44 protein-coding genes, 3 tRNA genes and 5 pseudogenes (2 of these 52 cut by a window edge) are annotated in these 57,671 nt (G+C 24.7%); 10 read left to right on the top strand and 42 right to left on the bottom strand.

Features of this window, described 5'->3' with window-relative positions; translation table 11 throughout:
• From H7686_RS00470 to H7686_RS00460, 3 genes are all read right to left on the bottom strand, one after another.
• Nucleotides 1-2,156, bottom strand: the 5' end (the start) of a protein-coding gene (locus H7686_RS00470) for an AAA family ATPase (protein ID WP_444517548.1). Its footprint begins 3,508 nt before the window's first position; only the first 2,156 of its 5,664 coding nucleotides appear in the window; the start codon lies at nucleotides 2,154-2,156; its stop codon lies off the left edge, out of view.
• 394 nt (nucleotides 2,157-2,550) lie between these two features.
• A complete protein-coding gene (locus H7686_RS00465) occupies nucleotides 2,551-3,159 on the bottom strand; it encodes a hypothetical protein (RefSeq protein ID WP_193621986.1) in 609 nt (202 codons plus the stop codon).
• A 619-nt stretch (nucleotides 3,160-3,778) separates the two neighbouring features.
• Nucleotides 3,779-4,399 carry a hypothetical protein gene (locus H7686_RS00460; protein WP_193621987.1) on the bottom strand — a complete coding sequence of 207 codons (621 nt, stop codon included), beginning with the start codon at nucleotides 4,397-4,399 and terminating at the stop codon, nucleotides 3,779-3,781.
• 509 nt (nucleotides 4,400-4,908) lie between these two features.
• On the opposite strand from H7686_RS00460, the gene H7686_RS00455 reads away from it, so the two are divergent.
• Both H7686_RS00455 and H7686_RS00450 read left to right on the top strand, forming a co-directional pair.
• Nucleotides 4,909-5,646, top strand: coding sequence for an amino acid ABC transporter ATP-binding protein (locus H7686_RS00455; protein ID WP_193622008.1), 738 nt, complete (start codon nucleotides 4,909-4,911; stop codon nucleotides 5,644-5,646).
• 97 nt (nucleotides 5,647-5,743) lie between these two features.
• Nucleotides 5,744-7,333, top strand: coding sequence for a transporter substrate-binding domain-containing protein (locus H7686_RS00450; protein WP_193621988.1), 1,590 nt, complete (start codon nucleotides 5,744-5,746; stop codon nucleotides 7,331-7,333).
• Between the two features lie 263 nt (nucleotides 7,334-7,596).
• On the opposite strand, the gene H7686_RS00445 is transcribed toward H7686_RS00450, so the two are convergent.
• Together H7686_RS00445 and H7686_RS00440 are read right to left on the bottom strand one after the other, a co-directional pair.
• The gene (locus tag H7686_RS00445; RefSeq protein WP_193621989.1) at nucleotides 7,597-9,288 is read right to left on the bottom strand and encodes a DEAD/DEAH box helicase; all 1,692 of its coding nucleotides are present in this window, start codon (nucleotides 9,286-9,288) and stop codon (nucleotides 7,597-7,599) included.
• Nucleotides 9,289-9,774: 486 nt separating this feature from the next.
• Nucleotides 9,775-10,458 (bottom strand): hypothetical protein, encoded by a 684-nt coding sequence (locus H7686_RS00440; RefSeq protein WP_193621990.1) that lies wholly within the window; start codon nucleotides 10,456-10,458, stop codon nucleotides 9,775-9,777.
• Between the two features lie 238 nt (nucleotides 10,459-10,696).
• On the opposite strand from H7686_RS00440, the gene H7686_RS00435 reads away from it, so the two are divergent.
• From H7686_RS00435 to H7686_RS00425, 3 genes are all read left to right on the top strand, one after another.
• Nucleotides 10,697-11,320 carry a superoxide dismutase gene (locus tag H7686_RS00435; RefSeq protein ID WP_193621991.1) on the top strand — a complete coding sequence of 208 codons (624 nt, stop codon included), beginning with the start codon at nucleotides 10,697-10,699 and terminating at the stop codon, nucleotides 11,318-11,320.
• A 663-nt stretch (nucleotides 11,321-11,983) separates the two neighbouring features.
• Nucleotides 11,984-13,096, top strand: coding sequence for a DEAD/DEAH box helicase (locus tag H7686_RS00430; protein WP_193621992.1), 1,113 nt, complete (start codon nucleotides 11,984-11,986; stop codon nucleotides 13,094-13,096).
• A gap of 65 nt (nucleotides 13,097-13,161) precedes the next feature.
• Nucleotides 13,162-14,037, top strand: coding sequence for a deoxyribonuclease IV (locus H7686_RS00425; RefSeq protein WP_193621993.1), 876 nt, complete (start codon nucleotides 13,162-13,164; stop codon nucleotides 14,035-14,037).
• 37 nt (nucleotides 14,038-14,074) lie between these two features.
• Here the strand turns inward: H7686_RS00425 and H7686_RS00420 are convergent, their stop codons facing one another.
• The 6 genes from H7686_RS00420 to rpsP form a co-directional block, all read right to left on the bottom strand.
• Entirely contained in the window at nucleotides 14,075-14,812 is a 738-nt protein-coding gene (locus H7686_RS00420) for a TrmH family RNA methyltransferase (RefSeq protein WP_193621994.1), read from the bottom strand.
• A gap of 62 nt (nucleotides 14,813-14,874) precedes the next feature.
• Complete coding sequence (gene sufU / locus H7686_RS00415) at nucleotides 14,875-15,330, bottom strand: Fe-S cluster assembly sulfur transfer protein SufU (protein ID WP_193621995.1); 456 nt, start codon at nucleotides 15,328-15,330, stop codon at nucleotides 14,875-14,877.
• A gap of 61 nt (nucleotides 15,331-15,391) precedes the next feature.
• A complete protein-coding gene (gene tyrS, locus H7686_RS00410) occupies nucleotides 15,392-16,651 on the bottom strand; it encodes a tyrosine--tRNA ligase (protein WP_193621996.1) in 1,260 nt (419 codons plus the stop codon).
• Between the two features lie 145 nt (nucleotides 16,652-16,796).
• A complete protein-coding gene (gene rplS / locus H7686_RS00405) occupies nucleotides 16,797-17,153 on the bottom strand; it encodes a 50S ribosomal protein L19 (protein WP_078122942.1) in 357 nt (118 codons plus the stop codon).
• Nucleotides 17,154-17,226: 73 nt separating this feature from the next.
• On the bottom strand, nucleotides 17,227-17,964 hold the full coding sequence (gene trmD / locus H7686_RS00400) for a tRNA (guanosine(37)-N1)-methyltransferase TrmD (RefSeq protein WP_193622009.1): 738 nt from the start codon (nucleotides 17,962-17,964) through the stop codon (nucleotides 17,227-17,229).
• 119 nt (nucleotides 17,965-18,083) lie between these two features.
• Nucleotides 18,084-18,326: a 30S ribosomal protein S16 gene (rpsP, locus tag H7686_RS00395; protein ID WP_193621997.1), complete on the bottom strand. Its 243-nt coding sequence runs from the start codon at nucleotides 18,324-18,326 to the stop codon at nucleotides 18,084-18,086.
• Between the two features lie 407 nt (nucleotides 18,327-18,733).
• On the opposite strand from rpsP, the gene ruvA reads away from it, so the two are divergent.
• Nucleotides 18,734-19,300, top strand: coding sequence for a Holliday junction branch migration protein RuvA (gene ruvA / locus H7686_RS00390; protein ID WP_193621998.1), 567 nt, complete (start codon nucleotides 18,734-18,736; stop codon nucleotides 19,298-19,300).
• A 1-nt stretch (nucleotide 19,301) separates the two neighbouring features.
• Nucleotides 19,302-20,303 carry a Holliday junction branch migration DNA helicase RuvB gene (gene ruvB / locus H7686_RS00385; RefSeq protein WP_193621999.1) on the top strand — a complete coding sequence of 334 codons (1,002 nt, stop codon included), beginning with the start codon at nucleotides 19,302-19,304 and terminating at the stop codon, nucleotides 20,301-20,303.
• A 160-nt stretch (nucleotides 20,304-20,463) separates the two neighbouring features.
• Here ruvB and H7686_RS00380 read toward each other — a convergent pair whose 3' ends face one another.
• From H7686_RS00380 to H7686_RS00355, 6 genes and pseudogenes are all read right to left on the bottom strand, one after another.
• Nucleotides 20,464-20,883, bottom strand: a complete 420-nt coding sequence (locus H7686_RS00380) for an HIT family protein (RefSeq protein WP_193622000.1) — start codon at nucleotides 20,881-20,883, stop codon at nucleotides 20,464-20,466.
• A gap of 76 nt (nucleotides 20,884-20,959) precedes the next feature.
• Nucleotides 20,960-21,631, bottom strand: a complete 672-nt coding sequence (locus H7686_RS00375; RefSeq protein ID WP_193622001.1) for a ribonuclease HIII — start codon at nucleotides 21,629-21,631, stop codon at nucleotides 20,960-20,962.
• A 226-nt stretch (nucleotides 21,632-21,857) separates the two neighbouring features.
• Nucleotides 21,858-22,517 carry a uracil-DNA glycosylase gene (locus H7686_RS00370; RefSeq protein WP_193622002.1) on the bottom strand — a complete coding sequence of 220 codons (660 nt, stop codon included), beginning with the start codon at nucleotides 22,515-22,517 and terminating at the stop codon, nucleotides 21,858-21,860.
• A gap of 68 nt (nucleotides 22,518-22,585) precedes the next feature.
• Complete coding sequence (locus H7686_RS00365; protein ID WP_193622003.1) at nucleotides 22,586-23,158, bottom strand: signal peptidase I; 573 nt, start codon at nucleotides 23,156-23,158, stop codon at nucleotides 22,586-22,588.
• A 158-nt stretch (nucleotides 23,159-23,316) separates the two neighbouring features.
• Nucleotides 23,317-26,064 carry a cation-translocating P-type ATPase gene (locus H7686_RS00360; RefSeq protein WP_193622004.1) on the bottom strand — a complete coding sequence of 916 codons (2,748 nt, stop codon included), beginning with the start codon at nucleotides 26,062-26,064 and terminating at the stop codon, nucleotides 23,317-23,319.
• 255 nt (nucleotides 26,065-26,319) lie between these two features.
• Nucleotides 26,320-27,288: pseudogene (locus tag H7686_RS00355) on the bottom strand (group II intron reverse transcriptase/maturase); the annotation flags it as partial.
• A gap of 540 nt (nucleotides 27,289-27,828) precedes the next feature.
• Here H7686_RS00355 and H7686_RS00350 point away from each other — a divergent pair.
• Nucleotides 27,829-28,593 (top strand): annotated as a pseudogene (locus tag H7686_RS00350) (reverse transcriptase domain-containing protein); the annotation flags it as partial.
• Nucleotides 28,594-28,656: 63 nt separating this feature from the next.
• Here the strand turns inward: H7686_RS00350 and H7686_RS00345 are convergent.
• The 6 genes and pseudogenes from H7686_RS00345 to H7686_RS00320 form a co-directional block, all read right to left on the bottom strand.
• Nucleotides 28,657-29,925, bottom strand: coding sequence for a hemolysin family protein (locus H7686_RS00345; protein WP_193622005.1), 1,269 nt, complete (start codon nucleotides 29,923-29,925; stop codon nucleotides 28,657-28,659).
• Between the two features lie 220 nt (nucleotides 29,926-30,145).
• Nucleotides 30,146-31,567 (bottom strand): proline--tRNA ligase, encoded by a 1,422-nt coding sequence (gene proS / locus H7686_RS00340; protein ID WP_193622006.1) that lies wholly within the window; start codon nucleotides 31,565-31,567, stop codon nucleotides 30,146-30,148.
• Nucleotides 31,568-31,753: 186 nt separating this feature from the next.
• On the bottom strand, nucleotides 31,754-32,641 hold the full coding sequence (metK, locus tag H7686_RS00335) for a methionine adenosyltransferase (RefSeq protein WP_444517547.1): 888 nt from the start codon (nucleotides 32,639-32,641) through the stop codon (nucleotides 31,754-31,756).
• 226 nt (nucleotides 32,642-32,867) lie between these two features.
• Nucleotides 32,868-34,311: pseudogene (locus H7686_RS00330) on the bottom strand (group II intron reverse transcriptase/maturase).
• A 549-nt stretch (nucleotides 34,312-34,860) separates the two neighbouring features.
• Complete coding sequence (locus tag H7686_RS00325; protein ID WP_444517566.1) at nucleotides 34,861-35,085, bottom strand: S-adenosylmethionine synthetase N-terminal domain-containing protein; 225 nt, start codon at nucleotides 35,083-35,085, stop codon at nucleotides 34,861-34,863.
• Between the two features lie 1,722 nt (nucleotides 35,086-36,807).
• A complete protein-coding gene (locus tag H7686_RS00320) occupies nucleotides 36,808-37,233 on the bottom strand; it encodes a hypothetical protein (RefSeq protein WP_193622105.1) in 426 nt (141 codons plus the stop codon).
• A 217-nt stretch (nucleotides 37,234-37,450) separates the two neighbouring features.
• Here H7686_RS00320 and H7686_RS00315 point away from each other — a divergent pair.
• Both H7686_RS00315 and H7686_RS00310 read left to right on the top strand, forming a co-directional pair.
• Nucleotides 37,451-37,524 (top strand) — tRNA-Thr (locus H7686_RS00315).
• Nucleotides 37,525-37,627: 103 nt separating this feature from the next.
• Nucleotides 37,628-37,702: transfer RNA gene (locus tag H7686_RS00310), tRNA-Gly, on the top strand.
• A gap of 279 nt (nucleotides 37,703-37,981) precedes the next feature.
• On the opposite strand, the gene H7686_RS00305 is transcribed toward H7686_RS00310, so the two are convergent.
• The 19 genes and pseudogenes from H7686_RS00305 to H7686_RS00215 form a co-directional block, all read right to left on the bottom strand.
• Nucleotides 37,982-38,194 carry a 30S ribosomal protein S15 gene (locus H7686_RS00305; RefSeq protein ID WP_193622104.1) on the bottom strand — a complete coding sequence of 71 codons (213 nt, stop codon included), beginning with the start codon at nucleotides 38,192-38,194 and terminating at the stop codon, nucleotides 37,982-37,984.
• 95 nt (nucleotides 38,195-38,289) lie between these two features.
• On the bottom strand, nucleotides 38,290-38,613 hold the full coding sequence (locus H7686_RS00300) for a cyclic-di-AMP receptor (protein WP_078122979.1): 324 nt from the start codon (nucleotides 38,611-38,613) through the stop codon (nucleotides 38,290-38,292).
• A gap of 83 nt (nucleotides 38,614-38,696) precedes the next feature.
• Nucleotides 38,697-38,770: transfer RNA gene (locus H7686_RS00295), tRNA-Cys, on the bottom strand.
• A 394-nt stretch (nucleotides 38,771-39,164) separates the two neighbouring features.
• Nucleotides 39,165-40,279 (bottom strand): annotated as a pseudogene (locus H7686_RS00290) (group II intron reverse transcriptase/maturase).
• A 617-nt stretch (nucleotides 40,280-40,896) separates the two neighbouring features.
• Entirely contained in the window at nucleotides 40,897-41,031 is a 135-nt protein-coding gene (gene rpmG / locus H7686_RS00285; protein WP_193621806.1) for a 50S ribosomal protein L33, read from the bottom strand.
• A 451-nt stretch (nucleotides 41,032-41,482) separates the two neighbouring features.
• Nucleotides 41,483-43,207, bottom strand: a pseudogene (locus H7686_RS00280) (reverse transcriptase domain-containing protein).
• A gap of 810 nt (nucleotides 43,208-44,017) precedes the next feature.
• Entirely contained in the window at nucleotides 44,018-44,305 is a 288-nt protein-coding gene (locus H7686_RS00275) for an HU family DNA-binding protein (protein ID WP_193621805.1), read from the bottom strand.
• A gap of 223 nt (nucleotides 44,306-44,528) precedes the next feature.
• Nucleotides 44,529-45,524, bottom strand: a complete 996-nt coding sequence (locus H7686_RS00270) for an NAD(P)H-dependent glycerol-3-phosphate dehydrogenase (protein ID WP_193621804.1) — start codon at nucleotides 45,522-45,524, stop codon at nucleotides 44,529-44,531.
• Nucleotides 45,521-46,840, bottom strand: coding sequence for a ribosome biogenesis GTPase Der (gene der / locus H7686_RS00265; RefSeq protein ID WP_193621803.1), 1,320 nt, complete (start codon nucleotides 46,838-46,840; stop codon nucleotides 45,521-45,523). Before der ends, H7686_RS00270 begins: the two co-directional genes overlap by 4 nt.
• Nucleotides 46,833-47,516, bottom strand: coding sequence for a (d)CMP kinase (gene cmk, locus H7686_RS00260; protein ID WP_193621802.1), 684 nt, complete (start codon nucleotides 47,514-47,516; stop codon nucleotides 46,833-46,835). The genes der and cmk overlap by 8 nt, the downstream gene beginning before the upstream one ends.
• An 81-nt stretch (nucleotides 47,517-47,597) precedes the next feature.
• Nucleotides 47,598-48,176, bottom strand: coding sequence for an elongation factor P (efp, locus tag H7686_RS00255; RefSeq protein ID WP_193621801.1), 579 nt, complete (start codon nucleotides 48,174-48,176; stop codon nucleotides 47,598-47,600).
• A complete protein-coding gene (miaA, locus tag H7686_RS00250) occupies nucleotides 48,169-49,068 on the bottom strand; it encodes a tRNA (adenosine(37)-N6)-dimethylallyltransferase MiaA (protein WP_193621800.1) in 900 nt (299 codons plus the stop codon). The genes efp and miaA overlap by 8 nt, the downstream gene beginning before the upstream one ends.
• Nucleotides 49,061-49,828 carry a TIGR00282 family metallophosphoesterase gene (locus H7686_RS00245; protein ID WP_193621799.1) on the bottom strand — a complete coding sequence of 256 codons (768 nt, stop codon included), beginning with the start codon at nucleotides 49,826-49,828 and terminating at the stop codon, nucleotides 49,061-49,063. The genes miaA and H7686_RS00245 overlap by 8 nt, the downstream gene beginning before the upstream one ends.
• Before the next feature lie 24 nt (nucleotides 49,829-49,852).
• Complete coding sequence (gene rny, locus H7686_RS00240) at nucleotides 49,853-51,439, bottom strand: ribonuclease Y (RefSeq protein WP_193621798.1); 1,587 nt, start codon at nucleotides 51,437-51,439, stop codon at nucleotides 49,853-49,855.
• A gap of 426 nt (nucleotides 51,440-51,865) precedes the next feature.
• A complete protein-coding gene (locus tag H7686_RS00235; protein ID WP_193621797.1) occupies nucleotides 51,866-52,072 on the bottom strand; it encodes a hypothetical protein in 207 nt (68 codons plus the stop codon).
• A 143-nt stretch (nucleotides 52,073-52,215) separates the two neighbouring features.
• Nucleotides 52,216-53,160, bottom strand: coding sequence for a hypothetical protein (locus H7686_RS00230; protein WP_444517546.1), 945 nt, complete (start codon nucleotides 53,158-53,160; stop codon nucleotides 52,216-52,218).
• A gap of 1,591 nt (nucleotides 53,161-54,751) precedes the next feature.
• Nucleotides 54,752-54,946 carry a hypothetical protein gene (locus tag H7686_RS00225; RefSeq protein WP_193621794.1) on the bottom strand — a complete coding sequence of 65 codons (195 nt, stop codon included), beginning with the start codon at nucleotides 54,944-54,946 and terminating at the stop codon, nucleotides 54,752-54,754.
• Between the two features lie 364 nt (nucleotides 54,947-55,310).
• Nucleotides 55,311-57,155, bottom strand: coding sequence for an ABC transporter ATP-binding protein (locus tag H7686_RS00220; RefSeq protein ID WP_193621793.1), 1,845 nt, complete (start codon nucleotides 57,153-57,155; stop codon nucleotides 55,311-55,313).
• On the bottom strand, nucleotides 57,152-57,671 hold the 3' portion of the coding sequence (locus H7686_RS00215; protein WP_193621792.1) for an ABC transporter ATP-binding protein. It continues 1,214 nt past the right edge of the window; 520 of the gene's 1,734 nt are visible here — the last part of the coding sequence; its start codon lies off the right edge, out of view; the stop codon is at nucleotides 57,152-57,154. Before H7686_RS00215 ends, H7686_RS00220 begins: the two co-directional genes overlap by 4 nt.

Raw genomic sequence — 57,671 nt, 5'->3', positions numbered from 1 at the left:
TTTTGATTATCTTGTTTAGCCTTTATCAAATCTAAGTTTAAATTATCATGTTGAGAAGTTAAACTATCTAATTCCGATTTAAGTTGATGAATAGTGGTTTCACTAAGTTGATGATCTTTTTCTAATTCTTTGCGAATTTCTTCTAATTCAGAAGAAGTTTGAGATAAAGCTTCTTGAGCTTTTTCTAAGTCATTTTTATGTTGAGCAATTTTTTCTTGACTTGTAATTAAATCCTGAGTAAGTTGACCGATTTCTCTTTTTAACTGTTGACGTTCAGCTTCAGATAAATCCATTTGATGACGGTATTGTGTTTCTTTTTCTTGAATAGTTCGGGTTAAAGAGTGAATATTCACTTCTAATTCGCTATTTTTTTGGCGAGTAGATAACACAAGTTTATTTATTTCATCAATAGTTTGACGTTGTTCTTGAATACGATTTTTTAACATACTAACTTCTTCTGTCAAAGTTTTTACTTGTCTAGTTAATTGTTGATTTTGAGAATTTAACTTTTGATTATCTTGTTTAGCCTTTATCAAATCTAAGTTTAAATTATCATGTTGAGAAGTTAAACTATCTAATTCCGATTTAAGTTGATGAATAGTGGTTTCACTAAGTTGATGATCTTTTTCTAATTCTTTGCGAATTTCTTCTAATTCAGAAGAAGTTTGAGATAAAGCTTCTTGAGCTTTTTCTAAGTCATTTTTATGTTGAGCAATTTTTTCTTGACTTGTAATTAAATCCTGAGTAAGTTGACCGATTTCTCTTTTTAACTGTTGACGTTCAGCTTCAGATAAATCCATTTGATGACGGTATTGTGTTTCTTTTTCTTGAATAGTTCGGGTTAAAGAGTGAATATTCACTTCTAATTCGCTATTTTTTTGGCGAGTAGATAACACAAGTTTATTTATTTCATCAATAGTTTGACGTTGTTCTTGAATACGATTTTTTAACATACTAACTTCTTCTGTCAAAGTTTTTACTTGTCTAGTTAATTGTTGATTTTGAGAATTTAACTTTTGATTATCTTGTTTAGCCTTTATCAAATCTAAGTTTAAATTATCATGTTGAGAAGTTAAACTATCTAATTCCGATTTAAGTTGATGAATAGTGGTTTCACTAAGTTGATGATCTTTTTCTAATTCTTTGCGAATTTCTTCTAATTCAGAAGAAGTTTGAGATAAAGCTTCTTGAGCTTTTTCTAAGTCATTTTTATGTTGAGCAATTTTTTCTTGACTTGTAATTAAATCCTGAGTAAGTTGACCGATTTCTCTTTTTAACTGTTGACGTTCAGCTTCAGATAAATCCATTTGATGACGGTATTGTGTTTCTTTTTCTTGAATAGTTCGGGTTAAAGAGTGAATATTTTCGTTTTCTCTACTTGAAAAAGTGTTTAATTTTTGTATTTTACGTTTAATAAAATGAAAATCTGTATCAGATTTAGACAATAAAAAATGTTTTTCACCTAATATATTTAATTCATTTATAAATGATTGTTGATTTGGATTATTTTTAAACTCCCAAACTTTTGTACTAAGTTTCAAAATAATATCTAAATAACTTTTAGATATAAACAACAAATTTTTAGGAGACCAATGTTTCCAAAATAAACCTTTTGTATCTACTGAAAAAGAATTTTGTTTAGAAAGCAAATATTTATCATAATTCGTAAATTCAGTATAATTACCAGGAAGAATAAAAACATATTTATCTGAATCAGAAACTATTTCTTCTATTTTATATCCGAAGTCATTAAATAAATCATATTTATCTAAAGTGGACAAATATTCTGTAAAAAACAAATTTGATTTTTTATAATTATCAAACCACTTATAATTATGATTTTTAAATTCTCCTAAAATTAACAATAAAATTTGATTTAATAAAAAATTATTTTTATCCTCGTTTGATTCTTGAAAATATTGAGGAAAAGTATTCTTAATTTTGGTTAAAACCTTAAATTTCTTAGCACTAATTCGTTTTAATTCGTTTTCGAAATCAAACTCTTGTTCTTGTAAAAATTTCGAATTACATAAAGAAAAATTAATTAAATTAATATTTTTACTTTTAATTGCCGCATTATACCAAAATAAAAAAATCAAAATTGTAAAAAAACAAAAAAAAAACAAAAAAAATAAATAATTTTTTTTAATTTTCATTTCAAAAAAACACCTTTTTTCAAATAATAGCTTTCTAATAAATATATCCAATTTAAATTAATAAATATTCAAATAAATAAATTTAAAATTCATATATTAAAGAATCAAAAATTTAAAAAAATCCCCATAAATAAAAAAAGATCTATTTTACAAGATCTTTTTTAACGAATAAAATATAATTAAATATAACTCAACCAAAAAACAAATATAACATACATCAATTATTTGAACTAATATAATTTAAATTTAAAACTTATTAAAAAATTCCTAAATAAGACAATTGATTTTTTTAGAATGCCTCCTTCAAATTTAAAATTTTTAGTAATAAATAATTGTTAAGGTATAATTAAATCAATTTTTAATTTTAAACTCATTTTTAAACTTATTTAATATTTTAAACAATAGCTCTTGGTGTTTCCATTACTTGACAAAATTCAATAGCAGGACAAATAATAGGACTATTTATATTTTTTTCTGAATTTTTATTTTTTTTAATAAAAGCATAATCTGGCTCAGAATCAAGATTATGTGTTACAAGATTGTTTGTAGAATTAAATTGATTTATTTTTTTTAAATTTTTTTTAATATTACGAAACGGTTTAAATAACAAACTAATTTTAGATTTAGGCTTAGATTTAGCGATATTAGTTGGTTTTTTATCTTCTTTAGTCACTGATTGAACTTCAAGATTTTCAGATTTCCCAATAATACTTTCAATTTCAGAATTACTCAATTCTTTAAAAATATCATTATTATAATCTTGTATAGATGCATAATCTTCGACATCTTGAGTTTCTTGTTTATTATCTATTTTTATAGGTAAATGATTAACATCATAATTATTTTTTTCTTCTGAAGACATTAAATTTTCTAATTGAGGAACTTCAGAAGAAATATTCCCTGACGTCAAATTCTCTTTAGAATCGTTAATCATAAATGACGAACGTATTGGATGAAAAAAAACAAATGTTGTTACCGATCCTACAATCATTAAAACAAACATAATAACAGCTATTCTTTTAAAATTTTTTAATGAAACATTTTTTTTTTGTTTAGTATTTATAGTATTTATATTTATTATTTTCCTTCTTTAATAATTAATGACAAATCCTAAAATATTAATTTCATATTTTAAAGATTATTTTTTTAACAAAAAACTAAATAATTAAATCTATTGATTTATATTGATTAATAATATAATTTTTTCAAAGTTCAAATTCAAATTTCAAAATCAAATATTTATTAAATTTAATTAAAAATTAAAATTTAATAAACACAAAAACATTTTTTAACACAATTTTTATCTCAAAATAAGTGTCTAATTTTCGTAGTAATCATAGATTTATTTTTCATAAATAACTACTACATCTAATATTATAAACGAATTTTTAAAAAATAGATAGATAATAAAACAAAAATATTTAATAATTTATATAAAATTATTAAAACTTATCAAATAACATATTAAATAAATGTCTAATAAATTAATAAAATTGATAAATTTCGTATAAAAAACTTATAAATTATTTTGTAACTTTTCCATTAAACTTTATCTATAAAACCCATGATTAAACAATTTATAAATTTATAACCATAACCTTAATTCAATTTAGATAAATTTCTTATTTTACTTCTATATCGCGTAAATCATCATTTAAATCATTATTTAAATTGTCATTAATATTATTATTCGCCAGCGTATTAGATTTAGAAAATAAAAAAGAAGGTAAAAACTTTAAAAAATTCCAATTAATCTCAAATTTAAAAGAATTAAGTAACCAATTAGAAAAAATATTTAAAATATTAGATTTTAAAGAAATTAAATTTTGTTCAATTTGAGGATTTAAAACTTGATTAAAAGTTTGATTAGCATGTTCTTTAGTATGTTGTTCTAAATGATCAATACATTGATATAAACGCATTTGACAATGTTCTTTTAAATTATCTAAATTTTTTTCAAAATATACGCTAATTTCATCTACTTTAACTTTAATATGTTCTGCGACATCACTAACACATTTTTCTGCAGAACCTGTAATATTTGATATTAAATTTTTTTGGCCAGATTCTAAATTATTTTCCAAAGCTTGACCAACATCTAAAACAACTTCTTCATGTTGTTGCTCAATATGACCTAAAATTTTTCCCATACAAAAAAATACAACAAAAAATAAAAAGGAAGTAACTAAAATCGAAAATAAAAAAATTTTTTTTCTTTTAATAATTTGTTTTTTTTTATACATAACTTCAATACCTATTTTTCTTTTACATGAATTTATTGTTCGAATATATATTGATCTATTATTCACTTTAATAAGTTTAAATTATCATCAATATTTAAAATTTTAAATAACCAAATTTCTTTAATGTATAATTTAAAATTAAATCATGTTACCTCAAATGTTGAAAAATAAAAATTTAATTCAAAACAAATAATAAATATAAAACTTTTGTGACATATTATTATATAAAATCTATCAATCTAAATCAAAATATACACAAAAAAAATATTACAATTCAATAACACCACAAAAATTTTATCAAAATTTTTCATTTTATAAAATAAAATAATCTTTTATTTAAAATTTGACAAAATCATTTTTTTTTTATAGAATTTTAAAAATTAAAAACCCCCTATCATATTATAAATTTAGCAATAAATACAATAAATATATAAAAAATATCACATTTAACATAAAAAATAAACAAAATTAAACTTTATAATTCCGAAGGAGCCTAAAAAATTATAATGATGCAATACATAATAAAAGTTGAAAACTTAAAAAGTTCTTTTGATAAAAAAATAATTTTAAATAACATTAATTTCAAAATAAAACCAAAAGAAATAGTTTCTATTATTGGTCGTTCTGGTTCAGGAAAATCGACTTTATTAAGATGTTTAAATTTATTAAATAGACCAGATTCAGGCAAAATATTTTTTAATAATTATAATCTTCTAGATTCTAATATTTCCTTGACTAATTTAAGAATACAAATAGGTATGGTTTTTCAACATTTTAATTTGTTTTCCGAAAAAACTGTTTTAGAAAATTGTTGTCTAGGATTGAAATGTATTTTTAAAATGCCTTATACAGAAGCTTCCCGAAAAGCTTTTAAAAAATTAAAAGAAGTGGGAATGGAAAAATTTGCCTACGAAAATGTTCAAAAACTTTCCGGAGGACAAAAACAACGAGTAGCTATAGCAAGAACTTTATGTATGGATCCTAAAATTATTTTACTTGATGAACCGACTTCAGCTTTAGATTCAGAATCTGCTCAAGAAATATTAAAATTATTGAAAAATTTAGTTATTAAACATAATATAACGCTTATTATTGTGACTCATGAATTACAATTTGCAAAAAAAGTGTCAAATAAAATTTATTTATTAGAAAATGGCCAAATCACAGAAAAAGGCAATTTAAATGATATTTTTCAACTAAATAAATGTCCTAAAATTAAATATTTTTTCGAACAAGATAAAAAATAATAATATTTATACACAAGCGCCTATAAAAAAAACTATTTAATTATTTTGAAATTCCCAAATTTAATAATAAAAAAATAATGAAAGCGAACTCATTTTAATGTTTCAATTGAAAATTAGACAAATCTTAAAAATTTTTATTTTCATAATAATAATATTATTTTTACATTATAAATTATTTAAAATTTTTAATTTTACAACACAACCTTCTGATAATATTATTTTAGGAGTAGTAAGCAATTCTCCGCCTTTATGTTTTGATAGTAATTCTTCTAATCCCAATAGCTTTTGTACCGACACAGGAACATATGTAAGTGGTTCTGATATTTTTTTATTTGAAAAATTAGCCAAAAACATGAATAAACAATTAAAAATAAAACCATTAAATTTCCCTGGTATTTTAAATGCAGTTGATCAAAAAATTATTGATGCTGCTATTGGTAACATGAATATTACAGAAGAACGTAAAAAAAAAATGAATACTATTGAGTATGATGTATCCGAAATTGGGTTTTTAATTAGAAAAGATAATCATAAATTCAAAAATTATATAAATCAAACAGAAATTACTATTCAAGATTTAAAAAATTTAATTAAAACACATGGACATATTAGCGCAACAACTACAACTAGTTCTATTTATGATATCGAAATATTAAATAAATTAAATTTACATAAATTAAATCCAAAAGAAGATTTAGTAAATTGCGTTAATGAAGTAGAACAAAAACGTGTTGATTTATTAATTTTTGAACACCCTGTTATAAATTTAATGACTTCTTCCAAAGCAAATGATAAAAATAAATTTCAATCTTTAAAATTAATAAATAATGACAAAAACAATCAACAAAAAGATTTTCATTATCCGTTAGGTATTTTTATAAACAAACAAAACACCAAATTATACCAAGAATTAACAAAACAAATTGATGAAATTAAAAAATCTAATCCTAATATAATGGATAATTTACGTGAAAAAGCTATAAAAACTTATATAAATGATAATCATCAAAAAGAACAAATCAATACATTTGGCAATAAAATTATAAATATAATTAAAACTTATCAAGACAGCTTTTATATATCATTAACATTAGCTATAGATGCTATTTTAATTGGATTCTTGTTGGCATTAATATTATTACCTTTTAAAATATGGTGTCAATCTTCAAAAAAACTAATTCAAAAAACAATTAATTGTATATTAGTTTTATGCATTCATATTACAAAAGCCGTTCCGATTACTATTCAAGTTGTCTTAATGTATAATTTATTAATACAAAAAATATTTTTTTTAAAAGGTTTAATGGGAATTTTTTGTATTTCTTTAATCATAACTTTCCTTAATAACGCATTTCATTTTTTAAACAACATGTCTAGACAAGTCAATTTTTTAGAATCCGGACCTATAGAAGCCGCTTATGCTCTTGGTTTAAATTCGAAACAAGTCTTTAAATATATTATATTAGAACAAATTTTAAAAAGAGAAATACCTAATATATGGGATCAATTTATAATAAATTTAAAAGAAACTGCTTTATATTCTATTATCGGATTACCAAATTTATTATGGACTGCGCAACGAAATATAGCTATTACTTATGATACTATAACACCTTTTATTATAATAAGTATTATTTATATATCATTATCAAGTCTAATTCAAATTTTAAAATACAAAAAAACTTAAAAAGTCTTATTCATAAATCTAATCAAAGTAATTTAAATAATTTCATAAATAATTATTAAAATAAAAATAATCTAAGATAATATCAAAAATGGATAACTAAAAAATTTCATCCGATATAATTAACATACATAATAAAAAAAAGTCAAATATATTAATCCTTTCGGAGTAAAAATTTGACTTTTTTTATTTACATATATATTAAAATTAGATAATCTTCAAATAAATAAAATTAAAAAATAAATTTAACTTTTTATTTAATATTTTTAATTCTTATATTTATTATTAACATTAGAATAATTTCCCAAATCATCACTAATAATTATTAATTTATTTTCCCAATAAATATCTTTTTTTGTCTTAAGCTTGTTAACAAAATTATTATTAATTTCGAAAACTGTTTTATCAGCGAAATGTTGAATATAACCAATATTTTTTCTATAAATATTAAATTTATCATATAAAATTTGTAAAAAAGTAGCAGGATTATACACATGATCATTTTTACCAATATTAATAATTAATTTTGTCATATTAATATTATTTTGTTCATATTTTTTAAAATAATCACTATTAATACGATTACTTTTATTATAAGATGTTTTTGCAAATTCATCGCTATTATAATTGGAAACATTCCGTATAATAATATTTTCATATTGCTTGCGACAAGGAGATATATAATTTATTAAAGATTTAATAATTAATTCTTTGTCATATTTTTGTAATAACTTATCCATTAAATTCATATCAATCGATAAATTATTGTTTTTATAATTTTCTATTAATTGAAAAACTTTGTCACGAAATAACTGATCTTGTTGTTGATAAATCTCTTCAATTTTAGGAATTTCAGCTAATAATAATTTTTCTTTCAAATAATATTCTAATTTTTTTAATTTCATTTTTTGTCTAACATTAATAAAACTATAAGAAACACCTGATTTTCCAGCTCTTCCAGTACGACCTATTCTATGTACATAACTTTCATAATCATTAGATAAATCATAATTAATAACCATTTGAATATCAGAAATATCTAAACCTCGAGCAGCTACATCAGTAGCAACTAAAATTTTAATTTTTTTATTACGAAAATTATTAAGTACATATTGTCTTTGATTTTGTTTCAAATCTCCGTGCAAAGCATCTACTAAAAAATTTCTTGTTTGCAAATAATCAGTAATATTATCCACATTTTTCTTAGTATTAGCAAAAATAATAACAGAATCAGGATTTTGATAATCTAATAAACGTTCTAAAACTAAATTTTTATTTATATCCGAAACAATAAAATAAAATTGTTTAATACTTTTAACTGCAATATTTTTATTAGATATTTCTAAAGTTTGAGAATTTTTTTGATATTTTGCAGCTATTTTTTTAATAAAATCCGGCATAGTAGCAGAAAATAAAGCTGTTTGCCTTTCTGAAGGAATATTTTTTAAAATATCTTCTACATCTTCTTGAAATCCCATTTTTAACATTTCATCAGCTTCATCTAAAACTAAAAGTTTAACATGAGATAAATCTATTTTTTGCTGTTTTAATAAATCTAAAATTCTTCCAGGAGTAGCTACAATAATATGAGGTTTTTTATTTAAAGCACTAAATTGTTTAAAATATTTTTCGCCACCATAAATAACAGCAGTTCTAATTTCAGAATAAAATTTCAATAATTTATTAATTTCCGTAAAAACTTGCAAAGCTAATTCTCGTGTAGGACACAATACTAAAGCTTGAATTTGAGAAGTTTGAGGATCAATTTTTTGAATCATAGGAATTCCAAAAGCAAAAGTTTTCCCTGTTCCTGTTTGAGAACGAGCTACAATATCAATACCTTGAATCATTTTAGGAATCACCAAAGCCTGCACTGGGGTAGGATTAATAAAATTAAGCTCTTTTAAAGCTTCTTGAATTTGAGTTAATAAATTTAACTCTGTAAAAGAAGAAATCATTATATTTTCCTTTCAATCTTATTGAAAATTTTTTAATTAAAAATAAAAATTTTTTTCAATATTTAATAAAAATAAATCTTTCGTATTCTAATCAATGATTAAAAAATTGCGGTTATTAAAAGAAATATTTTTAGTTACTATATGTTGTTCCTAAAGAAAAAACTAAAAAAATATTTATCAAAAGTTTTTGTAATTTTAAAATTTAGGAAAATAAAGTGCAACTTATCTCCATCTTAAGATAAAAAAGTAATAGTAACAATAATCAGCAAAAATTTAAAAAATTAATTCTCTCGTAAATTACAATTACTAATTTAAATAAGATATTTCAATATAGTTAAAAAAATAATTTATTTTATTATTAATAATACCATAAAATAAAAGATTTAATTTGACAAAATTATTCGCACATATAATAATTACAATAAAATTTTATTGCCGATTAATGAAATAAATAATAAATTGTATAAATTTAATTCTTTATATATATTACATTAATTCCTGATATATATTTTGAATTTTTTTATATAAAATTCCGAATAATAAACAATTAATCACATTATTGATAATAATAGGAATAATATTAAAAAAACAAAAAAAAATATTTATAAAACGATCCGAATAAATATAATTATATCGACAAAAATTAATTTTAATAATATCCCAATAATTTAAATAACCATTTAAAATACGAGAACTAGATTGTAAAACAATACTGAAAAAACCAAAAATAAAAATACGTTTTTTGTTAACATAACGATGATTTAACATACAACTTATTAACACAAATAGATTAGGTATAAAAGAACCAAAAGTAATATTGCTAATAACAAAAACAAATCTATCAGAAATAAAAAAATTATAATTACTTTTTAAATATTCATAAGCCGCTAAATAACTAGACATTGAATAAAAGGAACATTCTATAAAAATATAAACAAAACAAAACAAAATTACATAATTAATATTTAAAAAAAATCCTAAAAAAAATAATGGCAAATGCCAAAATAACCATAAATTAGAATTAATAATAGGAATTTTATTAATTTGACTTAAAAAAGAATATTTATTCAAGTTAAATAAAACCCAAGAAATCGAAATTAAATTCGAACCTAAAATTACTTGCTTAATAATATTTCGTGTATTTTTTATGCAGTCATTTTTATTTAACATAAATTGAATTTAACTTCTTTCTAAATAATTGTGTTTGTCATAATAAAATTAAATATTTTTTATCTTATTAACTATTTTAAAAAAAATTTTATCTCTAAAAAATAAAATATATTCAATACATTTGTAATTCATGCTAAATTTACAAATAACCATATTCCAAACATGTTATAATAAAGAATGATTTTGCTTATTTAAAAAAAATATTTTTAAAATAAAAAGGAGCGATAATATCTTAATTATGATTAATAAATATAAACTACCTACTTTAAACTATAAATATAACGAATTAGAACCTTTTATAACACAAAAAACAATGATGATTCATCATCAAAAACATCATCAAACCTATATTGATAAATTAAATATTTCTCTATCAAAATTTCCTACAATAAAAAATGATATCGATGATTTATTAAAAAATTTATCTTTAATACCTAAAGAAATTAGAACATCTGTTCGTAATAACGGAGGTGGACATTTTAATCATTCATTTTTTTGGACAATTTTAAAACCAAAAACAACTAATGAGATCGTTTTATTAAATAAAACCCAAGAAATTATAAAAAGAGATTATAAAAATTTAGATAATTTTAAAAATCAATTCACTAATAAAGCTTTAAATCTTTTTGGTAGCGGTTGGGTATGGTGGATTATTAATAATAAAAATTTATCCGAAATTATAACAACTACTAATCAAGATACCACTCATAATTTAGGTTATCCTATTTTAGGTTTGGATCTTTGGGAACACGCTTATTATTTAGATTTTCAAAATCGTCGTCAAGATTATGTAGAAGCTTTTTTTCATATCATTAATTGGGAGCAAGTAGAAATTAATTTAAATAATATTCAGAATAAATAATTATTATTAAAATTAAAATAAAAAATTGAAACAAAAATATTTATTTATCATATAATAAAAATATTAATTTGAAAAAAATTATTAATTAAATAATATAAAATAAAAAACCGTCGAAAAAAATATTTTTTTCGATGGAATTTTTATTTATTAAAAAATTTTTAATCGAAATAAAATTTTTTAATAACTTTTAAACTTATCTCTAAAAAATCAAATAAATAAAATAACTTATAGGAACAATAACAATAGTTACAAATATAATTAATATAATCAAACCTGAAAGAAAATTAATGAAACGTCGATTTCTTTGAAATTGAAATGGTACATTTTTATTTTTATTAACTATATTTTCCACTTTCAGTTGATTACTAAAACTCTTCTTACAGTTCAATGGATTAACTTTGTTATTTTTATTAAAAAACCAAATCATAAAAAATTTTAACCTCTTGAATTATTGCTATTTTTAATATAAATAATAATAAAAATAAAATACTTTTTTGATAAAACGATAAAATGCCCTATAAAAAGATAAATCATAAATAATAAATCAAATAATATTATAATTTACTTTAATGCATAATATTAATGGATAATAATATTTTAACATATATTAAAATGAACTAAAAATAATTTGTGCGAATCAAAAATAAAGGAAAATTAATAAATTTGAAACAATATATAAAACAAAAATTAAAACAACTAAATTTTAATCAAATAACACCTATACAAACACAAATGTTTAATAATTTCGAAAAACCTTATCATTTAGTATGCGTTGCTCCTACAGGAACTGGAAAAACTCATGCTTATTTATTGCCTATATTATCAAAAATAAATTGGCAAAAAAATACAATACAAGCGATCATAATTACCCCAACTAACGAATTAAGTTGGCAAATATTAAATATGTTAAAAAAAATAGAACCGAAAATAGCTAATATTAAAATTTTATATGGTGGCATAAATAAACAAAAAATATCAGATCAATTCAAAAAAAAACAACCTCCCTTACTCATAACAACTTTAAACAAACTACATGAATATGTTATTATTAACAAATTACTAAAAATTCATAAAATCAATTTTTTAGTTTTAGAAGAAGCAGATATGTTATTTGAAAAAGATTCTTTATCCATCTTAGATGTAATATTAACTAAATGCAATCCTAAAATTATAATAATATCCGCTTCTATCGATGATAAATTTAAACCTTTCATCAATAAATATTTTGGAAAAAATTTATTTTTAAATACTACACAAGAACATAAATTAAAATTAAATTATTATAATCTTGAAACCATATCAGAACAAAAACTAAAAACTTTAATACATTTAACTCAACATATTAACCCTTATATTTCTATTATTTTTGTTTCCAATATCAAAGAACAAATAAAAATTTATGAAGCAATGCTTCAAAAAAATTTAAAAGTAATTTGTTTTTCTTCATCATTAAATACTAAAAAAAGAAAACAATATATAAATGATATTCAAAAAACGAAATATCAATATATTATAGCAAGCGATCTTATGGCAAGAGGTTTAGACTTAGATATAGACTTAGTAATACATTATGATTTGCCTCATAAAAATTTAGATTTTTTTCAACATCGGAACGGTAGAACGGGAAGAATGGGAAAATCAGGAGATATAATAGTTTTAAGTACCGAAAAAGATGAATTATTACTTAATAAAATCCAAAAAAAATTAAATATTTCATTTAAAAAAATTAAATTTAATAAAAACCAATACTCTTTAATTACTAATTTAAATAATTAAAATATAAATTAAAATTTCCGAAAATAAAAAATATATTTTAATGAGAAAGATAAAAAAATAATAATATGTTAATAATAGGCAGTCACGTATCCTTTAAAAAACCTAAAATGTATTTAGGAGCTTTAGAACAAGCTTTATCCTTCGATTCAAATACTTTTATGTTATACTCAGGCCCTCCTCAAAATACTAAAAGAAACATTATCGCACAATATGATATTGATAAAACTTTATCCAAAATGAAAAAATACAATATTAATGCGAATTATTTAGTAGGTCATGCTCCATATATCATTAATTTAGCCAACCCTTTTTTAAATAAAAGAGAGTTTTCTATCGAATTTTTAATCAAAGAATTAAATAGATTTTCGCAAATGAAAATTCCTCAAATGGTAATACATCCAGGTAATAATTTGAACAAAAACAAATTAGAAGCGATTACATGGATTGCTCAAGGTATTAATAAAATTTTTCAAAATACTCCTAATTTAAAAACTAAAATAGCATTAGAAACTATGGCAGGAAAAGGTAATGAAATTGGTTCCAATTTTCAAGAATTAAAAAATATTATCGATTTAATAGAAGATAAAAAACGAATTTCTATTTGTTTAGATACTTGCCATGTATTTGATGCTGGTTATGATATTAAAAATCAATTTGAAAATACAATAAAACAATTTGATAAGATTATTAATTTAAAATACTTATCCGTTCTACATATTAATGATTCTAAAAATTCTTTAGGTAGCAAAAAAGACCGACACGAAAACATTGGATATGGTCAAATAGGATTCGAAGCTTTAATAAAAATTATCTATTACCCATTATTCAAAAATATTCCTAAAATTTTAGAAACACCTTTTGTAAACCAAAAACCTATTTACAAAGAAGAAATTATTATGATCAAAAACAAAATATTTAATAGAAATTTAAAATTTCAATAAATTAATTTTTATTAATATATAAAAACATCTAAAAAAATTATTTATTAAACCATTGATAAATATAAAACATCATAATACTACCAGCTATAGCTACATTTAAACTTTCTACTAAATCCGTAGTAGGAATAGCAATTAGATAATTCGATTTTTGACGAGAAACAAAAGAAATACCTTGCCCTTCGTTCCCTAATATTAAAGCAATTTTATTGTATTTAGAGCTAAAATCTAGGAAATCATGAGATAAAAAATTAGTTTCGCGAACACAAGAACCTATAACAAAATAATTATTTTTTTGCAAAAATAATAAAAAATTCACCAAATTACCACGATCAAAATTTAAATTAAAAATAGCTCCTTGACTAACTTGAATTGTTTTTTCGTTATAAATATCCACACTATTATCACTAAAAAAAACAGTCTTAAACCCGAAAGCACAAGCACTTCTTAATAAAAGTCCAGCATTAGAAGGATCTTGAATATTATCTAAAATAAGTATTTTATCACTAAATAAAGATGATTTTAACATTTTACAAATAGCTACTTGAGAATATAAAATGTGATTATTATTTAATAATTTCATTAAAGATTTTTTAATAAATAAACCCTCTTCTTTTTCAGGATTAATAGTATATAATCCCAATACTATTCCTTTTTTCACAGCTTCTTGAACAAGATGATTTCCAAATACAAGAAATTCTTGATATAAATCTCGATATTTTTTAAATGATAATTTCATCATTTTCTTAAAAACACGATTATTAGATGACAAAATCATAGAATATTACAACTCACTTTAAATCATATGTGATTACCAATATTTATTCACAAAATATATTTTTAACTCGATTCGATGTTGTTAAAATAATTTTTTATTAAATTAAATGCTAATAACCAAGGAATGATAGCACAATTTAATTTATTAGGAAAATTAGCAATTACTTGAAACAATAATAAATCTGATTCTAAAGTATTACTATCAAAAGGTTTATTTTGCAACATATTTATAAAATTATTAATAATTTTTAAACTTTGCGAAAATGTTTGATTAGATAAATGAATTGACATTAAAGAAGAAGAAGCGCATATTATAGAACAACCTTTTGTTTCGTGTCGAATTGCATTAATAACATTAGCATTAAAACAAATTTGTAATGTCACTTCATCTCCGCATAATAAATTATGTTTTTTTTTACTAAGACAATTATTGTTACAAGTAATAGGTAATAAACCATAATTAAAAGGTTTTTGAGAATGATTTATAATTAATTGACGATATAATAAATAATTAACCACAATACTTACTCACATTTTAAGATTAAACATTAACAAATCAATATTAATTATTAATTCGAATTTAAGAAAAATATACTAAAATGTTAATTTTCTTTTTTTTAGTTACTAAAATATATTTATTAAATAAAGCTAATTCAGGAGTTAAACACAAATCATAATCAATTTTTTTTTCATAAGGAAAAATTTTAATACTTTTAGTTAATAACAATAATTTAGCTTCTTTTTTTGACAAAGCTAATTTGCTCTGGACTAAAACATCTAATAAAGTAATATTCGGACTAACTAATAAACAAAATAAATATTTTTGTAAAAATTTGAAATCTGATTCTAATAAATCTAATCTTTTTTTACCAAATAAAAGATAACTAACTTGTTCACAATCTTTAGATATAGATTGACCATGAACTAAAGAAACTATATAACTTGCTAATTCTTTCTGAGCTAATCTTTTGTAAGAATTAAATTTCATTTCAGATTCTAAATAATTAATACGTTCTAAAGTAATTAAAGTCATTTGTTTTAAACATGCAATGACACGACTATCAGGTAAATTTAAAAAATATTGATACATATCAAAAGGACTAGTTAATTTCGGATTTAACCATACATTACCTTTTTCACTTTTACCAATTTTAACACCTTGATCATTTAACAATAAAGGGATACTCATACCTAAAGGTTTATTTTTAGAAGGATTAATTGATTTTCGAATTAATTCTAAACCACTTGTAATATTACCCCATTGATCAGAACCACCAATTTGCAATATTACATTATAATTTAAATATAATTGATAAAAATCAAAAGCTTGCAATAAATTATAAGAAAATTCAGTATAAGAAATACCAGAATTTTCATTCTTCAATCTTTCGGATATAATTTTTTTAGACAAAATATATTTCATATTAAATAATTTGCCATATTGCCTTAAAAAATCTAAAAGATTCATTTGATATAACCAATCATAATTATTAACAAAAGATACTCTTTTTTCGGGCAATAAAGATTTTAATTGTAATAAAATATCTCGAGTATTTTCGCAAACTTCTTGTGACATTAATAAAGTTCTTTCTTTTGTTGTTTTAGGATCTCCGATTAAACTAGTAACTTGACCTATCAAAATAAAAGGATTATGACCTTTATTATACAAAAGCAAAATAGTGTTAATTGGTACTAAATGTCCTATGGTTAAAGAATTAGCTGTAGGATCGACGCCCCAATAAAAATTAATAGCATTATGATTTAAATAATACATTAAATCTGATTCATTGCTACAATCTTTTATTAAATTACGCAGTTTTAATTCTTCAAACAAAGACATATTTATCTCCAATTTTTAATTTGATTTTTTACCAATATTACAAATTTTTATTTTCATTTATAATCAAACAATATAAAAAATAATATTTTCATTATAAAAATATATTTTTTGCATAAAATCAATTATTATTTATAAATATAAATTTTTATTTATGTTTAGTTTTAATTCTAGCAGCTTTCGATGATAAATGACGTATATAATACAATTTCGCGCGACGAACTATACCATAACTAAGCACTTCTATATTTTCTAGAGCAGACGAATAAATAGGGAAAGTACGTTCTACTCCTACACCAAATCTAATAGCACGTACAGTAAAAGTTGCAGATATACCGCTACCTTGACGTTTAATAACTAAACCAGAAAAATTTTGAACACGTTTATTATCGCCAATAGATTGTCTAATTAACATTTTAACAGTATCACCAACTTTAAAAAAAGGTATTTTTTTAAAACTTGGACTTTCTATAGCTCTTATTAAAGTTTGACCTTTTAATTCCATAATGTAAATATTCCCATTCCCTTAATAAAAAAATTTTATTTATTAATTTGTTAAAAATAATATGAAAAATATATTATTCCTCATCTTCATTTTTAATTTCTTCTAATATTGTTTGATGAAATTTATCTAAATGAATTTTTTTTAATAAATCTGGTCTTTTTTTTAAAGTATTTTTTAAACTTTCCTTTAAACGCCATTTATAAATTTTTTGATGATCTCCAGATAAAAGAACCGAAGGAACTTTATAGTTTTTATATTCAAAAGGTCTAGTATATTGAGGATATTTCAATAAACCTTTTTGATGAGAATCAGATAAATAAGAATTTTCATGAATAACTCCTGGTATAAGTCTAATTATAACATCTATAAAAACTAAAGAAGCAATCTCCCCACCAGTTAAAACATAATCTCCAATAGATAGTTCTTCATCTATAAAATTTAAAATTCTAGCATCAACTCCTTCATAATTACCACAAATAATAACTAATTGTTCAAAATCCTTAATATATTGATTTGCTTTGAATTGGGTTAATAAATTCCCTTGAGGAGATAATAAAATAACTTTACTCTTATTTTTAATATTTGATTTTATTTTATCTAAACAATCATATAAAGGTGGAAATGATAATAACATTCCTGTGTCGCCACTATATGGTTTATCATCTATCTTAAAATGTTTATTATGACTATAAAATCTTAAATCATGTACATTAATAATAACTTTGTTTTTGTCTTTAGCTCTTTTCAAAATAGAATGGTTTAAGAAATAATCGAAAAAATTCGGAAAAATAGTTATAATATCTATTTTCATGCCATTTATCAAATAATCTTTCCTTTTGTCAAAAACAAAAAAATAAATTTTTTATTTCAATATATTTCCTTTTGAATTATTCTATTATTTTTAAAAAACTTCTAAAATTTAAAAATCAATTAGTTTTGATTTTTTTTAAATTTTTTACACAAATTTTTAACAGTAGTAGTAGGTTGACCACCTAAAGATAACCAATAATTAATTTTATCTAAATTTAAATTAATTATTTCTTTTAAAGGATCATAGTTTCCTAAAATTTCTAAAAATTTACCATTTCTTTTGCTATGAGAATCAATTGCTACTACACGATAAAAAGGTTTGTGACGAGAACCAAAAAGTTGTAAACGAATTTTAACTGACATTTTTCTAACTCCAAACGCAATTTAATTAAAAAATATTTTGAAAAAAATACTAATTCAAGTAATTATAAAATAAAAAATAATTACTGTCAATGAAATATTGACTCATTTTAATTATAAATCCAAATAATAAATAATTTCACAATTACTATAAATATTATTTATTTTAAATATAAATTTATTATAAGATTAAAAAAGATTTAAAATATAATAAAAATTAATCATATCCTGAATAGATTAAATTATAATTATACATTCATTATAATAAATAAGATATATTAAAATATATATTAATTTAATAAATAATTTAAAAAAATAATCCGAAAATAATTAAATTATTTAAATTAAAAAATATATTTTTAAATAAAAATGATAAAAATTAATTATAACAGGAGTGAATAATTGTTAATATGTACTACTATATTACAGGTTTAGTTAAATTAATTCATAATAATAATATAGTTATCGAAAATAATGGCATAGGTTATGAAATAGGTTTTTACAATCCTTATTTATTCAAAATAAATCAAAAAGTAAAATTATTTACTTATCTATATATTAAAGAAAATATACGTTATTTTTATGGTTTCACAGATATCAACTTATTAAATTTTTTTAAGAAAATAATTACTATTCCGGGTATAGGTCCTAAAATAGCTATTGTACTAACACAAAATGAATTATTTCCGGATATTCAAATGGCTATCGAAACTAATAATGTAAATTTCTTAAAAAAATTTCCAGGTATTGGAGAAAAAACAGCACAACAAATTATTTGGTATTTAAATAATAAAAATACAAATAAAAAAACAAATTATATATTTAATCCTAAACAAAAAGATGTTCAAAATGCTTTATTAAATTTAGGTTTCGAAATAAAACAAATTAATTCTATTATAACCCAAATCAATACAGAAACAGATATAGAAACAATGATCAAAGAATCTTTACAATTATTATTAAAAAATAGGAAATAAAATGGAACAAAAATTAAAAAATAAACCAAATCCAAAAAATAAAAATGAAGATGCTTTTTTAAGACCTCAAACATTACAAGAATACACGGGACAAGAAGATATTAAACATATTTTAGATATTTATATCAAAGCTTCCCGAAAACGAAAAGAAACTTTAGATCACCTCTTATTTTATGGACCTCCAGGTTTAGGAAAAACTACTTTAGCACGCATTATTGCTAATGAATTGAAGACAAATATAAAAATTACTAATGGAGCTGTTTTGGAAAGAGCTGGAGATTTATCTGCTATTTTAAGTAGTTTACAAACAGGAGAAATTTTATTTATTGATGAAATTCATCGATTACCAAAAATCGTAGAAGAAATTTTATATTCTGCTATGGAAGATTATGCTTTAGATATTGTTATTGGTAAAGATTATGACAGAAGAACTATTAGAATTAATTTAGCAGCTTTTTCTTTGATTGGAGCTACTACCAAATTCGGAAATATCTCTTTTCCATTAAGAGATAGATTTGGTTTAACTTTAAAATTAGATTATTATAAAGAATCAGAACTAAAAACTATTCTCCAAAGAACAGCTAAAGTTTATAATAGCTATATAGAAGAGTCAGCATTAACAGAATTAGTAAAACGTAGTCGCGGAACACCTAGAATAGCTAACCGTTTATTCCGAAGAACACGAGATTTTGCAGAAATATATTCTAATAAAATAATTACTCATCAAATCACACTAGAAACATTAAAAAAATTAAAAATAGATGAAAACGGATTAAATGAAACAGATTATCATTATTTAAATCATTTAATATTTAAATTTAACGGCGGACCTGTAGGAATTAAAAATTTAGCAGCTTCTTTAGGAGAAGAAATATTAACTATAGAAGAAGTTTATGAACCATATTTAATCCAGAAAGGTTATATTAGAAGAACACCTAAAGGTCGTATAGCAACTAATTTAACTATTAGATTATTAAATAAATTAAATAAGAAATCAATATGATATAACTAACAATTAATATTTATTTTATTAATGAAAATTAATAAATTTTGAATTAATTTTTTGAAAAATATAAAATATAATATAATATTAAAATATTATTATTAAAATTGATTATAAAAAGATTTACATAATAATCATCCAATATTTAATTTTTCATATTCTAATTAGAATTAGAATCTAGTATTTGTTGTAAAATCATTTTATAATCATGTTCCTTTAAATAAGAAGAATTATCTAATAATGGAAAACATATTTCTTCCTTAGAAAAACGAGGAATTATATGAACATGATAATGATAAACAGTTTGTCCGGCTACTTCTCCGTTATTATTTATTAAATTTAGACCAGAAGCTTTAAAAGCCTTTATCAATATATTACTAATTTTATAAACTATTTTAAATAAATGAACAAAAACATCTTGTGGTACATCTTGAATATCGCAATAAACTTTTTTAGTAATAACCAAAGTATGACCACGAGTAACTTGAGCAATATCTAAAAAAGCCATAACCAAATCATCTTCATAAATAATATAACTCGGTATTTGTTTATTAACTATTTTCAAAAAAACATTATGCATATTAATTATTCCTTTTTATAAAAATTTTAATTTAAAGAATATTTTTTTAAAATTTCCATAAAATTCAATTTTAAAATTAAGATCGATTAAAACAAATATTCTTACTAAGATTTTTAAAATTAATTTTAGCAATTTTATAAAAAATTGATAAACCATATTTTTCATAAATTAATTTAATTTGTTGATTCACCAAATCAGAAGCTCCTAAAATTAATTTTACATTATTAAGTTGCCCTAATTTTTCTATCTCTCTTAAAAATAAATAACGAGCGATAATAGAAGAAGCAGCTACACATAAAAATTTAGATTCAGCTTTAGTTTTGAATATAATGTGACGATAAACATTAGATTCTGTTTTTAAATAATCAAAATAACAAGATTCAGTTGCAAATTGATCTATAATGACTGGAGATGAAAATTTTAAATTATGATAAAATCTTAAAATTAATTTATTATATAAATAAGCAAGTATATGATTAAGATTTAATTTTTTATTTATTAAATTATTGTAATCCAAAGGTTGTAAAATTTCAAAATCATAATCAATATTTTTCATCAAAAAAGGAGCTATTCGGAAAATAGAATTTTTACTTAATAATTTAGAATCTTTAATTTTATTGCGTAATAAAAAATCTGCTAATTCATCCTTTATATAAACTATACCAACAACTATAGGACCGAATACATCACCCTTACCTGATTCATCCGCTCCAACACAATTAATATAATTTTGCAAATTTTTCTTCATAAATTAAAACAACTCCTGTCTAAAATTATTCTTATCAATGAAGTAATTTTAAAATATTAATTTTTTTCAAATATAATCAATAAAAATAGATATTTATATTTCGAACAAAATTATTATATTATTTCTTATTATAATATTATAAATAACCCGACTTACGTTATTATCCTTTTAAATATTTATTATCATTGGCTATTGATGAAATAACCTGATATTTCAAAAATCCTCTTTAATACAAATTCCAATTAATAGGTTTTTTTTGATGGTGTTTTAAATATTCATTAGCACGAGAAAAGGGTTTAGAACCGAAAAAACCTTGATAAGCAGAAAAAGGAGAAGGATGACTGCTTTCGATAATTAAATTATCCTTGATATTAATATATTCTTTATAATCTTGAGCTTTTTTTCCCCATAAAATATAAACAATATTTTTTTTCAAAGACAAATAATTAAATATATTAATAATAAAAATATGCCAACCAATATTTTTGTGACTCAAAGGCAATCCTTGTTCAACAGTTAAAATGGTGTTTAATAACAATACCCCTTCATAAGCCCAAGAAAATAATTGATTTTTAAAATTTATAATAGATAAATCATTTTTTAACTCGGTAAAAATATTCTTTAAACTTTTAGGAGTATCCCAAGATAAAGTACTAAATGCTAATCCGTGAGCTTGATTAGGTCCAGGATAAGGATCCTGACCTAAAATAACCACTTTTACCTTTTCCCAAGAAGTAAATTTAAAAGCGTTAAAAATATTTTTTGTGTTTGGTAAAATTTTTTTCCCTAAATTAGATTGAGTTATCAAAAAATTTTTTATTTTAATAAAATAATTTTTACGTTGTTCTTTGTAAATAATACGTTCCCAATTTATATCAATCAACATAAAATATTATATCACCCTTAAAAAAACTACTTTAATAAAATATTGATCTGAATTAATAAATTAAAATTTTAAACTAAATTATCATCAGATTTAGATTCTCCAAAAATAATAAAATAAAATAATAATAAAATCATTCCCCATATAAAAATATAAGTAATCTCATAAGGAATTTTAAAAGAATATTTATAAAAAATATTTTTATAAGGAATTTCTTTTTCAAAGTTTTGAATAGCCGAATTATTATCGCCTTTAGTAGTAACATATTTTTTTTGATGATTATTCTCAACCACTCTATGAATAATAAAACTATCTTTTAAATCAATAAATTTCGATTCATCCGCTTTAAATATAATTATATCACCATCTAACTTTTCTGGAGTACTAGGTTTTAATGATTTACATTTATTTTCATCTAATATAGTGAAAAAAACTATATCATCTACACGCATTGAAGGTAACATACTCTCACTAGAAACACGAGAAAAATTAAAACGAAAAATTTGAGAAGTTTTTTCTTTATCTAAAATTAAATTACACAATAAAAATATAACTACAAAAAATAAAAATAAATGAAAAAAATAATAAATAATATTTCTAATAATAGTTAAACAAATATACCTTTTATATTTTATAAATCCCATTAGCAAATCACCATAATGCGCCCATCTTTAAAAATATAATTAAAAAATTTATATATAAACTTATTATAAAATAACATAAAACATTCTCAAATAAATTCAAAAAATAACCAATAAATTAAAAATAATTTGTAAATAAGTTACTAAAAATATTAAATAAATTAATCCTTAAAATATTGTTTAAATAATTCAACAACTAATATTGGAATTAAAGAAATAATTATAATAATGATTATATCCGAAAAAGATAACTTAGCCAAATTAAAATATTTTTGACAAATAGGAATAAATAAAATAATAAATTGTATCAAAAAACTTATTATAAAATAAATTATAAAAAGATTATTTTTGGTTTTAATGGAAAAAATAGACTTTGATAAACTTCTAAAATTCCAAGCATGAAATAATTGTGAAAAAGCTAAAACCATAAAAGCAAAAGTTTGGCCATATTTAATATTATCAACACTATGAATATAATAACCTAAAATAGCAGAACCAAAAACAATAATTCCCAACATTAAACCTTCTAAAAAAATTTTATAAATAATCGATTTATTTAAAAAATTAATATTTTTTTTAATCATAGATTTATCTATAATATTATGTTCTGGAGGTTCCATACCTAAAGCTAAAGCTATCAAAGAGTCAGTAACTAAATTAATCCAAAGAATTTGTAAAGTATTCAAAATAACAAAATCAAAAGGAAAATAAAAAAAACCAAAAAAACTATTTAATAATATAAGACAAATTTCACCCATATTACAACTTAATAAAAAAACTAAACTTTTACGAATATTAACAAAAACATTTTGACCTTCTTTAATAGATGTTAAAATGGTATGAAAATTATCATCCATTAAAACAATATCAGCGCTTTGTTTAGTAATTTCCGTACCACTTAAACCCATAGCTAATCCTACATCAGCTTGTTTAATACTAGGTACATCGTTCACTCCATCACCAATCATAGCCACTATATAACCTAATTTTTGCCAAGCTCTAACAATTTTTAATTTATGTTGAGGAATAGTACGAGCATAAACCTTAATGTTTATTAATTTTTCTAATAATTCTGTTTCGGTTAATTTATCTAATTCAGAACCATCCATAACTAAGTCAGTTTTTTGATTTAAAATTTTTAATTTATTAGCTACTTGAATAGCTGTATAACAATGATCACCTGTAATCATAATTGTTTTAATATCGGCATCATGACATTCTTGAATTGATTGGAAAACTTCTAATTTTATAGGATCTTCAATACCTACTAATCCCACTAAAATAATCTTTTTACCTAAAATATACAAAATTTCTTTTAAAGAAATATTATCAGATAAAAAACGATAATCAAAAAAATTTGTAAAAGCAATCCCTAATACTTTATAACCCATTTGAGCTTTTTGATTTAAATTAAATTCAAACTCTTCTTTATATTTTTCACTTTTAATAACATTTTTTTGTTTTTTATTAATATAAATATAATATGACAAATCTAATATAATTTCTCCAGCGCCTTTAAAAATAGTTAAATATTGATCTTGATATTTGTATATAGCCATCATTAATTTCAAATGATCATCAAAAGGAAATATTTTAATTAATTTATATTGTTTTTGCAACTTTGAAACATTAATGTTCAAAACTTTAGATAATTCTAAAAAGGCACGATCTACAGAATCTAACAAATTGGAACAAGAAATAATTTTTCCATTATAATACTGAGCAATACTATTACATAAAAGACCATAATAAATTAACTCTTGATAACTTAAAAGTAAATTATCGCAAATTAACTTATTAGAATAATCAATATGAAAAAAATCGGAATAAACATATAATGATTTAATTAATAATTTATTATGAGTAAGAGTACCTGTTTTATCTGTGCAAATAACATTAATTGAACCCAATCGTTCTAAAGTTTTTAAATTTTTAACAATAGCGTTTTCTTTAGCTATCTTTTTTATACCAAAAGCGAAAATAATAGTCATAATAGCTAATAAGCCTTCGGGAATAACTGCCACAATTAAAGCGATAGAAGACAACAAATAACTACTAATAACATTCCAACTCAAATAATTAAAAAATAGATAATATTTAAAAATATTAAAAATAAAATTTATCAAAATTAAAACAAAAATAATAATACTCAATATTTTAGTTAATTTTTGTAAATAAAATTCTAAAACTGTTTTTTCTTTTTGAACTGTTCGAGATAATTTAGCAATATTGCCTATTTGAGTTTTCATTCCTGTATTAATAACTAAAGCTTCAGCATTTCCATTAATTACAACAGTATTCATAAATAACAAATTTTTCTGATTAAGTAAATTAGAATCGTTAATTTGAATATCAGCTCGTTTAGCAACTGCTATAGATTCGCCTGTTAAAATCGCTTCATCAACTTGTAAGTTATTAGAAGCTAATAAACGTAAATCTGCAGGAACTATATCTCCTTTATCCAAAAAAACAATATCTCCCGGAACCAACTGATCACTAGTTATTGATTTCACATTAGATTCTCTTAAAACTTTTACATATATTTTAGTAGTTTTAGTAATAATATCGAAAGATTTATCTTTCTGATGTTCCTGAAAAGCACCAAAAACAGCATTACCTAATATAATTATTAAAATTAAAATACCTTCATATAACTCTTCTTGATGGCTAGTTAAAATTCCTATTATTAAATTAATAAAAGCTGCTATTAATAAAATGTATATAAAAAAGTTATTTAATTGACTAAAAAATTTTTTTATTAAAGACTGAGGTTTAGTTTTGAACAATTCATTCAAACCATTTTCAATTAATCTAGTTTGAACTTGTTGTTCTGTTAATCCTGTTTTTAAATTAGTTTTTAACTCTTCAACTAATAATAATATTTCAGAATTATAAAACAAAGAATTCATATATTACTCGACCAAACCTTCTAAGAAATATGCCTCATCATTATTATTAATTTAAATAATAAAATAAATAAAAAAATAAAAATTCCCAAATTACTTAGAAATACGGATAGATTAATTGCTTTTTATGCAGCGATTTATATTTGCTGTTTTATTTACAATCAGCCCCCGTCCAAACCGGACAAGCAAGTTTCCAAGCATTCGGCTTTCCATAATTTACTCTCTTGCGAGAACTAATTTCCCTTTGCGGTTAATTAGTTATTTATTCTTATCGTTCGTATTCTCTCTGATATCATGCATTTGTTGATTTGTCACTTTTCGATGACAATCTTTACACAATACCTTTGTACTTTTATTCATGATCCTTGGGTGATTCGCATTGCGAACTATCCCAATGTGATGAATTTGAAGTTTGGTTGTTTTGTCGCAGTTATCGCAACGTTTCGATTTTAGTCGGTCAGTTAGATGTGTACGACCCTGGAATAAAAATCTATTGATGATAATATCAGGGTTTCCCTTGTAATTGCGCATTTTTTTGATTTTATCCCAAGAGTAGACAACCCATGGTTCGTATTGGGTTTTCCTTTTATTGAGATAAGGAATAGCCCAGGTTGAACCTATATTAAGTTTCTTTCGAACTCTGGCAATCGATGTTTTCCATTTTCTTGCCAGTGTCTTCAAACAGCTATCTTCAGCTAGATAATTTAGATGGGTTAAAACACCGAGATTGTTAGCCAAACAAAAGTATTCGATAATTCCTTTAACAATTGTTTGATAGGTCCGGATTATTTCTAATTCGTCTCTATCCGCTAAAGCTTCATCATGTTTCACCTTCCCCTTTTTTAACCAATTGTATTCATATCCATATTCTTCAGCTTTCGCTTGATGAATTTGGATTTGAACTTTACCGTTTAAGGAATTCTTCGTGGTTTTCCTTTCGCGTGTTTTATTAGCGGGGTTTACCTTAATCATGTAGGATAAAAACCTTGTCCCTTTGTTGGCTTTAACAATCTTTGACTTATCCTTACTGATCGTAAGTTTCAAATCTTGTTCTAACCATTGCGTTACTCGGTTCTTAATCTCTTCGGCTTTGTCATACTCACCCTTAATTCCAATGATAAAGTCATCAGCGTAGCGGATGTATTCAACTCTTATCTTTGGGTTTAAATTGATATACCTATCAACCCCCAATCTATGGTGTTGGTTTTTACGCCATGCCTTCCCATAAGCCAGGGTCGATAAACCTTGAAAGGAGATGGTCGGTCTAGCAAACGAAAGAATGCCAGATTAGAGCAGACCATAAAAGCGGGTTGCGACGAAAGCAAATTAGTCAAGAAGACGCCGCCACCAAATAATTCTACGGGCAAGCCTGAGATGGCCTAAGAAGGAAAATTGATGTAATAAGAGAACCTGTCTCGGAAGTTGCTGAAACGGACAGTCCAGATCCTACTAATACATAACTTCGGTATTGAGTAGTTTATCAGAAAAACCTGGAATCAGCCTCCCAAATGAGGATACTTCCCCTAAGGAATTAAGGTCAAAATTTAGTGTAACTTGGAGAATCCTAAAACGAAGTAATTAAATTTACTAATCCGGAAATAAAAGCCCGGATGGTCAAGGATAAAGCATCTTTTTAGTAGTCGTAAGGGTAAACCTAAATTTGGAATAATTTGGCTTACCAAGAAGAGAGTTAACGACTCTTATAGGGCGAAAGAAGAGAGTAATTTATTATTTATTCAATGGTATCAAGAAAGGGGTTAATATATTATGTCAACAACCGTTTCACTAGAAACTAAGCTTTCGCGAACATTGGATAAAATTCAATATCGTTCAGCAAATGGCCACTCCTTAAAAAGAGAACTCCAACAAGGAATGAATAATTTTTATAACATGTTAACCGCATTCAACAGAATTGCCACTAACAAAAAGGCGGGTACCCCCAGAATTGACAATAAAACTATTAATGGAATTCATCTCGAAAGACTAGAAAGATACCATCAGGAATACGTCAATAATGGTTATAACCCCAAACCAGTTAAAAGAATTCTTATTCCTAATGATAATAAAGGAACCAGACCCTTGGGGTTACCCACCATCAAAGATCGGCTAATGCAAAAATGCCTGAAACAACTCTTAGCTCCCTATTTTGAAAATATCTTCTCAGAATGGAACTTTGGATTTAGAACCAAAAAATCTTGTCATGACGCTATCAAACGTGTTAAACAAAGATTCAAAGGGATTGACTATATTGTCAAAATTGACTTAAAAGGTTACTTCGATACCATCAATCATGAAATTCTCATGCGAACCTTAAATCGGTTCATCAAAAAGGATAAAACTCTCTCAACCATTAACAAATGGCTAAGAGCTGGCTTCATGAAAGATGGAATCAAATACGAATCTTTATCAGGCTCCCCTCAAGGAGGAATTATTTCCCCCTTGTTGGCGAATGTATATTTACATTACATGGACTTGAGAATGAAGGAACTGATCAAAGAAGGAAAACCAATTAAGAAAGGAAATCCAGAATATGGTTAGATAGCACGAAATTTAGGAATCTTTGGCGCCCTCATTTGAATTATAAAAATAACAAAATTATTTTATCTGTTTAGAAATAATAGGCTTAGTCACTTTAACTTTGGTAATTACTAAACCATTATGAGACAAACCATCAAACACCCAATCATTATAAACTATCTTTATTTTTTCATTACTTTCTGGCATTCTACCTAATTTATCCAACATAAAACCACTTAAAGTATCATAATCATCTACTGGTAAATTAGCATTTAAATATTCTTCTATATCACAAAGATGAGCAGTACCTTTGATAATAAATTCTTGATTAGAGATTTTAACAATTTCAAAATCGTTTTTATCATATTCATCTTGAATTTCGCCTAAAATTTCTTCAATAACATCTTCAATAGTTACAATACCAGCTGTACCACCATATTCATCAACTACAATAGCCATATGTTTTTGTTTAGACTGCATTTCTTTTAATAATTCGCTAATATTTTTGAATTCTGTAATATAAAAAACTCTTCTCAAATAATGATTAATATTAAATTTTGAATAATTATTTTTATAAGAACGTGGATCGTTCGTTATTAATAAAACCTTAAAAAGATCTTTAATATGCACTATACCTAAAATCTTATCCAAATTTTCCATATAAACAGGGAATCGAGTATATTTTTCTTTTAAAATAAATTCTCTTAATTCATTAATATTAATATCATGACGAATAGCTACAATTTCTTTTCTATGACGCATAATATCCGAAACTTTAGTAGTATTAAAATCAAAAATATTTTGTATCATATTATTTTCATTACTATTAATAACTCCTTGGTTATAAGAAGAACTTAACAAAAAACGTAATTCATCTTCAGAAACAATATCTTGAGTTTTATTAGGATCAATTCTTAAACAATATAGAATAATATTACTTATTTGATTCAATAACCAAACAAAAGGTTTCATAAAAAAACAAACTAAATTAAATAAACCTAATAAATAATAAGCAGTTTTTAAAGGATAAATTAGAGCAATTCGTTTAGGAATAATATCTCCCAAAACCAAAGAAAGAAGAGTTAATAAAATTTGAATCTCACCATGAGAATCATGATGCAACATATAACCTTGAATTACTGTCAATATATGAATAACAATTTGAATAACAGACAAAAAATGAGTAGGTTTAGATTTAATTTTTTTAATTTTTAAGGCTTTTTTAATACCTTTTTCTATTTCAATATCTAATTTACTTTCGTTTAAAGAAACTAAAGATATTTCGATGGCCGACAATAAAGCATTGATAAAAATTAATGCTATGATAGTCAAAATAATTATACTCATTTTATTTTATAACCTCTTTCACATTTGAATAGAATAAAATATAGGTTATAAAAAATAAAACTTTTTAAATAATTATTTTTATCATCATTTTCCATATACGTTTAAATTAACTTATTCTCCTTTTTTTAATTTCTTATTTTATTAAGAACAACTTTGAATAATTTTACCATAAATTCAAACAAAAGTAAAATCATTCATTTTTAAATTAATTTTAATTTTTTTAATAAGCTCTAGCAAATAAAATAGTTTGATTTGCTTTTTTATGAGTCACAGGACAAATTTTATTTAATAATTTTTCTTTCAAAATTACTCGAGCTGTAGCACCTGTTTCTTTTTTGATAATTTCTTCCGCCTCATTAGCTAAAACACTCATCTTAACATATCCTTTTTTGAATAAATTAATTTTAAATTCCTCGTAATTATTAGCAATATAAATATTTTTTGTCATACGTTGTAAAGCTTTATCAAACATATTTTGATGGATATTTTTGAATAATTCGGTTATATTAATTAATAATTCAGACGCATTAATAATAATTTTTTTTCGATTATGTCTAATAAAAATCGTTATTTGATCATTTTTTAATTCTTGTTCCCCTATTTCTAATCTCAAAGGAATACCTTGTAATTCATAATGACTAAATTTCCAACCAATATTTTTATTTTGTATATCCAATTTAGTTCGATATTTTTTAAATAACTGTTTATAATAAAAATTAACTTTAGTTAATAAAAAAGAATTATTTAACCTTAAAGGAATAATAACTATTTGTATAGGAGCAATATAAGGAGGCATAACCAAACCTTCATCATCGCCATGAACCATAATTATAGCACCTATCAACCTAGATGAAACAGCCCAAGACGTCTGATGAGCTAATTGTATAACGGAATTTTGATCTTGAAATTGAATTTTAAAAATTTTCGAAAAATTAGTTCCTAAATAATGAGAAGTACCAGCTTGTAAAGATTGACCATCATACATTAAAGTTTCGATAGCATAAGTCGTTACAGCTCCTTTAAATTTTTCTTTTTCTGTTTTAATACCCGAAATAAAAGGTATAGCTAACAATTTTTTTCCTAATTTTTTATACAAATTCAAAATATAAAGAGTTTCTTTCAAAGCTTCTTTTTTAGAGGCATGAACTGTATGACCTTCTTGCCATAAAAATTCTTTACTTCTTAAAAAAGGCTTGGTATTTTTTTCCCAACGAACCACACTACACCATTGATTAAATAATTTAGGCAAATCTCTATAAGAAGTAATAATATTAGAATAATATTTAGAAAAAATTACTTCTGAAGTCGGACGAAGAATCAATTTAGATGGTAATGATTGATTAGAAATCTTATCAATAATCAAAGTTTCAGGAGCGAAACCTTTAATATGATCTTTTTCCAACTGAAACAAATTTTCAGAAAAAAGCAAAGGAAAATAAACATTTTGATGATTACTTTTTTTTAAATAATGATTTAAAAATTTTTGTATCATTTCCCATAAAAAATAACCATTAGGTAAATAAATAAAAAAACCTGGTACATCAGAATAAGAAATCAATTTAGCCTTTAAACAAAGATCTGTATACCATTGACTAAAATCAATATCACGAAAATGAACCGTTTTAACTAATTTTTTTTTCATATTTTATAACCTTTTATAAAAATAACCTTAAAAATAACTAAAATTATTAGATCATAATATCTATCGAATAACAAATTTATATAAACTTAATAAATAAATTAATAAATATTTAGATTTAGTATTGATTTTATTAAATAAATTGTTTTAAAATTAATAACTAGATAAAAATAAAAACAAATAAACTTATTAAAATTTATTCAATAACCTAGAAAATAATTTTATTTTATCTATATTTTCCCAACTAAATTTATAATTATCGATACCAAAATGTCCATATTTAGCAGTCATACGAAAAATAGGTTTAGTTAAATTTAATTGATTACTAATACCTTGGGGACTTAAATCAAAATTATTATAAATTGCCTCAAGAATGAGATTATCATTAACTTTACTAGTATTAAAAGTATTAATAAACAAGCCGACAGGAAAATTTACTCCAATGACATAAGCTATTTGTAATTCGCATTTATCGCAAATACCAGAAGCAACAATATTTTTAGCTAAATACCTTAACATATATGCTCCACTACGATCAACTTTAGAAGCATCTTTTCCACTAAAACAACCTCCTCCATGACGTATTTCGCTACCATAACTATCTTGAATAATTTTTCTTCCTGTTAAACCAGTATCAAAAGAAGGACCTCCTTGGATAAAACTTCCTGCCGGATTAATATAAAATTTAGTTTTAGCATTTATAAATTTCATAGGAATAACAGGTTTAATAACATATTGTATAATATCATTTGAAAAAGTTTTATTATTTTTAATAATATTGCTATGATGAGAAGAAATCACAATTGAATCAATATAACATAAATTACCTTTTTCATCATATACCATAGTTAATTGTGTTTTACCATCTGGTTTTAAAAAAGGTAAAATTTTCTCTTCTCTTATTTTATTTAATTGTAAAGCTAAATTCCGAGATAATATAAACTGTAATGGCATATACTGGGGCGTTTCGTTAGTAGCATAACCAAACATTGAACCTTGATCTCCCGCGCCACCATTAACTGAAACAGCTCTATTAATTTCTTCAGATTGTTTATTTATCAAATTAACAACTAACAAATCTGAATAATAAAAATTATCTTCTTTATACGGATAGATTAATTGCGTTTTATGCAGCGATTTATCTTTGCTGTTTTATTTACAATCAGCCCCCGTCCAAACCGGACAAGCAAGTTTCCAAGCATCCGGCTTTCCCTAATTCACTCTCTCTCGAGAACTAATTTCCCCTCACGGTTGATTAGCTATTTAATTCTTATTGTTCTTGTTTTCTAATATCGTGTATTTGTTAATTGGTTATCTTCTGATGACAATCTTGACACAATACTTCAGTTCTTTTATTCCCGACCCTGTGGCGATGCGCGTTACGAATCGTCCCAATGTGATGAATTTGCAGTGGGGTTGTTTTGTCACAGTTCTCACAACGTTCCGCTTTTAGACGATTAGTGAAATTCGTACGACCTTGGAATATAAATCTATTAATGGTAATATCCGGATTTCCCTTATAGTTACACATTTTTTTAATTCTGTTCCAAGAATAAACATCCCATGGTTCGTAATGGGTTTTTTTTTTATTAAGATAAGAAACACCCCAAGTTGAACCTATCTTGCATTTTTTCCGAACTCTGGCAATTGACGTTTTCCGTTTCTTTGTCAATGTTTTCAAACAGCTATACTCAGCTAGATAATTTAGATGAATTAAAACCTTTAGATTGTTAGCTAAACAAAAGTATTGGATAAGTCCTTTGACAATTGTCTTATAGGTCCGAATTATTTCTAATTCGTCTCTCTCTTCGCTAATGTTTCGTCGTGTTTCGTTTTTCCCTTTTTTAACCAATTGTATTCATACCCATATTCTTCGACTTTCGCTTTAGAAATTTGGATTTTAACTTTGCCACTTAAGGATTTCTTATAAACCTTTTTAGTGTTTGCTGGTTGGATTTACCTTTATCATATAGGATAGAAAGTAATTAATCCCTTTGTTGGCTTTGACAATGTTTGATTTATCCCTGCTAATTGATAAAGTAATCAGCATAACGAATATATATTCAGCTCTTAGTTTTGGATTTAGGTTAAGAGAATTGTCGATTCCCAGTTTATAATGTTGGTTTTTAAGCCATGCTTTTCCATATTCTGGGCTATTCTTTCTAATTGGTTTTTTCTCTTTAATTAGTTCGTTCATTTTCAAGCCGATATAATGTAGATATATATTCGCCGGCATATAGGAAATTCCGATAAAGATTCGTATTTGATCCCATCTTTCATGAAACCGGCTTTTAACCATTTGCAGATAGTCGAGAGGGTTTGATTCTTTATGATGAACTGATTTAAGGTTCTTATAAGAATCTCATGATTGATCTATATCAAAGTAACCTTTTAAGTCAATTTTGACAAGGTAATCAATTCCTTGAAATCTTTATTTAACGCGTTTGACAGCGTCATGGCCAGATTTTTTGGTTCTAAATCCCGTACTCCATTCTGAGAAGATATTTTAAAAACTAATGGTATCTTTCTAGTCTTCCTAGATTAACCCCATCAATGGTTTCATTGTCAACATCTGGTGTTCCTGCCCCTTCGTTAGCGGCAATTTTATTAAATGCGGTTAACGTATTATAAAAGTTATTCATTCCTTATTGTAGTTATCTTTTTAAAGAGTAGCCGTTTGCTGAACAATATTGAATTTTATCCCGTGTTCGCGAAAGTTTAGTTTCTATTGAAACCGTTGTTGACATAGTATATCAATCCCTTTCTTGATGCCACTGAATAAATAGTAAATTACTTTCTTCTTTCGCCCTATAAGAGTCGTTAACTCTTTTCTCGGTAAGCCGATTAACTAAATTATTCCAAATTTAGGTTTACCCTTACGACTACTAAGAAGATGCTTTATCCTTGACGATCCGGGCTTTATTTCCGGATTAGTAAATTTAATTACTGAGTTTTAGGATTCTCCAAGTTACACTAAATTTCGACCTTAATTCCTTAGGGGAAGTATCCTCTTTAGGGAGGCTGATTCCGGGTTTTCTTTATCTGATAAACTACTCAGTACATAAATAATATACTAATAGACTCCAGACTGTTCGTCTAAGCAACTTCCGAACAGGTTGGGTAATTACATCAATTTTCCTTCTTAGGCCATTGCAGGCTTGTCCGTAGAATTATTTGGTGGCGGATTCTTCTTGACTAATTTGCTTTTATCGCAACCCGCTTTTATGGTCTGCTCTAATCTGACATTCTTTCGTTTGCTAGACCGACCATCTCCTTTCAGGGTTTATCGGCCCTGGCTATCGGTTAAATAGCACGAAATCTAGGCCTCTTTGGCGCCCATTTATATACCCTATATCTTTTACTGTCTCTCGAACAATATTTTCTATTTTTTTTTGTTCTAAATTAATAGAACTTTTAATTTCACCGCAAAGAATAACTTTATTTTTAGTAACTATTGTTTCAATAGCGATCTTAGCATGAGAATCTTGTTTAAGATAAGCATCTAATAAAACATCAGAAATTTGATCTGCTATTTTATCAGGATGTCCTTGAGATATGGATAGATTATTTGCGTTTTGATTTCAAAATTTATTTTATCTTTCTGATATCTATTACAAACAGCCCCCATCTAAACCGGACAAGCAAGTTTCCTTGCATCCGGCTTGCCATAATTTATCTTCTTGTAAAGACTAACATTGTGTTACCACTCATTAGTTGTTTATTCTAATCATTCTTTGTTTCTTAAATTCTTTTAATATCAGATATTGGTAAATCAATTCTCTTACAATAATAAGATATTTTTATCTCTCAAACTACACCAGGTCGCATCGTGTCCGATTTTTGTATAATAAATTTCTAAAATCAGAAAGAATTAATATCTTTTTGTTCCTAATCTGAAGATTAATAATGAGGTCTAAATTTTTTTGATGTTTCTCAGTTTTTTTATATTTTTTGATAAAAATTTACTTTTTGAATATATTTTGAATATATTTTTTTTATTTTTTGTAAGTAAATGTCATAGTTAATGATTTAAAAAAAACTATTAATATTAATTTTGATAATATAATCAATTCCTTTTAATCTCCGTTTCACATATTTTAATAGCATCATGAAAAAAATTTTTGGTTAGAAATCCAAAAAAATCCATCCCAAAAAAATATTTTCGAAAATAAAAAGTTAATAATTATTTCATAACTTTCTTGATTAATAAATTTTATAGTGAGAATAACGAGAGATCGATTTTTAACTTTTCTTATAAGACAAGAATTTATTGAACTAATTGAAATTATTAATGGCTTTTTTTAAATATTCTCGGAGGTATTGTTCCATTTTCCAGAGTTTAATATCAGTAATATTTTTTGATTCAAATCACCACAATGTGATTGAAATCTAGATAAATATTAATCATATTTTTTAAGTTCTAGTTTAATTACTCTGATTATTTAAGAAACAATTTCAAATGATATTAAATATTCGTAAAAGCTTAGTTTATTGATCAGCAAAATTTTTGACATTTTCACTGATTCCATTGAATAAACAATAAATTACTGACTTCTTTCGCCCTATAAAGGTCATTAACCTTCTTCCTGAGAGGACGATTGACTTAATGATTCCAAATTAAGTTTTACTCCTCCGACTACTAAAAAGTCGCTTTATCCTTGGGCCTAATGACTTTTATTTCATTGTTGGTTAATTTAATAACTCTGCCTTTAGGATTCTCCAAGTTACTCTAAATATCAACCTTAATTCCTTAGGAGAAGTGACCGTTAGATCAACGGTGAGATTCCATGTTTTTAGTTGATAAACTATCCAATATCAGTTACTTATATCGATAGCTTCTGGACTGCCCGAGTACAGTAGTTTGCGAGACAGGTTAGGAAACTACATCTTCTTAGCTTCTTAGACCATTTCAGGTTTATCCTTAGAACTATTCGGTAGCGAGGTCATCTTGACTAACTACTTCATCGCAACCCGCTTTTAAGAACTGCTATAATTCCTGATTGTTTCCTTTCAGTAACCGTTCTTACCCTTTCAGAGTTTATCGCCCTGGTGAGTGGTTAGTTCACTTGATATTTAGGCATCTTTGGCGCCCTAACCGATTCATTAGTAAATTTTTGCATTTATTTATTAAAAACTCACTTCCTTATATTATGTTTATGATTTTACAAAAATAAATTAATTTTTATACCTAACAATAAAAAAAGACTTTTTCAAGTCTTTTTTTGATGATATATAAAAATAAATTAAAAAATTTTATTAATTCTAACAGCTTTTAAACCTTGTTGAGTAGATTCTACATCAAATTCAAAAAGAGCACCTTGATAAAAAAAGTTTCTTCTATCTTCAGGCGTCATTTCTATAACAGATCTATCTGCTATTTGCGAAACATGAAAAAAAACTTCTTCTAATGTTTTAGTATCTAAACCAATTAATTCTTTAATTTCTGAATATTTTTCATTCATTTCCTCATTGGAAATTTCAGAATCTGATACCATGTTTTTTAATTCTTGAACTTTATTTTGTAATATTAATTTTTGTTCTTCTGATAAATTAGGATTTCTATAAATAAATCCATAATTACCTTTTTCTTCGTGATTATCTGTTATTCTTTTTTCAGAAAAAAACTTTAAATAACCTATACTACGTGGACTAATTTGATCTGCTGACATTTTAAAAAAACTCCTCTGCAATTGCATTCTAATTTCATTCTCTAATTTTATTTTAATTAGTCGAAATAGTCACTTTCATTATACACAAATTAATAGTAAAATTAAATATTATATTTAACAATAAAAAATAAAATTTGATATTAAATTTTTTAACTATATTCATTTCATTAATTGATGTTTATGATATAATTATCCTATTAATATAATAAAAAATATAGCCCTTATAGTTTAATGGTAAAACACATCAATGGTAATGATGTAATATAAGTTCAATTCTTATTAAGGGCACCAATTATTTTGTAAAAACCGATAACTTTTTTGGTAAAATTTAATAGTAATGATAAACTAAATAAATATTTCAAAAATTATTAATAATTTTTAATGAAATAGAATCGCGGGTGTCGTATAATGGTTATTACATATGCTTGCCAAGCATATAATGAGGGTTCGATTCCCTTCACTCGCTCCATAAATATTTTTTTTCAAAAAATTTATAATTAAAATATAATATAAATAGTTGAAAAATTGCTAAATTATTTAATAAAAATAAATAAAAATTAAATAAATATTATTTGATTAAATTTAAATATTTGTAATTTTTTATAATTTTAAAATTTAATCAAATAATATTTGATAATATAAAACAATTTTTGAATAATTTTAAAAACTTTTAAATAAAAATAAAATTATTAAAATAATTAATTATAAAATAAAAAAGAAATGTTTTTTGTTAAGATAAATACTTAACTTAAAACATTTCTTTTATAATTTTTAAACGATTAAGTTTCATCATTAAACTACGTTTAGCCTGGAAATCTCCAGGATGTTTTTTAACATGACATGATAATATTTCAATATCAGCCTTTAACAAATTAAACTGTACTTTATTAGAACCAGTATTAATAAAATTAGCATCATATTGTTCTAAAATTTTTCTTTTTTGTTCTTTATCTAAAGCCATTTTATTAAGTGATATCCTTCCAAAAACCCAAAAACAAAATATAAATATAAAATTAATAATTAATAAATTAATAAATCATCTTTTTTTATAGATAATTATAATTTTAAAAATTTTTCCACATCTAAAATAAAAACAGTAGCTCCACCAACGGAAACTTCTGAAGGTAAAGAATAATAAGCAGAAAATTCATTTAAAATATCATTCGGTATGATTTGTGTTTTCTGTCTAGAATGGAATTTAATAATTTCTATAGCTTGTTCCACTTTATCTGCTGGCAAACCTATAATTAAAGTAACATTTTTTTTACTCAAAAATCCTCCTTGAGTTGATAATCTTGTACTAAAAAAGTTATTTTTACTCAAATTATGTTGCACTTCATCAGCATCCTCTGATGAAACAATAGCTAAAATTAATTTCATTTTTTTATTCATATGCTAATATTATATAATATTTAAATATATAAAAAATATTATTTTATAAAAAAATTTTAAATTTTCAAAAATGGAGGCCCTGAACGGATTCGAACCGATGTTCAAGCTTTTGCAGAGCTATGCCTTACCGCTTGGCTACAGGGCCAAATAAAATAATAACAAAAGATTTAAAAATATTATTTATGAATATCACGAATATCCTTTAAATAATAAAATTAAAACTTCGTTATATTTATTATATATAAAATTAAAAATAAAAAAATAATATAAATTATGTTTTTTTTAAATTATTAAATTATAAATTTATTATTTTTTTTCTTTATGAAGTAAACATTTTCTTATACGGATAGATTAATTGCGTTTTATGCAGCGATTTATCTTTGCTGTTTTATTTACAATCAGCCCCCGTCCAAACCGGACAAGCAAGTTTCCAAGCATCCGGCTTTCCATAATTGATTCTCTTTCGAGAACTAATTTCCCCTCACGGTTGATTAGCTATTTAATTCTTATTGTTCTTGTTTTCTAATATCGTGTATTTGTTAATTGGTTATCTTCTGATGACAATCTTGACACAATACTTCAGTTCTTTTATTCCCGACCCTGTGGCGATGCGCGTTACGAATCATCCCAATGTGATGAATTTGCAGTGGGGTTGTTTTGTCGCAGTTATCACAACGTTCTGCTTTTAGACGGTCAGTTAAATTCGTACGACTTTGGAATATAAATCTATTAATGCTAATATCCGGATTTCCCTTATAGTTACACATTTTTTTAATTCTGTCCCAAGAATAAACATCCCATGGTTCGTAATGGGTTTTTTCTTTATTAAGATAAGAAACACCCCAAGTCGAACCTATCTTGCATTTTTTCCGAACTCTGGCAATTGAAGTTTTCCGTTTCTTTGCCAATGTTTTCAAACAGCTATACTCAGCTAGATAATTTAGATGAAATTAAAACCTTTAGATTGTTAGCTAAACAAAAGTATTGGATAAGTCCTTTGACAATTGTCTTATAGGTCCAAATTATTTCTAATTCGTCTCTCTCTTCGCTAATGTTTCGTCGTGTTTCGTTTTTCCCTTTTTTAACCAATTGTATTCATACCCATATTCTTCGACTTTCGCTTTAGAAATTTGGATTTGAACTTTGCCACTTAAGGAATTCTTATAAACCTTTTTAGTGTTTGTTGGTTGGATTTACCTTTATCATATAGGATAGAAAGTAATTAATCCCTTTAAATTTTTGTTTGACACTCTTAACGGCGTCGTGACCAGATTTTTGGTTCTAAATCCAAAACTCCATTCCAATAAGATTTCCTCAAAATAAGGAGTTAAGAGTTGTTCGAAACATTTTTATATCATCCGATCTTTAATGGTCAGTAAACCCAAGGGTCTGGTTTTTTATTATCTTTAGGAATGAGGATTATTTTAACCGGTTTCGGGTTGTAACCATTATTGACGTATTCCTGATGGTATCTTTCTAGTCTTTCTAGGTTAATCCCATCAATGGTTATATTGTCAACACCTGGTGTGCCCGCTCCTTTGTTAGCGGCAATTATATTGAATGCGGTTAACGTATTATAAAAGTTATCCATTCCTTATTGTAGTTCTCTTTTTAAAGAATAGCCATTTGCTGAACAATATTGAATTTTATTCAATGTTCATGAAAGTTTGGTTTCTGGTGAAACCATCGTTGACATTATATATCAACTCCTTTCTTGATACCATTGAATAAATAATCAATTACTTTCTTTCTTCGCCCTATAAGAGTCATTAACTCTCTTCTGGGTAAGACGATTAACTAAATTATTCCAAATTTAGGTTTACCCTTACGACTACTAAAAAGATGCTTTATCCTTGACCATCCGGGCTTTTATTTCCGGATTAGTAAACTTAATTACTTAGTTTTAGGATTCTCCAAGTTACACTAAATTTCTACCTTAATTCTTTAGGCGAAGTACCCTCTTTTAAGGAGGTTGATCCCAGGTTTTCTTTTAATTGATAAACTACTCAATACTTTCGAAATATATTAGTAGACTCTGGACTGTCCGTTTAAGCAACTTCCGAAACAGGTTTTGTCATTACCTCAATTACCTTCTTAGACCATTTCAGGCTTATCCATCGAATTATTTGGTGACAGGATCCTCTTGACTAATTTGCTTTCGTCTCAATCCGCTTTTATGGTCTGCTCTAATCTAACATTCTTTCGCATGTCAAACCGACCATCTCCATTCAGAGTTTATCAGCTCTGGCTATTGGTTAGATAGCACGAAATTTAGGCCTCTTTGGCGCCCTCGAAAGGACAATATTTTTTCAATTCCAAATTTTTAGGATTTTGTTTTTTATTTTTATAAGTATGATAATTTTCTCTACCACATTTTTGACAAAATAATTTAACTAATTCGCTCATTTTTCTTCTTATAACCTCGCTCGCTTATTATAAATAATTTAATAATTGCCAAAATTTAATAAAATCTTTATAAATTAAAAAAATAGTTATAAAAACTATTCTTTTAAATAATAAAATTTTAAATATTTATGAAATAAACATAATTTATATTAATATTCAATAATTTTAATGAGATTTTTTTCAAGAACTTCTGGATAACGATATTTAACTTCTCTCATTTTTTTAAATAAAACACATACAATTTTATTTTGAATATCAATTCTAGTTACTACACCTATCTCTTGTATACGGATAGATTAATTACGTTTTATGCAGCGATTTGTATTTGCTGTTTTATTTACAATTAGCCCCCGTCCAAACGGTGCGAGCAAGTTTCCAAGCACACCGCTTTCCATAATTTACTCTCTTGCGAGAACTAATTTCCCCTCACGGTTGATTAGCTATTTAATTCTTATCGTTCTTGTTTTCTAATATCGTGTATTTGTTGATTTGTTACCTTTCGATGACAATCTCTACACAGTACTTTTGTTCTTTTATTCATGATCCTTTGGCGATTCGAGTTGCGAACTATACCAATGTGATGAATTTGAAGTTAGGTTGTTTTATCGCAGTTCTCACAACGTTCCGATTTCAAGCGGTCAGTTAGGTGTGTACGACCTTGGAATATAAATCTATTAATGGTAATGTCGGGATTTCCCTTATAATTTCGCATTTTTTTAATTTTATCCCAAGAATAAACGTTCCATAGTTCGCGTTGAGTTATTCCTTTATTAATATAGGAGATTCCCCAAGTCAAACCTATCTTACATTTCTTCCGAAATTTGGCAATTGACGCATCACGTTTCCTTGCCAGCGTTTTCAAACAGCTATATTCTGATAGATAATTTAGATGGGTTAAAGCACCGAGATTGTTAGCTAAGCAAAAGTATTGGATAATTCCTTTAACAATTGTTTTATAGGTCCGGATTATTTCTAATTCATCCTTACCCGCTAATGTTTCGTCGTGCTTTACCTTTCCCCCTTTTAACCAATTGTATTCATATCCATATTCTTCGACTTTTGTTTTGGGAATTTGGATTTGAACTATTACCGTTTAAGGAATTCCGTGTGGTCTTCCCTGTGCGAATTTTATTGGTTGGTTTTACCTTTATAATATATGATAAGAACTTTTTTCCTTTACTAGCTTTTACAATTTTCGATTTATTCTTATTTATGGTAAGTTTTAAATCTTGCTCAAGCCATTGGACTACTTGGTTCTTGATCTTCTCGGTTTTGTTGTATTCTCTTTTGACGCCAATGATAAAATCATCAGCATAACGGATATATTCGACTCTTGGTTTTAGATTTAAATTGAGATAACTATCAATCCCCAGTTTATGGTATTGGTTTTTAGACCACGCTTTCCAATATTCTGGGTTATCTTTCTTAATTGGCTCCCCTTATCTTTGATTAGTTCCTCCGTTTTTAAGTCAATGTAATGTAAGTATACATTGGCTAATAATGGAGAAATGATTCCTCCCTGGGGAGAACCAGATAAGGATTCATATTTGATACCATCCTTCATGAAACCAGCTTTCAACTATTTTTTTAATGGTTGAGAGAACTTTATTCTTTCTGATGAACCGATTTAAGGTTCTCATGAGAATCTCATGATTGATTGTATCAAAGTAGCCTTTTAAGTCGATTTTGACGATGTAGTCAATTCCTTTAAATCTTTGTTTGGCGCGTTTGATCGCATCATGGCAGGTTTTTTTGGTTCTAAATCCAAATTTTCATTCTGAAAAAATATTTTCAAAATAGGGAGTTAAGAGTTTTTTTGAGGCATTTTTGTATTAGCCGATCTTTGATGGTCGGTAAACCTAGGGGGTCTAATATTTTTATTATCACTAGGAATAAGAATTCTTTTAACTGGTTTCGGGTTATAACCATTGTTGACATATTCCTGATGGTATCTCTTTAGTTTATTTAAATTAATACCATTAATGGTTTCATTGTCAATTCCAGGAGTAACCGCTCCTTTGTTAGCAGCTATTTTATTGAATGCGGTTAACGTGTTGTAAAAGTTATTCATTCCTTGTTGGAGTTCTCTTTTAAGAGAGTAGCCATTTGTAGAACAATATTGAATTTTATCCCGTGTTCGCGAAAGTTTAGTTTCTGGTGAAACTGTTGTTGACATAATATCAATCCCTTTCTTGATGCCACTGAATAAATAGTAAATTACTTTCTTCTTTCGCCCTATAAGAGTAGTTAACTCTTTTCTCGGTAAGCCGATTAACTAAATTATTCCAAATTTAGGTTTACCCTTACGACTACTAAAAAGATTCTTTATCCTTGACCATCCGGACTTTTATTTCTAGATTAGTAAATTTAATTACTTCGTTTTAGGATTCTCCAAGTTACACTAAATTTCTACCTTGATTCCGTAGGAGAAGTATCCTCTTTAGGAGGCTGATTCCAGGTTTCTTTTAATTGATAAACTACTCAGTACAGGTGAAATATACTAGTAGACTCTGGACTGTCCGTCTAAGCAACTTCCGAACAGGTTTGTTGATTACATCAATTATCCTTCTTAGACCATCACAGGCTTTTCCTTAGAATTGTTTGGTAGCGGGGTCCTCTTGACTAATTTGCTTTTGTCACAACCCGCTTTTATGGTCTGCTTTAATTCAATATTCTTTCGTTTATCAAATCGACCATATCCTTTCAGGGTTTATCTGCCCTGGCTATTGGTTAAATAGCACGAAATTTAGGCCTCTTTGGCGCCCTCACCTGCAACACTAACTTTAGCTCCAATAAAATGACGATAGGGATTAATATTTTGTTCTGCAAAATTCAAAAAAAATCCACCTCTTTCTAAAAAATATAACCAAATAAATTATTTGTATTTCCGAAAACCAGATTTCGATAATCTATTATAAAAAAGACCTTCTCTAAAGAGATGGTCATCGGTTAAAAATCATATATTATGATTTTTTATCGATCCTTTTTATTCAGATAATATTTTTTTAAAATCTCTTTTAACTTTAGTACTCATTTTAAATGTTGGAACTGTTTGTGGAGGTGTAACACGAATTTCAGATGTAGTAGGTATTTTAAATTTTCTTGATTTACGATATGACATTTTGAAAAAACCTAAATATGGAATTGTAAATTTTTCTTTTTTATTTAAAGTTTCGCCCATTGTATCATATAAAGATTTAAAAACTTTCACAACATCCTTTTTTTTAATATTTGTATCTTTAGCTACTTTAGAAATCAATTCGGCCTTATTCATTATTTTTTGACTCCTTTATTAAATTTTAAAATCATTTTCAATTAAAATAATTAAAAGTTAAAAAAATATTTTCAACTTCTTACTAAGATTCAAATTTAGATAAAATAAATTAACTATTTCGAAAAAATAATATAAATATACATCGAAAAATTAAAAATTATGTCCAAAAACTTGAATCTAGTTTGATTTTAGCATAAAAATAAATTTTATTAACATAAAATCGTTATTTGTGCATAAATTTATTCATAATTGTTTCCAAAAGATAATTTATAGGTTTTTTTTCTATAACTACCTGATAAGCGCTTTTTATAATAGGCAATTTTATATTTTTATCTAACATCAAATTATAAAAAGCTTTCAAATTATTAATACCTTCAATAGTTTGATAACTATTTAAATAAATTTTTTTAATATCTGTTCCTAAACCTATTCGAATACCAGCTTGATAGTTTCGGGAATTTTCATTAAAACTTGTTACTATTAAATCGCCTAATCCTGCTACTCCTAAAATTGTCTCCAAAGAAAATCGTAAATATTTCATTAATTCATATAATTCTAACATAGCTATACTAAAAAAAGCAGATTTAGCATTATTTTTAAAATTATTCATATCTAAAATACCACTAATCAAAGATAAAACATTTTTAAAAGCACTACATATTTCGCAACCATAAACATCATTTGAACAAACAACTTTTAAATAAGTTGAATTAGCAAAAATATAAGATATAAAATCAGCAAATTTAGCATCCAAAGAAGCAGCAACTAAAAAAGTTAAATAACAATCGATGACTTCTTCAGCATGAGATGGCCCCATAATACAACCATAATTTTTAATCTGAAATACATTTAATTCTTCATTAATAATTTCTTGAACAGTCTTATAACTAGAAACTTCTATACCTTTAGAAGCGTTAATAAAATATTTTGATTGTTTTTTTAAAATCAAATTAATTTCTCGCAATAATAATCTTATTTTTTGAGCAGGTATACATAAAATTATTAAATCCGAATATAATAAAGCTTCGGATAAACAAGAAGTAGCTTGTATTTTTGTATTTAAATTTTTATCAAAAACAGAATGTTTATGTTGTTTAATACGATTTACATATTCAAGATTATTATCACATACTAAAACTAAATGACCGTTATTTGCTAAAACTTGAGCTAAAGTAGTTCCCCAAGCTCCTCCTCCTATAATAGTAATTTTTGTATTCATATATTATCACTTTTCTTTTTAAAAATTATTTTAATAGGTAAACCTTGTAATTCTAAATTTAATCTTAATTGATTTTTCAAAAATCTTTCATAAGAAAAATGAATAAATTGCGGATTATTAACTAAACAAACAAAAGTAGGTGGTTTATTAAAAATTTGTTTTAAATAATAAAAACGAGCTTTTCCTTGTTGAAATATATGAGGAGGATTTAATTGAATAGCTTTGTATAAAATATCATTTAAAACATGATCTTTAAAAGTACGTTTATAGTTTAAAAAAACTATATCTAACGTTTTCATAAATTTATCTAAATTATATTTTTTCAAAGCAGAAATATTAATCAAAGGCATATAATCCAAAAATTTTAATTCATTTCTAATTTTATTTTCAAATGTATCTTGAATTTGATCATTTTTAGTAATCAAATCACACTTATTAGCAATAATAATGCAAGGTTTATTAGCTTTAAAAATCATAGAAGCAATATTTTTATCTTGATCACTAATTTTATGACTAACATCCATCATAAAACAAACAATATCACTTTCTAATATAGCCAAAGAAGTTCTTAAAAAACTGTATTTTTCTTTACCAATTTGAATTTTTCCTCTTTTTTTTAAACCTGCTGTATCAATAATACGATAAAAACTTTGGTTATATTCGAATAAATTATTCACTGCATCTGTAGTAGTACCAGGAATATTAGAAACAATCATTCTTTCTTGAGATAATAAAGAATTTGTAAAAGTAGATTTACCAACATTAGGTTTTCCAATCACACAAAAATTAACTACATCTTCATTTTTAATGTTATTATAAACAAGTTCTAATGGCTGCTTAGAAATAATAATATCTAAAAGTTTTCCTATACCAATACCATGAAGAACACTAATACCTACGATTTCATCAAAACCTAAACTATAAAAATTATAAATATCCGGTAACAAATTAATATTATCCATTTTATTTACTGCAACCACTACTTTAGAAATTTTAGAATATAAAAGTTTGGCTATAAAAAAATCTTCTTGTGTAACTCCTTCTCGAATATCTGTTAAAAATATAATAACATCAGCTTCTTGAATAGCTATTTGAGTTTGATATTTAATTTTTTCTTGAAAAGGTAAAATATCCAAACTAAGACCACCTGTATCAATAATAATAAAATTTTTATTTAACCAATGAGTATCAGCATAAATACGATCTTTAGTAGTGCCAGCTTCAGAATCAACTACAGCTAATCTTTTCCTTAAAAGGCGATTAAACAAACTAGATTTACCTACATTAGGGCGACCTACAATAGCTACCTTAAACATTTTTAACCAACATTTTCTTTTTAATTAAATCCTCTATTAAATTAACTGTTTCCGCAACAGAAAACTCAGTATTATCTATCAAAATAGCATCTTCTGCTTTTTTTAAAGGAGCGATAGAACGTTTTTTATCTTTTAAATCTCTTAATTGAATTTCTTTGATAATCTGCGCCAAATTTATTTGATCTTGACCTATTATTTTTAACTCTTTTTGTTTTCGCAAAGCACGTTGTTCGATGCTAGCAGTTAAAAAAATTTTTAAATCAGCATGTGGCATCACAACAGTACCAATATCTCTTCCGTCCATAATAAGATAATCGTGTTCACGAATTATTTGATATTGTAATATTAAAATTTTGTTTCTAACAGGTAACAAAGAAGAAATATTAGAAACTTTTTGTTCAATATAATAATCATTTAAATTAACAGAAAAATATTCATTATTTAAATAAAAACCATCATTTGTTAACTTAATATTTATATTTTTTAATATTTGTTCTAAGTTAGCAATATCTAAATCATCATTATAACTTATTTCATTTTTTAATATATAAAAAGTAATTAAACGAAATAATAATCCAGTATTTAAATAAAACCATTTTAATTTATTAGCTAATAATCGACTAACAGTACTTTTGCCAGCTCCAGCTGGACCATCAATAGCTACTTTAAAATTCATAATAACAAAAAGAAACTCCTTATTGATAATATTTTTTATTAAATAAAATTTAATAAAAAAACTTTAATATTTGTTTGCATTTTATTTCTCGTTATAACGAGATACATAACAATCATTAGAAGTATTAATAATAATTTTTTCTCCAATCCCGATAAAAACAGGAACTTTTATAACCAAACCTGTTTCTAAAATAGCATCTTTATAAGCAGTATTACTTTTACGATTATTTTCGCCAGAAATAATAGGGTCTGTTTGATACACTTTTAAAACTATTTTATCTGGTAAAATAGTACCTAAAATATTATTTTGATCGCAAAAAAGAAATTCAACAACAACATCTTCAGCTAAATATTTTTTAATACTTATTATATCTAACTCAGCAATTTCGATTTGTTCATAAGTATTTTCGTTTACAAAAACATATATTCCGTTTTGTATATAAGAAAATTTCAATTTAACTTTGTTTACTAAAGCTGTTTCAATTTTAATACCTGAATTAAAAGTATATTCTATAATACTACCTGTTTTTAAATTTTTTAATTTACTTCTAACAAAAGCAGAACCCTTGCCAGGTTTAACATGCAAAAAATCAATTATTTGATAAATATTATTTTTTAATTTAATAGTCATTCCTGTTTTAAAATCATTTGTGTTAATCATTTTGTTTACCTTTTTTCAAAAAATTTTTAATTATATCGATAGCTTTAACTTCTAATTTAGGATCTAAAGCTTCTAATTGTACTAAAGATGGCATTTGATTCATAAACCAAGTTTTTTGTCTTTTAGCATATTTAAGAGTTTTAGTAATAATCAAATCATAAGCTTGTTGAAAAGAAATCTTTTTTTCTAAAAAATCTTTAATTTCTCGATAACCAATAATATTAAAATTAGCATTAGGATATTTATTTATTAAATATTTAACTTCTCCCACAAATCCTTGTTTCAACATTTTTTCTAACCTTAATATAATACGTTGTTTCAAAAATTGAGGCTCTAAATTCAAATAAATAGTTAAAATATCAAATAAAGGTTTATTTGATCCACTTTTTTGAGATCTTAAACTATTACACATAACCTGACGATAAGCACTAATAATTCGACGAGAATTTTTTATATCTATAACTAATTTCGGATCTTTTTGAAAAATTAATTTTAACATATTTTCTAAAGTACAATTTTGATAAGATTTATTTTCATAATCTTCAGAAATAGCCAATTCATAATCAAACAAAGCAGCTTTAATATAAAGGCCACTTCCTCCTACTATAAAAGGAGTTTGAATATTCAAAATTTTATTTCTCGCATCTTGTTGGAAATTAAAAATATTATATTTATCACCAGGATTAATATCATCCAACAAATGATGAGGTATATGAGTTTCTTTAAGAGAAATTTTAGCTGAACCAATATTAAATTCTTTATAAATTTGAACTGAATCAGCATTAATTATTTCTCCACAAAAAAAATCAGCTAATTTCAAAGAAAGAGAAGTTTTACCTGAAGCAGTAGGGCCTGTAATAACTATAATTTTTTTTTGTATTTTGTTATTCATGATACTTAATTTTCATAATTTTTTGTTTTTTTCCTAAAGTTAAAACAACTCCATTTAACTGTCTTTTGCCTTGAGCAATTTTATGTTTTAATTTGTGATTATTTAAAAAATTATTAATAATAATATTTTTATCTTGACCTATTATACCATCTAAAGGTCCTGTCATACCTGCATCAGAAATATAAAGAGTTTTTTTAGGCAAAATTCTTTCATCATTAGTCTGAACATGAGTATGAGTTCCTACGATAGCATTAATTCTACCATCAAAATAATTTGCTAAAGCTAGTTTTTCGCTAGTTGCCTGAGCATGAAAATCTAAAAAAGCATAATGATATTGATTTTTATAAACTTTTAAAACATGTTCTATTTTTTTAAAAGGGCAAGATAAAAATTTATTATTCATAAAAACTCGACCCAAAGCATTCATAATTAAAAGTTTTTTATCTTTATACTCAATAATTTTATGACCACATCCGAGATGTAAACTATCATCATTCAACGGTCTTATAATATTAGTATTTTCTATAAATGACTTTAAATCATGATTTTTCCAAGTATGATTACCTAGAGTAATCATATTAACACCTGAAATTTTTAAATTATAAAAACTTTGGAAATCTAAACCTTGTCCTTCTGCCGCATTTTCAGCATTCGCAATAACAATATTGATTTTATAATGTTGTTTTAAAAAATTAATTTTTTCAATTAAATAATTAATTCCTATCGAACCGCAAATATCTCCAATAAAAAGAATATTCATAATGATACTACCTTTGTATTAAACTTAACTAATACTTAAATTTGAAATTTCGGTTAAACGAACTTCTCTAATAACAGTTATTTTAATACTACCATTATATCTAATATTTTTCATAATTTGATCTTTAATTGTTTGAATTACTGTAAAAATAGCTAAATCATCAATTTGTTTAGGATCTACAATAACTCTAATTTCTCGGCCAGATTTAATAGCATAAGATTTTTCTACACCAGGAATTTTATTAGCAATTTCTTCTAATTGAGTAATTCTTTTAATATAATTATCTAAAGAATCACGACGAGCTCCCGGTCTAGAAGCGCTAATAGCATCAGCAATAGCAACTAAAACAGCAATAATACTACTAGGTTCTTGATCTTCATGATGAGATGCTACAGCATCTATTACTTCTAAAGGTTCTTTATGTTTCATAACAATATCTAAACCTATTTTAACGTGACTTCCTTCTAATTGATAATCTAAAGATTTTCCAATATCATGTAATAGTCCTGCACGACGAGCTAATAATTCATTTTCCCCTATTTCTGCAGCTAATTTGCCTGCTAAAAAAGATACTTCTAAAGAATGTTTTAAAACATTTTGTCCATGACTGGTACGAAAATGCAAAGAACCTAATAATTTTATTAATTCTTCATCCAAAAAACCTATTTTAGCCTCTAAAATAGCTTCTTCTCCTATATCTTGAATAAAATTATCAAATTCATCTTGAACCTTGGTAAAAGTTTGTTCTATACTAACAGGTGTAATACGACCATCTAAAATTAAATTTTCTAAAGTACGACGCGCTATTTCCCGTCTTTTCGAATCAAAAGAACTTAATATAACAGTATTGGGTATATCATCTATAATTAAATCTACTCCTGTTATAATTTGAAAAGTTCTAATATTTCTTCCTTCTTTGCCAATAATTCTCCCCTTTAATTCATTATTATCCAAATAAACTATATCCACATTATTTTCGGAAGAAATTTTACGAGATAATTGTTGCATAGTTGATACTAGCAAAACATGAGCTTTCTTTTTAACTTGAAATTTATATTCTTCTTCTTGAGATTTAATATAATTCATAATTTCTTGTTGAGAATTTTTACGAATTTCTTCCATAATAATTTGTTTAGCTTGTTCTTTAGTTAAAGAAGCAATATGTTCTAATTCGTTTTGTCTCTTTATAATAAGATTTTGAACTTTATTTTGCATTTGTTCAATTTGCTCTTGAGAAATATTAATTTTTTGTTCTTTCATGTATAATAATTCTTCTTTATCATTTAAATATCTAGTTCGAGAATTTAATAATTCTTCTTTATGAATAATTTGTTCTTCTAAATTAACAATTATTCGTCTCCTCAAATTCAAATCTTCTTCAACTTCTTTTTTTAAAATATGGATTTCTTGTTTAGCTTTTGATATCATTTCTTGAGCTATTATTTGAGCACTAGAAATTTTTTCTTGAGCTTTTTGTTTGGTTGTTTGTATAATTTTTTTAATTTTTTGTTGATAATAAAAAATTAAATAATACAATAATCCTAAAATAACAATAATTAAGGGCAAGTAAATAAACAAAGCAAGGAACCATTTTGTTGATGTTCCTAACATGATAATAAATTTATGCCTTCCATTTTGATTATTTATTTTCAATATTATTTAAAAATTAATTGATTAAAATATAATGTCAACAACAAAATAATTTATAATTAAAATTTATTTCATAATTTAAAATAAATAATTTAATTTTTTTTAAAAAACAAAAAAAATAAACAAATTAATTTTTAATTAATTTGCTTATTATAATGAAAATTTATAAAAAACTACATTTAAGTTATTAAAATAATATATTAAAATATTACCAAACAAAAATAAAACTATATATATTCTATATAAATATTAAATTATTTGATTTTCTTAAATGAGTTTTTAATGGATAATAGTTAAAATATTTATATATTTTAATTTAAAATAAAGCAACTTTTAAATTTTATGTACTTTAATAAATTAAGAAATTTTATTCAAAATTGTCAACAACTATCTAAAAGCAAAAATCATTTTAGAAACAAATACACGAACTACACCAAATGAAGCAACAAATAAAGATGTCACATATTTCAAACCAAAACTATTACGAGGTAATGTTTTTTTGGAAGACGAAATCTCTTTAATGATTTTTACATTATTATTTGAAGATTTTTTTTCGAAGACATTATTTATTTGATCTAAATTTTTGTCTATCAAACTATCGGAAAGTAAAGAAAGTTTTTCATTCTCTTCATAATCATAATCTATTGATTGAAGTGAATTTTCATTTGAAATAATAGAAGATATTTGTTCATAAGAAGTATGTTTTACGGATTCTAAAAAGTTATCGCCATATTTTTTTAATTTCTTAAAAACTTTTTTTTATTTTTTGAATTTCCTGGTTTAATAAATTGAAATTTATCTTTTTGTACATCCGATGTGATTGGTTTTTGTGATTGAGATGTGATATTATCTGGTTTTATCTTATTAGAATTTCCTGTAGCAACTAACGGATCATTAGTTGGTGACACTGGACTGTTCGGACGGTTCTTGTCCTTCGCTAATTGATCGCCATTAGTTGGTGACACTGGACTGTTCGGACGGTTCTTGTCCTTCGCTAATTGATCGCCATTAGTTGGTGACACTGGACTGTTCGGACGGTTCTTGTCCTTCGCTAATTGATCGCCATTAGTTGGTGACACTGGACTGTTCGGACGGTTCTTGTCCTTCGCTAATTGATCGTCATTAGTTGGTGACACTGGACTGTTCGGACGGTTCTTGTCCTTCGCTAATTGATCGTCATTAGTTGGTGACACTGGACTGTTCGGACGGTTCTCTTCCTTCGCTAATTGATCGTCATTAGTTGGTGACACTGGACTGTTCGGACGGTTCTCTTCCTTCACTAATTGATCGTCATTAGTTGGTGACACTGGACTGTTCGGACGGTTCTCTTCCTTCACTAATTGATCGTCATTAGTTGGTGAAACTGAACCTTTAAAAACGCTAACAAGTTCTTTTGCATTGTCTGCCAATTCTTTTATTTTATCTGCATTATTATTCACAAGATTTAATGCATTGTTTGCATTATTACTCACAATATTTAATGCATTTTGCGCATTATCCCAAATTGTTTTTTCATTTGAATCAGAAATATCACCATCATTATTATTAACACTATGTTCAGATTGTTCATGATATGGATAGATTATTTGCGTTTGCTTATCAGAATTTACTTTCTGATATTTATTACAAAACAGCCCCCATCTAAACCGGACGGGCAAGTTTCCAAGCATCCGGCTTGCCATAATTTACCCTCATTTAAGGACTAACTTAATGTCGCCAATGGTTAGTTTGTTTATTCTGAACGTTTTTTGTTTCTTAAGTTATGGAATATCGTTTATTTTTAATTAATTATCCAAAAATAGTTCCCTTATAAAACTATCTTTAATGATGTTTTGATTATTTAATAAACAATTTTACATAATATTAATGCTCACAAAAACTTAATTTCTTAAATTAAAATAGTTATTAGCATCTACGCTAACTCTTTTTTAATCCTTGAATAAACAATAAATTACTGACTTCTTTCGCCCTATAAAGGCCATTAACCTTCTTCCCGAGAGGACGATTGACTTAATGATTCCAAATTAAGTTTTACTCCTCCGACTACTAAAAAGTCGCTTTATCCTTGGGCCTAATGACTTTTATTTCATTATTAATTATTATTGATCAATTATAATAACTCTGCCTTTAGGATTCTCCAAGTTACTCTAAATATCAACCTTGGTTCCTTAGGTGAAGTGACCATTTTAGATTAACGGTGAGATTCCAGGTTTTTTTAATGAATAAACTACCCAATACTATTCACATATATTGATAGACTCTGGACTGCTCGATCTCAGTAGTTTACGAGACAGGTAAATTTATCACATCTACTTCATTCCTTAGGCCTTCTCAGGCTTTCCCTTAAAACCATTTGGTGGCAGTATCCTCTTGACTAACTACTTCGTCGCAACCCGCTTTTAAGAACTGCTGTAATTTTTTATTCTTTCGTTTAAAAAACCGTTCTTATCCTTTCAGTGTTTATTCGCACTGGCAATTGGTTAAATCGCTCGATATTTAGGCATCTTTTGGCGCCCTGAATAGAAATAACATAATTAATTTTATAAAAAGTTATATTAAACCCTCACCCAAACCGCACGGGCATATTCCTATGCATACGGCTTTCCGAGTTAAATTATACAAAAAATAATATGCATAATTTAATCTGTTTTTCTTCCCCTTGTGTACAGGTATTACCTGCTCCTTGGTAGGACATGACCCCTACGAGTACTATAAAACTCTGTAAGCATTTATAAAATATCTAAGGCGGATAAATGATTAGGCATAAATGCTCAAATCTAAATTAATAAATACCTTATTCAAAAAAGATATTTGTAAAAATCTTAATTAAATTTTTTATAAGAAGCTTATCCAAGGTAGCTATTTAATTATTGGTAAGTGTTAAAGATCGCATGGCTTTATTTAAAATAAATCATCCCATTATATTTATGAAAATATATGAAAAACGTTAAAAAATAAGTTTCAAAAATAAAAAATATTTTTCGGATAGAACTTAATTGCAAGATAAAGAAAATACAATTAATGCGTTTTGATATGTTATCAACAATATTTATTCACGAATAACATATTTTTTTAATTTATTTTATATTATAGCTTTAATTTAAAAAATTTCATGCTTATTTTAACTTCGCCTCGCATATTATTTTAAAAAAATATCAATCTTCAAAATAATTATGCTTTTTGAATATGCTATGTTCCCTTATAAATTTTCATTCTCAGGTAAATTCAACGGCTTAGCACGCTATCCCTATGCTAGGAGGACCATATAATCTCCTAAATTAAACGCCCGAACTTGCGCACCTTATCCTGTTGTGATTGTGTTAAAATAGATTCATTTTCTAATAAATCAATTTCATCTGAATTTTCAAAAATACCAATACAAAACATTATCAAAGGGATTACTAAAACAGAAAATATCAACAAAGATAAACCTATAAACTTTTTATTAAAATTTAATGGTCGGCTCAAATATAGTTCACTCCCTTATTCAATATTCAATTAATTTTTTACAACAATTAATACACTTAAATAAACTATTTTAATAAAATTAAATTTTTATATTATTTAAAATTTTATTTCAATTTTATTTCGTAAATTTTCAAGTTTTAAAATTTTTTTCATTTTTCAAATTCTTAAGTTTGATAAAGTATAATTTTTTAATTTAAATTTTTGGGTATTTTATCTATAGTTATCAAAAAACAAATTACCCACTTTTATTATACCTCAAATAAACTCAAAAATAAACTTGAAAAATAAACTCGCAAAAACTATTAAATTCTTTGTTTTTTTCCAAATATTTTATATTTATATTATTATCTAACTTAATTAATATTTATTTAAATTGACTATTATACAAATTATAATAAAAACCTTTTTTATCCAATAATTCCATATGACTACCTTTTTCCACTAACAAACCGTTTTGCAAAACCAAAATAATATCTGCATTTACAATAGTAGATAAACGATGAGCGATTACAAAAGAAGTTTTATTTTTTAATAATTTTTGCATAGATTCTTGAAAAATAATTTCTATTTGAGTATCAACAGAAGCGGTAGCTTCATCTAAAATAACTATAGAGGGATTATTTAAAAAAGTTCTAGCAATAGTAATTAATTGTTTTTCTCCTTGAGAAATATTATCTAATTCTTCATTAATCATAGTATTATAACCATCTTGCTTAGTCATAATAAAATCATGAACATTAACTTGTTTAGCTGCTTGAATAACTTGTTCTTCTGTAGCATCAAAATTACCATAACGAATGTTATCCATAATAGTACCATGAAATAACCAAGAATCTTGAACTACTATACCAATCATTTTACGTAAATCACTTTTCGGAATAGTAGAAATATCTATTCCATCAATTGAAATTGTACCCGAAGTAACATCATAAAAACGAACTAACAAATTAACTAAACTAGTTTTTCCTGAACCTGTAGGACCAACAATAGCGACCATTTTATGTTTTTCAATCTCAAAACTAATATCACAAAGAATAGGTTGATCCATTTGATATTGAAAATTTACATTTGAAAATTTAATATAACCTTGAACTGAATCAGGAATAATTAAATTATTTTTCGCATCTAATTCTTCGTTTTCTGCTAAAAAATTCAAAACACGATTTGCAGCTGAAGAAGTAGATTGCAAAATAACAAACATCTGACTCAAATCTCTTAACGGATTTCCTAAACGCCAAATGTATTTTATAAAAGATTGAAAAAGTCCCAATTGAATAGTACCAAAACCTAATTTAAATAATAAATACGGTATTTTCGTATTGTGATAATTCAACAAAAAATAACCTATTATAACAATAAAAGTCATCACAATATAGGTAAAACTATTAATAATAGGCATCACTAATCCAGAAATCCAATTAGATTTAAAAATAGTAGAAGCTAATTGTTGATTTAAATTTTGAAAATCACTAATATTATTCGATTGTTGATTATATAAAATAATCTCTTTATGTCCGGTATATTTTTCTTGTAAAAATCCTAAATATTCACCTGTTTTTTCAAATCTTTGAATAAAAACTGAGCGTGCTTTTTTATTAATTAACCAAATAACAGATAAAGAACTTGGTATCATTAAGCAAATTAATAAAGCGAATCTTAAATTGGCCCAAAACATAATAAAAATAATCATTATAATACTAAAACAAGAAAGTACAAAAGCTACACAAGATTGTTGTAAACCATTCGAAACTGTTTCTAAATCATTTATAACAATACTCATAATATTGCCTATAGTATTATTTTCAAAATATGATATAGGTAACCTTAACATTTTTTGATAAACACTTTGTCTAATATTTTGAATAGATTTATGAATAATAACAATTATCAATTTATTATAAATAAATCTGGCAATAATACATAAAAAATATAAAAATAAATTAATAAATAATAAAAGAATAATATAACTCATATATTCAGATATAATTGGAAAATTACTTAGTAACTTTTGCCGTATAAAATTAAGAATAATATTATCAAAATAAATAAGTTTAGAATTATTATTAAAATTATTTTGAATAAAATTAATAATAATATTTCCTTCAAAAATAACAATAAAAGCATCTATAGCAGCAACTAAAAAAATCAAAAAAATGCTAACCAAAATTTCTTTCCGAAAAGGTTGTAAAAAATAAAATATTTTTTTCAATTTAGAACCTCTTTTATTTTTTGCGAAAAAGCAATATTTTTATAAATTTGACATCTATTCATTAATTCTTCATGTTTACCAATATCTATAATTTTTCCATCATCTAAAACAATAATTTTATCAGCATTTAAAATAGAACTTAATCTCTGCGCTACTATAATAATAATAGAATTTTTACGTAAATAACTTAAATTTTTACGAATAGTTAAATCAGTTTGATAATCTAAAGCAGAAAAAGAATCATCAAAAATATAAATATCAGGTTTTTTTAATAAAACCTTAGTAATAGCTAATCTTTGTTTTTGTCCTCCGGAAAAATTAGAACCCAATTCGCTAACTGGTTCTTGTAATTTACCTTTAGTTTTATTAATAAAATCATAAGATTGAGATATTTTAGCGAATTCAAAAATTTCTTCAGAATTTGCATTAGATTTTCCAAAAGATAAATTACTTAAAATTGTACCTTTAAATAAAATATTTTTTTGAGAAACTACACCAATTTTATCTCTTAAAGAA

This window comes from Candidatus Phytoplasma asiaticum (genome assembly GCF_015100165.3).
Lineage (GTDB): Bacteria > Bacillota_I > Bacilli_A > Acholeplasmatales > Acholeplasmataceae > Phytoplasma > Phytoplasma citri.
The sequence above is the reverse complement of the archived record's forward strand: the minus strand, read 5'-3'. Positions and strand labels throughout refer to the sequence as shown.

Excerpts from the sequence above, each read along its gene's own strand:
- H7686_RS00345 (WP_193622005.1), bottom strand. The coding sequence starts at position 29,925 with ATGAGTATAATTATTTTGACTATCATAGCATTAATTTTTATCAATGCT.
- H7686_RS00420 (WP_193621994.1), bottom strand. The coding sequence starts at position 14,812 with ATGATTTTGTCATCTAATAATCGTGTTTTTAAGAAAATGATGAAATTA.
- H7686_RS00305 (WP_193622104.1), bottom strand. The coding sequence starts at position 38,194 with ATGGCTTTAGATAAAGAACAAAAAAGAAAAATTTTAGAACAATATGAT.
- proS (WP_193622006.1), bottom strand. The coding sequence starts at position 31,567 with ATGAAAAAAAAATTAGTTAAAACGGTTCATTTTCGTGATATTGATTTT.
- tyrS (WP_193621996.1), bottom strand. The coding sequence starts at position 16,651 with ATGTCTTTGTTTGAAGAATTAAAACTGCGTAATTTAATAAAAGATTGT.
- rpmG (WP_193621806.1), bottom strand. The coding sequence starts at position 41,031 with ATGAGCGAATTAGTTAAATTATTTTGTCAAAAATGTGGTAGAGAAAAT.
- H7686_RS00360 (WP_193622004.1), bottom strand. The coding sequence starts at position 26,064 with ATGAATTCTTTGTTTTATAATTCTGAAATATTATTATTAGTTGAAGAG.
- ruvA (WP_193621998.1), top strand. The coding sequence starts at position 18,734 with ATGTACTACTATATTACAGGTTTAGTTAAATTAATTCATAATAATAAT.
- H7686_RS00380 (WP_193622000.1), bottom strand. The coding sequence starts at position 20,883 with ATGCATAATGTTTTTTTGAAAATAGTTAATAAACAAATACCGAGTTAT.
- ruvB (WP_193621999.1), top strand. The coding sequence starts at position 19,302 with ATGGAACAAAAATTAAAAAATAAACCAAATCCAAAAAATAAAAATGAA.
- H7686_RS00300 (WP_078122979.1), bottom strand. The coding sequence starts at position 38,613 with ATGAAATTAATTTTAGCTATTGTTTCATCAGAGGATGCTGATGAAGTG.
- H7686_RS00455 (WP_193622008.1), top strand. The coding sequence starts at position 4,909 with ATGCAATACATAATAAAAGTTGAAAACTTAAAAAGTTCTTTTGATAAA.
- H7686_RS00460 (WP_193621987.1), bottom strand. The coding sequence starts at position 4,399 with ATGTATAAAAAAAAACAAATTATTAAAAGAAAAAAAATTTTTTTATTT.
- H7686_RS00425 (WP_193621993.1), top strand. The coding sequence starts at position 13,162 with ATGTTAATAATAGGCAGTCACGTATCCTTTAAAAAACCTAAAATGTAT.
- trmD (WP_193622009.1), bottom strand. The coding sequence starts at position 17,964 with ATGAAAATAGATATTATAACTATTTTTCCGAATTTTTTCGATTATTTC.
- H7686_RS00450 (WP_193621988.1), top strand. The coding sequence starts at position 5,744 with ATGTTTCAATTGAAAATTAGACAAATCTTAAAAATTTTTATTTTCATA.
- H7686_RS00465 (WP_193621986.1), bottom strand. The coding sequence starts at position 3,159 with ATGTTTGTTTTAATGATTGTAGGATCGGTAACAACATTTGTTTTTTTT.
- der (WP_193621803.1), bottom strand. The coding sequence starts at position 46,840 with ATGTTTAAGGTAGCTATTGTAGGTCGCCCTAATGTAGGTAAATCTAGT.
- H7686_RS00370 (WP_193622002.1), bottom strand. The coding sequence starts at position 22,517 with ATGTTGATTGATATAAATTGGGAACGTATTATTTACAAAGAACAACGT.
- miaA (WP_193621800.1), bottom strand. The coding sequence starts at position 49,068 with ATGAATAACAAAATACAAAAAAAAATTATAGTTATTACAGGCCCTACT.
- efp (WP_193621801.1), bottom strand. The coding sequence starts at position 48,176 with ATGATTAACACAAATGATTTTAAAACAGGAATGACTATTAAATTAAAA.
- cmk (WP_193621802.1), bottom strand. The coding sequence starts at position 47,516 with ATGAATTTTAAAGTAGCTATTGATGGTCCAGCTGGAGCTGGCAAAAGT.
- rpsP (WP_193621997.1), bottom strand. The coding sequence starts at position 18,326 with ATGTCAGTTAAAATTCGTTTACAACTTTTTGGTTCTCGTCACAAACCT.
- H7686_RS00435 (WP_193621991.1), top strand. The coding sequence starts at position 10,697 with ATGATTAATAAATATAAACTACCTACTTTAAACTATAAATATAACGAA.
- H7686_RS00365 (WP_193622003.1), bottom strand. The coding sequence starts at position 23,158 with ATGGGATTTATAAAATATAAAAGGTATATTTGTTTAACTATTATTAGA.
- H7686_RS00275 (WP_193621805.1), bottom strand. The coding sequence starts at position 44,305 with ATGAATAAGGCCGAATTGATTTCTAAAGTAGCTAAAGATACAAATATT.
- H7686_RS00440 (WP_193621990.1), bottom strand. The coding sequence starts at position 10,458 with ATGTTAAATAAAAATGACTGCATAAAAAATACACGAAATATTATTAAG.
- H7686_RS00320 (WP_193622105.1), bottom strand. The coding sequence starts at position 37,233 with ATGTCAGCAGATCAAATTAGTCCACGTAGTATAGGTTATTTAAAGTTT.
- rplS (WP_078122942.1), bottom strand. The coding sequence starts at position 17,153 with ATGGAATTAAAAGGTCAAACTTTAATAAGAGCTATAGAAAGTCCAAGT.
- H7686_RS00230 (WP_444517546.1), bottom strand. The coding sequence starts at position 53,160 with ATGGCAAGCCGGATGCTTGGAAACTTGCCCGTCCGGTTTAGATGGGGG.
- H7686_RS00445 (WP_193621989.1), bottom strand. The coding sequence starts at position 9,288 with ATGATTTCTTCTTTTACAGAGTTAAATTTATTAACTCAAATTCAAGAA.
- H7686_RS00270 (WP_193621804.1), bottom strand. The coding sequence starts at position 45,524 with ATGAATACAAAAATTACTATTATAGGAGGAGGAGCTTGGGGAACTACT.
- H7686_RS00375 (WP_193622001.1), bottom strand. The coding sequence starts at position 21,631 with ATGAAGAAAAATTTGCAAAATTATATTAATTGTGTTGGAGCGGATGAA.
- rny (WP_193621798.1), bottom strand. The coding sequence starts at position 51,439 with ATGTTAGGAACATCAACAAAATGGTTCCTTGCTTTGTTTATTTACTTG.
- H7686_RS00245 (WP_193621799.1), bottom strand. The coding sequence starts at position 49,828 with ATGAATATTCTTTTTATTGGAGATATTTGCGGTTCGATAGGAATTAAT.